The 57,671-nt window shown below is 41.4% G+C and carries 46 protein-coding genes and 2 tRNA genes (1 of these 48 running past the window's edge); 43 read left to right on the forward strand and 5 right to left on the reverse strand.

Annotated elements, in window-relative coordinates; translation table 11 throughout:
* Window positions 1–120: 120 nt before the first annotated feature.
* The 8 genes from DW036_RS08625 (at window position 121) to DW036_RS08660 (ending at window position 8,607) form a co-directional block, all read left to right on the forward strand.
* On the forward strand, window positions 121–1,263 hold the full coding sequence (locus DW036_RS08625; RefSeq protein WP_118463254.1) for a HAMP domain-containing sensor histidine kinase: 1,143 nt from the start codon (window positions 121–123) through the stop codon (window positions 1,261–1,263).
* Between the two features lie 74 nt (window positions 1,264–1,337).
* Entirely contained in the window at window positions 1,338–1,922 is a 585-nt protein-coding gene (locus DW036_RS08630) for a DUF177 domain-containing protein (protein ID WP_118463257.1), read from the forward strand.
* Window positions 1,923–1,934: 12 nt separating this feature from the next.
* Window positions 1,935–2,120, forward strand: a complete 186-nt coding sequence (rpmF, locus tag DW036_RS08635) for a 50S ribosomal protein L32 (protein ID WP_002562387.1) — start codon at window positions 1,935–1,937, stop codon at window positions 2,118–2,120.
* A 113-nt stretch (window positions 2,121–2,233) separates the two neighbouring features.
* Window positions 2,234–3,238 (forward strand): beta-ketoacyl-ACP synthase III, encoded by a 1,005-nt coding sequence (locus DW036_RS08640; protein WP_118463260.1) that lies wholly within the window; start codon window positions 2,234–2,236, stop codon window positions 3,236–3,238.
* Between the two features lie 111 nt (window positions 3,239–3,349).
* Window positions 3,350–4,231, forward strand: coding sequence for a GTPase Era (gene era / locus DW036_RS08645; protein ID WP_007659543.1), 882 nt, complete (start codon window positions 3,350–3,352; stop codon window positions 4,229–4,231).
* A 46-nt stretch (window positions 4,232–4,277) separates the two neighbouring features.
* Window positions 4,278–5,591 (forward strand): ribosome biogenesis GTPase Der, encoded by a 1,314-nt coding sequence (gene der, locus DW036_RS08650; protein WP_007659544.1) that lies wholly within the window; start codon window positions 4,278–4,280, stop codon window positions 5,589–5,591.
* A 153-nt stretch (window positions 5,592–5,744) separates the two neighbouring features.
* Window positions 5,745–7,946, forward strand: coding sequence for a tetratricopeptide repeat-containing sensor histidine kinase (locus DW036_RS08655; protein WP_118463263.1), 2,202 nt, complete (start codon window positions 5,745–5,747; stop codon window positions 7,944–7,946).
* A 7-nt stretch (window positions 7,947–7,953) separates the two neighbouring features.
* The gene (locus tag DW036_RS08660) at window positions 7,954–8,607 is read left to right on the forward strand and encodes a response regulator transcription factor (RefSeq protein ID WP_118463266.1); all 654 of its coding nucleotides are present in this window, start codon (window positions 7,954–7,956) and stop codon (window positions 8,605–8,607) included.
* Between the two features lie 233 nt (window positions 8,608–8,840).
* On the opposite strand, the gene DW036_RS08665 is transcribed toward DW036_RS08660, so the two are convergent.
* Both DW036_RS08665 and DW036_RS08670 read right to left on the reverse strand, forming a co-directional pair.
* The gene (locus tag DW036_RS08665) at window positions 8,841–9,611 is read right to left on the reverse strand and encodes an ABC transporter ATP-binding protein (RefSeq protein WP_118223480.1); all 771 of its coding nucleotides are present in this window, start codon (window positions 9,609–9,611) and stop codon (window positions 8,841–8,843) included.
* A complete protein-coding gene (locus tag DW036_RS08670; protein ID WP_007659548.1) occupies window positions 9,608–10,351 on the reverse strand; it encodes an ABC transporter permease in 744 nt (247 codons plus the stop codon). The genes DW036_RS08665 and DW036_RS08670 overlap by 4 nt, the downstream gene beginning before the upstream one ends.
* A gap of 164 nt (window positions 10,352–10,515) precedes the next feature.
* Between DW036_RS08670 and lptB the strand changes: the two genes are divergently transcribed.
* Window positions 10,516–11,271: an LPS export ABC transporter ATP-binding protein gene (gene lptB / locus DW036_RS08675; protein WP_118463269.1), complete on the forward strand. Its 756-nt coding sequence runs from the start codon at window positions 10,516–10,518 to the stop codon at window positions 11,269–11,271.
* Between the two features lie 77 nt (window positions 11,272–11,348).
* Here the strand turns inward: lptB and DW036_RS08680 are convergent, their stop codons facing one another.
* On the reverse strand, window positions 11,349–11,597 hold the full coding sequence (locus DW036_RS08680) for an RNA-binding protein (RefSeq protein ID WP_007210212.1): 249 nt from the start codon (window positions 11,595–11,597) through the stop codon (window positions 11,349–11,351).
* Between the two features lie 444 nt (window positions 11,598–12,041).
* Between DW036_RS08680 and tig the strand changes: the two genes are divergently transcribed.
* The 12 genes from tig to DW036_RS08740 all read left to right on the forward strand — a co-directional run bounded on the left by tig (window position 12,042) and on the right by DW036_RS08740 (window position 28,773).
* Window positions 12,042–13,397 carry a trigger factor gene (tig, locus tag DW036_RS08685; protein ID WP_118463272.1) on the forward strand — a complete coding sequence of 452 codons (1,356 nt, stop codon included), beginning with the start codon at window positions 12,042–12,044 and terminating at the stop codon, window positions 13,395–13,397.
* A gap of 140 nt (window positions 13,398–13,537) precedes the next feature.
* The gene (clpP, locus tag DW036_RS08690; protein WP_007659551.1) at window positions 13,538–14,200 is read left to right on the forward strand and encodes an ATP-dependent Clp endopeptidase proteolytic subunit ClpP; all 663 of its coding nucleotides are present in this window, start codon (window positions 13,538–13,540) and stop codon (window positions 14,198–14,200) included.
* A gap of 2 nt (window positions 14,201–14,202) precedes the next feature.
* A complete protein-coding gene (clpX, locus tag DW036_RS08695; protein WP_118463275.1) occupies window positions 14,203–15,450 on the forward strand; it encodes an ATP-dependent Clp protease ATP-binding subunit ClpX in 1,248 nt (415 codons plus the stop codon).
* A gap of 171 nt (window positions 15,451–15,621) precedes the next feature.
* Entirely contained in the window at window positions 15,622–17,805 is a 2,184-nt protein-coding gene (recQ, locus tag DW036_RS08700; protein WP_118223482.1) for a DNA helicase RecQ, read from the forward strand.
* A gap of 105 nt (window positions 17,806–17,910) precedes the next feature.
* A complete protein-coding gene (guaB, locus tag DW036_RS08705; RefSeq protein ID WP_118463278.1) occupies window positions 17,911–19,386 on the forward strand; it encodes an IMP dehydrogenase in 1,476 nt (491 codons plus the stop codon).
* Window positions 19,387–19,637: 251 nt separating this feature from the next.
* A complete protein-coding gene (locus DW036_RS08710; RefSeq protein WP_187374581.1) occupies window positions 19,638–21,179 on the forward strand; it encodes a peptidylprolyl isomerase in 1,542 nt (513 codons plus the stop codon).
* A 57-nt stretch (window positions 21,180–21,236) separates the two neighbouring features.
* Complete coding sequence (locus DW036_RS08715; protein ID WP_007659561.1) at window positions 21,237–22,079, forward strand: peptidylprolyl isomerase; 843 nt, start codon at window positions 21,237–21,239, stop codon at window positions 22,077–22,079.
* 14 nt (window positions 22,080–22,093) lie between these two features.
* On the forward strand, window positions 22,094–23,458 hold the full coding sequence (locus DW036_RS08720; protein WP_118223484.1) for a peptidylprolyl isomerase: 1,365 nt from the start codon (window positions 22,094–22,096) through the stop codon (window positions 23,456–23,458).
* A gap of 28 nt (window positions 23,459–23,486) precedes the next feature.
* Window positions 23,487–25,148, forward strand: coding sequence for an OstA-like protein (locus DW036_RS08725; protein ID WP_118463281.1), 1,662 nt, complete (start codon window positions 23,487–23,489; stop codon window positions 25,146–25,148).
* Window positions 25,149–25,153: 5 nt separating this feature from the next.
* A complete protein-coding gene (locus DW036_RS08730; RefSeq protein WP_118463284.1) occupies window positions 25,154–25,444 on the forward strand; it encodes a hypothetical protein in 291 nt (96 codons plus the stop codon).
* A 90-nt stretch (window positions 25,445–25,534) separates the two neighbouring features.
* Window positions 25,535–27,466 (forward strand): DNA mismatch repair endonuclease MutL, encoded by a 1,932-nt coding sequence (gene mutL / locus DW036_RS08735; protein ID WP_118463287.1) that lies wholly within the window; start codon window positions 25,535–25,537, stop codon window positions 27,464–27,466.
* 113 nt (window positions 27,467–27,579) lie between these two features.
* Complete coding sequence (locus tag DW036_RS08740) at window positions 27,580–28,773, forward strand: OmpA family protein (RefSeq protein WP_118463290.1); 1,194 nt, start codon at window positions 27,580–27,582, stop codon at window positions 28,771–28,773.
* An 87-nt stretch (window positions 28,774–28,860) separates the two neighbouring features.
* Here the strand turns inward: DW036_RS08740 and trpS are convergent, their stop codons facing one another.
* The gene (gene trpS, locus DW036_RS08745) at window positions 28,861–29,955 is read right to left on the reverse strand and encodes a tryptophan--tRNA ligase (protein WP_118463293.1); all 1,095 of its coding nucleotides are present in this window, start codon (window positions 29,953–29,955) and stop codon (window positions 28,861–28,863) included.
* 347 nt (window positions 29,956–30,302) lie between these two features.
* Here trpS and DW036_RS08755 point away from each other — a divergent pair, with 347 nt between their 5' ends.
* The 20 genes from DW036_RS08755 (at window position 30,303) to tsf (ending at window position 53,947) form a co-directional block, all read left to right on the forward strand.
* On the forward strand, window positions 30,303–30,755 hold the full coding sequence (locus DW036_RS08755; RefSeq protein WP_118463299.1) for a hypothetical protein: 453 nt from the start codon (window positions 30,303–30,305) through the stop codon (window positions 30,753–30,755).
* Between the two features lie 180 nt (window positions 30,756–30,935).
* Window positions 30,936–32,861, forward strand: a complete 1,926-nt coding sequence (locus tag DW036_RS08760) for a hypothetical protein (protein WP_147401450.1) — start codon at window positions 30,936–30,938, stop codon at window positions 32,859–32,861.
* 57 nt (window positions 32,862–32,918) lie between these two features.
* Complete coding sequence (locus DW036_RS08765; protein WP_118463305.1) at window positions 32,919–34,454, forward strand: hypothetical protein; 1,536 nt, start codon at window positions 32,919–32,921, stop codon at window positions 34,452–34,454.
* A 12-nt stretch (window positions 34,455–34,466) separates the two neighbouring features.
* A complete protein-coding gene (locus tag DW036_RS08770) occupies window positions 34,467–35,033 on the forward strand; it encodes a hypothetical protein (protein ID WP_147401452.1) in 567 nt (188 codons plus the stop codon).
* A gap of 317 nt (window positions 35,034–35,350) precedes the next feature.
* Entirely contained in the window at window positions 35,351–35,896 is a 546-nt protein-coding gene (locus DW036_RS08775; RefSeq protein WP_316242754.1) for a DUF6705 family protein, read from the forward strand.
* Between the two features lie 284 nt (window positions 35,897–36,180).
* Complete coding sequence (locus DW036_RS08780) at window positions 36,181–36,762, forward strand: hypothetical protein (protein ID WP_118463308.1); 582 nt, start codon at window positions 36,181–36,183, stop codon at window positions 36,760–36,762.
* 200 nt (window positions 36,763–36,962) lie between these two features.
* Window positions 36,963–38,630 (forward strand): O-antigen ligase family protein, encoded by a 1,668-nt coding sequence (locus DW036_RS08785; RefSeq protein WP_118463311.1) that lies wholly within the window; start codon window positions 36,963–36,965, stop codon window positions 38,628–38,630.
* 44 nt (window positions 38,631–38,674) lie between these two features.
* Window positions 38,675–39,109 (forward strand): DUF6078 family protein, encoded by a 435-nt coding sequence (locus tag DW036_RS08790; RefSeq protein WP_118463313.1) that lies wholly within the window; start codon window positions 38,675–38,677, stop codon window positions 39,107–39,109.
* A gap of 485 nt (window positions 39,110–39,594) precedes the next feature.
* Complete coding sequence (carB, locus tag DW036_RS08795; protein WP_118463316.1) at window positions 39,595–42,813, forward strand: carbamoyl-phosphate synthase (glutamine-hydrolyzing) large subunit; 3,219 nt, start codon at window positions 39,595–39,597, stop codon at window positions 42,811–42,813.
* 130 nt (window positions 42,814–42,943) lie between these two features.
* Window positions 42,944–45,145 (forward strand): alpha-L-rhamnosidase C-terminal domain-containing protein, encoded by a 2,202-nt coding sequence (locus DW036_RS08800; RefSeq protein ID WP_118463319.1) that lies wholly within the window; start codon window positions 42,944–42,946, stop codon window positions 45,143–45,145.
* A 185-nt stretch (window positions 45,146–45,330) separates the two neighbouring features.
* A tRNA-Val gene (locus tag DW036_RS08805) sits at window positions 45,331–45,405 on the forward strand.
* Between the two features lie 29 nt (window positions 45,406–45,434).
* A tRNA-Val gene (locus tag DW036_RS08810) sits at window positions 45,435–45,509 on the forward strand.
* Window positions 45,510–45,660: 151 nt separating this feature from the next.
* Complete coding sequence (purB, locus tag DW036_RS08815; protein ID WP_118463322.1) at window positions 45,661–47,007, forward strand: adenylosuccinate lyase; 1,347 nt, start codon at window positions 45,661–45,663, stop codon at window positions 47,005–47,007.
* 143 nt (window positions 47,008–47,150) lie between these two features.
* On the forward strand, window positions 47,151–48,605 hold the full coding sequence (locus DW036_RS08820; protein WP_118463325.1) for a pseudouridine synthase: 1,455 nt from the start codon (window positions 47,151–47,153) through the stop codon (window positions 48,603–48,605).
* A 28-nt stretch (window positions 48,606–48,633) separates the two neighbouring features.
* On the forward strand, window positions 48,634–50,037 hold the full coding sequence (asnS, locus tag DW036_RS08825; protein ID WP_118463328.1) for an asparagine--tRNA ligase: 1,404 nt from the start codon (window positions 48,634–48,636) through the stop codon (window positions 50,035–50,037).
* A gap of 141 nt (window positions 50,038–50,178) precedes the next feature.
* On the forward strand, window positions 50,179–50,670 hold the full coding sequence (locus DW036_RS08830) for a DUF4488 domain-containing protein (RefSeq protein ID WP_118463330.1): 492 nt from the start codon (window positions 50,179–50,181) through the stop codon (window positions 50,668–50,670).
* Between the two features lie 290 nt (window positions 50,671–50,960).
* Window positions 50,961–51,422, forward strand: a complete 462-nt coding sequence (gene rplM / locus DW036_RS08835) for a 50S ribosomal protein L13 (protein WP_007659593.1) — start codon at window positions 50,961–50,963, stop codon at window positions 51,420–51,422.
* Between the two features lie 5 nt (window positions 51,423–51,427).
* Window positions 51,428–51,814, forward strand: coding sequence for a 30S ribosomal protein S9 (gene rpsI, locus DW036_RS08840; RefSeq protein ID WP_007210470.1), 387 nt, complete (start codon window positions 51,428–51,430; stop codon window positions 51,812–51,814).
* A 174-nt stretch (window positions 51,815–51,988) separates the two neighbouring features.
* Window positions 51,989–52,825, forward strand: coding sequence for a 30S ribosomal protein S2 (gene rpsB / locus DW036_RS08845; RefSeq protein ID WP_007659596.1), 837 nt, complete (start codon window positions 51,989–51,991; stop codon window positions 52,823–52,825).
* Between the two features lie 129 nt (window positions 52,826–52,954).
* The gene (gene tsf / locus DW036_RS08850; protein ID WP_118463333.1) at window positions 52,955–53,947 is read left to right on the forward strand and encodes a translation elongation factor Ts; all 993 of its coding nucleotides are present in this window, start codon (window positions 52,955–52,957) and stop codon (window positions 53,945–53,947) included.
* 129 nt (window positions 53,948–54,076) lie between these two features.
* Here tsf and DW036_RS08855 read toward each other — a convergent pair whose 3' ends face one another.
* Entirely contained in the window at window positions 54,077–54,424 is a 348-nt protein-coding gene (locus DW036_RS08855; RefSeq protein WP_118463336.1) for a translation initiation factor, read from the reverse strand.
* Between the two features lie 109 nt (window positions 54,425–54,533).
* Between DW036_RS08855 and DW036_RS08860 the strand changes: the two genes are divergently transcribed.
* Window positions 54,534–57,023 (forward strand): DUF5686 family protein, encoded by a 2,490-nt coding sequence (locus DW036_RS08860; RefSeq protein WP_118463339.1) that lies wholly within the window; start codon window positions 54,534–54,536, stop codon window positions 57,021–57,023.
* A 97-nt stretch (window positions 57,024–57,120) separates the two neighbouring features.
* Window positions 57,121–57,671: the 5' portion of a redox-sensing transcriptional repressor Rex gene (locus DW036_RS08865; RefSeq protein ID WP_022392328.1), read on the forward strand. 112 nt of this gene lie beyond the right edge of the window; 551 of the gene's 663 nt are visible here — the first part of the coding sequence; the start codon lies at window positions 57,121–57,123; the stop codon falls past the right edge of the window.

The raw sequence follows: 57,671 nt of genomic DNA on the forward strand, positions 1-57,671 counted from the left end.
TTTTTAGAGGAAAGCCTCCATATCTAACGATATGGGGGCTTTTTGTATTTATACCCCTGTCCAGATAATATTCTCTTTGTTTTTTCGTTTATATACTGTAAGTTTACACCTTATTTATATATGCTAAAGCAAATCCGTCCTATAAAGTTCTGGTTGATATTGATTGCTGTGATTATAGCTATCTCTTCCCTGTATGTTTCCCATTCTCTGATAAGCGATTTATCTGCTGAAGAACGGGTGCGTATGGAAGTGTGGGCCGAAGCAATGAAGAATCTCCAAACCGCTGATGGAAATACGGATTTGACTATGGTGCTGAAAGTCCTGAATGCCAATCATACGATTCCGGTAATTGTTGTGGATCAGAATGAAGATGTACAGACTTACAGGAATATTGAACTATCTCCAACCGATACAATCGCTTCGCTGAAAAAAAAACTGAATCACTTCAGCCATGAAGGGAATTGCATCCGTATCGACTTGAATGGTGGTGGTGACTATCTGAATGTGTATTATGGTCCTTCCCTGATGCTCACCCGGCTGGCTGTTTATCCTTATGTACAGTTGACAGTGGTACTAATCTTTGTTTTGATTGCTATTTTTGCTCTGTTGAGCTCTAAAAAAGCAGAACAAAATAAGGTATGGGTGGGATTATCTAAAGAAACAGCCCATCAGTTGGGAACCCCTATTTCTTCATTAATGGCATGGACGGAACTGTTGAAGACGCAATATCCGCAGGATGACCTGATTCCTGCCATGGCAGAAGATGTGGAGCGCTTGCAGATGATTGCCAATCGTTTCTCGAAGATAGGTTCTGTTCCGGAGTTGGAAGAGGCGGACTTGAAAGCTCTGCTGGAACGGGTGACGGATTATATTGCCCATCGTACTTCGGATAAGGTAAAGATCATTACCCATTTGCCGGATTTACTTCCGCCTGTAAGGCTGAATGTTGCTTTGTTTGAATGGGTGATAGAGAATCTGTGTAAGAATGCGATTGATGCAATGGGAGGAGTTGGAACTTTGACTATTTCGGTACAGGAAACGTCAAGATTTTGGCATATTGATGTGGCTGATACGGGAAAGGGAATTGACAAACGGAATTTTGAAACTGTGTTTGCTCCCGGTTATACCACCAAAAAAAGAGGGTGGGGACTGGGCTTGTCATTGGCACGCCGGATTGTGGTGGAATATCATTCAGGGCGTATTTTTGTAAAGCAATCGGAGATCAATAAAGGGACGATATTCAGAATAGAGCTTAAAAAATGAATATTTCGTGGCTAATTTATACATTATGAGGATAATTATTTGTATCTTTGTCGCCCGAATAAATAAAAGAAGCTTTGGGAAAGTTTGATAAATACAAAATAGATTTGAAAGGCATGCAGGCAGACTCTTGTAAGTATGAGTTTGTACTGGATAACCTTTTTTTCGCTAACATTGATGGACCGGAAGTACAGAAGGGCAAAGTTAATGTTACATTGGTTGTAAAGAAAACATCTCGTGCTTTCGAATTCAACTTCCAGACGGAGGGTATGGTGTGGGTGCCATGTGACCGCTGCCTGGACGATATGGAACAACCGGTTAGTTCTACAGATAAACTGATGGTAAAGTTTGGTCATGAGTATGCTGAAGAAGGTGATAACCTCATTGTGATTCCTGAAGAAGAAGGGGAAATCAATGTGGCATGGTTCATGTATGAATTTGTTGCGTTGGCAATTCCGATGAAGCATGTACATGCTCCTGGAAAATGTAATAAGGCGGTCAGCAGCAAATTGCATAAGCACCTGCGCACAAAAGCAGATGAAGATGATGCGGAAGATGAAATCTTTATCGAAGGTGAAGACGCTATGCCGGAGGGTGATGCGGAGGAAACACAGATTGATCCGCGTTGGAATGAATTAAAGAAAATATTAGATAACAATTAAAGATTAAGAAAAATGGCACATCCTAAGAGAAGACAGTCTAAAACAAGAACTGCAAAGAGAAGAACTCATGATAAAGCAGTAGCTCCTACATTGGCTATTTGCCCGAACTGTGGCGAATGGCATGTATATCACACTGTGTGTGGTGCTTGCGGATATTACAGAGGCAAGCTTGCTATCGAGAAAGAAGCTGCTGTTTAATTTGCAGCCTGATGAAGAATATACTTGAATGCCGGATGTCTAAAAAGATTTGTAACACACAAACCTTTTTAGACTACCGTTGTTTAGGTATTTATTAACTTTAAGCAGGATTAATGGAAAAAATAAATGCAGTAATTACAGGAGTCGGCGGATATGTACCCGATTATATCTTGACGAATGAAGAGATATCAAGAATGGTGGATACCAACGACGAATGGATTATGACCCGTATCGGAGTAAAGGAGAGACATATCCTGAACGAGGAGGGACTGGGCACTTCGTACATGGCTCGCAAGGCTGCAAAGCAGTTGATGCAGCGTACTGGTTCTGATCCTGATGATATCGATCTGGTGATTGTAGCTACTACTACTCCTGATTATCACTTCCCTTCTACAGCTTCTATCTTATGTGATAAGCTCGGTTTAAAACATGCTTTTGCTTTTGACTTGCAGGCTGCTTGCAGCGGTTTTCTGTATCTGTTGGAAACAGGGGCTAACTTTATCCGCTCGGGAAGATATAAGAAGATCATTTTAGTGGGCGCTGACAAAATGTCGTCTATGGTAGATTACACAGAGCGTGCTACTTGCCCGATTTTCGGTGATGGTGCAGCTGCGGTTATGATGGAACCTACTACGGAAGATGTAGGCGTCATGGACGCTATCTTGAGAACAGACGGTAAAGGATTACCTTTCTTGCATATGAAAGCAGGTGGCTCTGTATGCCCTCCTTCTTATTTTACAGTGGATAACCATATGCACTTCATTTATCAGGAAGGCCGTACAGTATTCAAATATGCCGTATCGAACATGTCGGATGCTTGTGCTGCCATTGCGGAAAGAAACAATCTCACCAAAGAGAATATTGACTGGATTATCCCTCACCAGGCAAATCTGCGTATTATCGATGCAGTAGCTCATCGCCTGGAGGTTCCTCATGAGAAAGTAATGATTAATATCGAGCATTATGGTAATACAAGTGCCGGTACGCTTCCGCTCTGTCTGTGGGACTTCGAGGATAAACTGAAAAAAGGTGATAACCTGATCTTTACAGCATTCGGTGCAGGGTTTACTTGGGGAGCCGTTTACGTGAAGTGGGGATACGACGGAAAGAAAGAGTAACTGTATAATCACACGGATTACGAATTACGGTTACTAAACATATAAACTAAAAAAACGCATCCTACTTCGATTCGATGCGTTTTTTTGTCTCAACTAAAATACAGGAATGTGATGCATAAAGCTGGTTTTGTAAACATCGTGGGAAATCCGAATGTGGGTAAATCTACATTGATGAACGCCTTGGTGGGCGAGCGGATTTCGATTGCTACTTTCAAGGCGCAGACAACCCGTCACCGTATCATGGGGATCTATAATACGGATGATATGCAGATTGTATTCTCGGATACTCCGGGAGTGCTGAAGCCGCAGTATAAGTTGCAGGAGTCTATGCTGAATTTCTCTACTTCGGCTCTGACAGATGCGGATGTTTTGCTATATGTAACAGATGTGGTTGAGACACCCGATAAGCATAATGAGTTTGTGGAGAAGGTGGCACACATGGAAATACCGGTGTTGCTCCTTATCAACAAGATTGATTTGTCGAATCAGGAGAAACTGGTGGAACTTGTGGAAGCTTGGAAAGCATTATTGCCCAATGCGGAGATTATTCCGATTTCTGCAACGACAAAGTTCAATGTAGACTATGTGATGAAGCGGGTGAAAGAACTGTTGCCAGATTCACCGCCTTACTTCGATAAGGACCAGTGGACGGACAAGCCGGCCCGTTTCTTTGTAAATGAGATTATCCGGGAGAAAATTTTGTTGTACTACGACAAGGAGATACCTTATTCGGTAGAGGTAGTGGTGGAACAGTTTAAGGAGGATGCGAAGAAGATACATATCAGCGCTGTGATTTATGTGGAGCGCGATTCGCAGAAAGGAATTATTATCGGCAAGCAAGGTAAAGCACTGAAAAAAGTGGCCACTGAAGCACGCCGTGATTTAGAGAGGTTCTTCGGAAAAACGATTTTCCTGGAGACATTTGTGAAGGTGGATAAGGATTGGCGTAGTTCGGATAAAGAGTTGCGCAATTTTGGCTATCAACTGGATTAGAGTATTCATACGACTGTGATAGTCGCAAAAACAAGAAGAGTGAACTATGGGAAATTTAGTTGCAATCGTAGGACGCCCCAATGTGGGAAAGTCTACTTTATTTAATCGCTTGACCAAAACACGTCAGGCAATTGTGAACGAAGAAGCAGGAACAACACGAGATCGCCAGTATGGTAAGTCCGAATGGCTGGGGAAAGAGTTCTCCGTGGTAGATACCGGCGGATGGGTGGTGAACTCTGACGATATCTTTGAAGAGGAAATACGCAAGCAGGTACTGATGGCTGTGGATGAAGCAGACGTTATATTGTTTGTAGTAGATGTGATGAATGGGGTAACTGACCTCGATATGCAGGTAGCAGCCATTTTGCGCCGGACTCAAAAGCCGGTGTTACTGATTGCCAATAAGACTGATAATGGGGAATTACAATACAATGCTCCCGAATTTTATAAGTTGGGTCTGGGTGATCCTTACTGCATCTCGGCTATGACGGGCAGCGGTACGGGGGATATGATGGACTTGATTGTGGGTACATTTAAAAAGGATACGGATGAGATTCTGGATGAGGATATTCCCCGCTTTGCTGTGGTAGGACGCCCGAATGCTGGTAAATCTTCTATCGTGAATGCCTTTATCGGAGAAGAACGTAACATTGTAACGGAGATTGCCGGTACAACACGTGACTCTATCTATACCCGTTATAATAAGTTTGGATTTGATTTCTATCTGGTAGATACTGCCGGTATCCGTAAAAAGAATAAGGTGAATGAGGATCTGGAATATTATTCTGTAATCCGTTCCATCCGTTCCATTGAAAATGCGGATGTGTGTATTCTGATGTTGGATGCTACGCGTGGCGTTGAAAGCCAGGACTTGAATATATTCTCACTGATACAGAAGAATGCCAAAGGTCTGGTGGTAGTAGTGAATAAGTGGGATTTGGTACAGGATAAGACTGTGAAAGTGATGAAGACTTTTGAAGATGCAATCCGTAGCCGTTTTGCTCCATTCGTTGACTTCCCTATCATCTTCGGTTCGGCATTGACAAAACAACGTATCCTGAAGGTGCTGGAGGAAGCACGCAGTGTATACGATAACCGTATGACGCGTATTCCGACTGCCCGTTTGAACGAGGAAATGCTGCCGCTGATTGAGGCATATCCGCCTCCTGCAACCAAAGGTAAGTATATCAAGATTAAATATATTACGCAGTTGCCGAATACACAGGTGCCTTCTTTTGTTTACTTCGCTAATCTGCCGCAGTACGTGAAAGAGCCATATAAACGTTTCCTAGAAAACAAGATGCGTGAAAAGTGGAACCTGACAGGAACTCCGATAAATATTTATATCCGTCAGAAGTAGATAAACCGATTACTGAGATATTGGTATGAAACCGCCCGATTTAGTTATAAATCAGGCGGTTTTTTTGTTGCTTATCAGGAAAATGTAAATAAAAAATAGGTTAATATGAATATAATATTTATTTTTGCTCTGACAACATAAAAAAAGGATTAGATGAAACGTTACAGGTGGGCATTGGGATGCTGCTTGCTCCTCTCCATAGGTGTGCTGTGGGCAGAGGGCAAGTCGGATTTACGTGCATTGCAACAAGAGGCAGCCCAAAACAGAAACCTGGATAGCTATGTCAAGGTCTGTAAACTCCTTTATCAGACAGAAGAAGATCCTGATTTACTTCTTTCATACGCCGATTCCATTCATCAACTGGCCATAGACAGTGGAAAGCCGGAAATATTTATCGAATACTACATCTGGGTAAGTGAAGGTTACTTCATTAAAGGCGACTTCGAGCAGGGGTACGCTTTGAAACGGAAAGCCATTGGCTTGGCTGAAAAGGCTGGATTGAGGTTTACAATAGCTCAGGCTTGCTGTGACATGGGATATTATTGTAATGCGGATGCCCGCTATGACTCTGCACGTTATTATTTTCATAAAGGGTTGGCAGCCGGTGAGGGTTTGCCGGGGGCAGAGGAGGCGTGTCGCACTATATTGACGAATTACGCCAGTTCTTTTCTTTTCGAAGGGCAGACCGATTCGGCCCTAGTTTATACCATTCGTGCCAGTGAGCGCTCTGCTGCCGATAAAGATACAGCTATGTTGATTGAAAATCTGAATCAGTTGGGTACTATCTATCGTCGGAAAAAGAATTTGGAGGATTGTATCGCTAACTTTGAAGAAGCGCTCCATTTGTGTGAATTGTGTGGAAATTACAACACGGTCGCTTTTATATATGGAAATATAGCGACAGCTTATTGTGACTGGGACCGACCGGAAGATGCTATTTCCTTCTCCGAAAAAGCTTTGAAATATGCTTTGAAGACGGATAATAAACGGAGAATAGGTACGTGCTATGTTAATTTGGGTGCTATCTTGGTACGAATGGAGAAAATGCGTACAGAGGGCATTGACACATTACTGAAAGCTATTCCTTTTTTGGAGCAGGTGAATGACAGAAGGCAGCTATGTAATGCTTATAATTATTTGGTAAATGCCTACCGGTTGGATGGAAATCTGGATATGGCAATGCAGTACTTGCAGAAGTTGGATAAATTGGCACATGAGATGCAGACTGATATAGAGCGTTTCAAGTATTATCAAGCAAAAGCTGCATTGTTGCAGGAAAGTAAGAATTATGCGGATGCTATTGTTTATTATCGCAAGATAGTTGATATGCTCCGTAACGGATATAAAGATGCGCGTGATTATGAGCATTACAAGAAATTGTCGGAATGCTATCTGGCTGTGAATAATCTGTCTTTGGCTTATAATTATATGATGCAGGCTTATGCACTTCGTGATTCTGTGTTCCAGACGGAAGAGACTGACCAGTTATCCGAATATTCCGTGAAGTATAGGACCAAAGAGAAGGAGTTGGAGATTGTAAGTCTGAGGCGTGAACAGTTGGAACAGGAGACGTATATGTTGCGTCACCGTATTATTGTAGGTTCGGTGATCTCTTTGCTGGGAATTTTGTTGCTGGGCTCACTTTATGCGCGTCAGCGTCAGCGGGCAAGGATTGCTTTGCTGGCAAATGCAGCTTGTGAAAAAGAACGTGAATTCTTGGAACTCCAGAAAGAAACTGAGCAGCGCTTAACGCGAAAATACATTGATGGTTTGGAGAGTGAACGGGAGCGTATGGCAACTGAATTGCATGATGATGTATGCAATAATCTGCTTGCACTTGAAATGAATATTCGCACTATTTCTACTGAAGAAGGAGCTGATCTGGATAAGCAGCTGGATTTATTGAATAATACCAGGGAAAGGTTGAGAAAACTTTCTCATGAACTGATGCCACCGGTTTTCCAGTATGCTACACTCGATGAACTGCTTGCTGACTATGTTTTGCACTTATCATTGCCAGAAGGTACGCATGCGGAATATCATTCTACGGTAGGTGTAGATTGGAATGTAGTGCCTAAATCAATCAGTTTCGAATGTTATCGCATTGTTCAGGAAGCAGTGAGCAATGCTGTGAAATATGCCGGCTCAGCCTGTATACAGGTAGAGTTAGCTCTGGAAAATAATGACCTTTCCATACTTGTAGCAGACGACGGAAAAGGGTTTGATATGAGCAGGAAAACTAAGGGTATCGGCTTACGGACTATCTGGCAGCGAGCGGAGACCATAGGTGCTGAAGTTGAATTGGACTCTTCTCCTGGGAAGGGAACCCGTTTGAAAATTAACGTATTAATCTAATCGAACGATGGAAAAGAATGTGAAGGCGGAATTATTGGTAGTGGATGATCATAATCTGATTCTGGAAGGTATTTGTAAGGTGGTGAATAAGATGCCGGAAGTAGTTGTGGTGGATGCTGTAACTTCCGGATTACAAGCTGCAGAATTGATTGAAAGACGAGATTATGATATATATATTCTGGATGTCAGTATTCCTGATATGTCCGGATTTGAGTTGATAGCTAAAATCCGTGAAATGAATGACCAGGCAAAGATTATTGTGAATACAATGCACGAAGAAATATGGATGGTTAACAGGCTGGTACAGTGCGGAGTGAATGCTGTAATTCTGAAATCTTCGGCCTCTGCGGAGTTAATGACAGCTATTCGTTGTGTGTTGAGGGGAGAAGCGTATGCTTGTCCACGGTTTGCTGCTATTTCGCAGAAACTGAATTCTGCATCGGCAGGTTTGCAGCCTAAGGATGCACCTACCCGTCGGGAGCGTGATGTGTTGGAGGCTGTGGCCAAGGGAATGAATACCCATGAAATTGCTGACTTATTGAAAATTTCAGAAAATACTGTAGAAACATTTCGTAAAAGACTTATTAGTAAGTTTGGAGCAAAAAATGCCATAGATATGGTGGTCAAGGCTGTTGCACAAGGGTGGATTTCACTGAACTGATTTACGGGAAATTCAGAGTGTAACGGTTTTCCGTGATTTTTTATTAGTATCTTTTGGCTATCTTTGTTGCCGTAATTGAAGTTGTTCTTCATGTTTTCTCATGAAGATATAAGGGCAATCAAAGTATATCGTGAGGATATATGTCAATTCTATTAACTGGTTTTATGAGGAAAAGGGCGTCCGGATGTTTTTCCGGACGCCTTATTTATAGGAGATTGCTAAATTTTAAAATCTTATCCTTCTATATTCCGAACTTCCACTTCCTTTACCTTCCGGAAGAGGTCGGATGCAAAAATAAAATCGTTGAGTTTCTTATTACTGGAAGTGAAGATGTCGTCTTTACTGCCTTCCCACTCCTTGTATCCGTCGTAGATATAGATAATTTTTTCACCGATACCCATTACAGAGTTCATGTCGTGGGTGTTGATGAGGGTGGTCATATTATATTCATGGGTGATATCGTGTACCAGTTCGTCGATAACCAATGAGGTCTTTGGGTCTAATCCGGAGTTCGGTTCGTCACAGAACAGGTATTGCGGATTTAAGGCAATGGCGCGGGCGATGGCAACACGTTTTTGCATACCACCACTGATTTCACCCGGAAATTTATCTTTTGCCTCTGCCAGATTTACGCGATCCAGACAGAACATGGCACGGCGGGTACGATCGCGGAATGTATCGTTACTGAACATGTTCAAAGGAAACATTACATTGTCCAGTACCGTCATGGAGTCGAACAATGCCGCACTTTGGAATATCATTCCCATTTCGCGGCGCAATGCTTTCTTTTCATTCTTGCCCATGGCAAGGAAATTACGGTTGTCGTATAATAATTCACCCCGTTCCGGTGTGAGCAATCCAACGATACATTTCATCAATACGGTTTTTCCCGAACCACTCTGTCCGATGATGAGATTGGTTTTTCCGTTTTCAAAAGTGGCATTGATATCCTTTAATACATCTCTGCCTTCAAATGATTTCCAAAGTCCTTTCAGTTCGATCATCCCATTAAGAGTTTAGTTAATATTAAGTCGGCAAATAAAATAAGTACGCTACTGCATACTACAGAGTCTGTAGAGGCCTTGCCCACCTCTATAGAACCACCCTCGACGGTATAACCGAAAAAGGCTGATACACTGGCGATGATGAAAGCGAAGAACAATGATTTGATGATGCCACACCAGATAAACCATTCTACGAACATATATTGCAAACCGTATTCCAGGTCTACCGCCGACATGATGCCACCGAACCAACACGTGGCAAAGGCTCCGATAATGCCGGCAAAGATACTGAACGTTACCAAGAAAGGAATGGTAGTCACCATGGCGCAAATCTTGGGAAGGATCAGGTAATTAGCTGAATTGACTCCCATGATTTCCAATGCGTCGATTTGTTGGGTTACTCGCATGGTTCCCAACTCAGAAGCTATATTGGAACCTACTTTTCCTGCTAATATCAGACACATGATGGAGGAAGAGAATTCCAGCAACATAATTTCACGTGTCACATAACCTACTGTCCAGCGTGGCATAAAAGGGCTCTCGATGTTCAGTTTGATTTGTATGGTGATAACAGCGCCGATGAAGAACGAAATCAGCAACACAATGCCGATAGAGTTCACGCCGAGTTGCCCCATCTCGTTGAGGTATTGGCGGAAGAACATGCGCATACGCTCTGGGCGGGCAAAAGTACGCCCCATCAACATGATGTATCTTCCGACAGTTTTAAGTGCTTTTATCATGACTCTTAACTATTTTGTCTGCAAATATAGCCCATTTTCAGCTGATAATTGCTACATTTGCGGCAAAATGTGTGAGCTACAGGTTACAAGCTACAAGTAAAAAGAAGTTGTGTGGTAGGTCTACTTGTAGCTCGTAGTTTTTGTAGCTTGTAACTGAAAAGAATATGGAAGAAAACAAAATGGTGCTTCGCACCGAGGACTTGGTGAAAAAGTACGGTAAACGTACAGTAGTAAGCCATGTTTCCATAGATGTGAAGCAGGGAGAAATTGTTGGTTTGCTGGGACCGAACGGTGCCGGTAAGACGACTTCATTCTATATGACCGTGGGACTGATTACGCCGAATGAGGGACGCATCTTTCTGGATGACCTGGATATTACGAAGTATCCGGTGTATAAGCGTGCGCAAACTGGTATTGGTTATTTGGCGCAGGAAGCATCTGTATTCCGCCAGATGAGTGTGGAAGACAATATTGCTTCTGTTCTGGAAATGACGGATAAACCTCTGGAATATCAGAAGGAAAAACTGGAAAGCTTGATTGCGGAATTCCGTTTGCAGAAAGTGCGTAAAAATAAAGGTAACCAACTTTCGGGTGGTGAGCGCCGTCGTACGGAGATTGCCCGTTGTCTTGCTATCGACCCTAAGTTTATTATGCTCGATGAACCTTTTGCGGGAGTTGACCCGATTGCTGTAGAAGATATTCAGCAAATCGTATGGAAATTAAAGGATAAGAATATCGGTATCCTGATCACTGACCATAATGTACAGGAAACATTAAGTATTACAGACCGTGCTTATCTGTTGTTCGAAGGGAAAATCTTGTTCCAGGGAACGCCGGAAGAGTTGGCGGAAAATAAAATCGTACGTGAAAAGTATCTGAGTAATAGCTTTGTGCTTCGTCGCAAGGATTTTATGAAATAATGATAGTGGTAAAACAAAGACCGCCTGTTCTCTTTTTTAAGAGTGAGCAGGCGGTCTTGTTTTCTTTCTCCTTTATATTAGTATTTCGGAGGTCTTGCTTCTTTAACTACCATGTTGCGGCCAAAATATTCAGCTCCGTCGAGTTCTTCAATCGCTTTAGCTGCGGCAGCTGCATCTTCCATCTCTACAAATGCAATGCCTCTGAAACGACCGGTTTCACGATCTTTGATAAATTTGACTGCGGTTACAGCACCGTAATCTTCCATGACCTTTTGCAGGTCTGATTCCCTAACTTTGTAGTTAAGGTTTCCTACGTAAATGTTCATAATGAAAATGTAAAAATAAATAAATGAATAAAACTCTCTTGGAACAGTAACTATAATAAAAGGATCACAACAACAGAGAGTTTACAAAAGCGTTTTAATAAAAACGGAAGTAAAAACCATGTACTGAAAATCTAAAAACTAACGCATTACCATTCCGCAACAAAGAAACTGAATTATTTCGAATTAACAATATTTCTCTTCTATTTTTTTTGCTTTTTCTTTCGAATCTATAGATAAATGCCTTATGAAATAACAATTTGTTGTTTATGGGGCGCAAACTTTTCTTTTTAATGATAGGAGGTGCCATTCAATGGTAAGTATTCTCTCCTTTTGTTATAAAGAAATAATTCAGCTATGTTTTTTTGATAATTGAAAGAATAACGCTAATTTTGCACCCTCATTTGAGATTGGAACAAAGTATAAATCAAATAAATAATTGTCAGAATGAACGTTTCATTACAAAACATTGACAAAGTAAGCGCTCTGCTTACTGTAAAGCTTGAGAAAGCCGATTATCAGGAAAAAGTTGATAAATCACTGAAAACTCTTCGTCAGAAAGCTCAGGTTCCGGGTTTCCGTCCGGGTATGGTTCCGATGAGCTTGGTGAAGAAAATGTATGGTAAATCTGTTATTGCCGAAGAAGTGAACAAGGCGCTTTCAGAAGCTGTATATAAGTATATTCAAGATAATAATGTATCTATCCTCGGCGAACCGTTGCCAAACGAAGACAAGCAACCGGAGATCGACTTCGACACTATGGAAGAATTCGAATTCCTGTTTGATATTGCTTTGGCACCTGAATTCAAGGCTGAAGTAGACGCTAAAGATAAAGTAGACTACTATTTGATTGATGTTACCGAAGATATGGTAAACAATCAGGTGAAAGCTTATACACAACGTAACGGTAAGTACGAGAAAGTAGACGTTTACGAAGATAAGGATATGCTGAAAGGTCTGTTGGCTGAGCTGGACGAAAACGGCAATACCAAAGAAGGTGGTATCCAGGTAGAAGGTGCTGTAATGATGCCGTCTTATATGAAGAACGATGAGCAAAAAGCTATTTTCGCCAATGCAAAGGTTAACGATGTACTTGTATTCAATCCTCACACTGCATGGGAAGGTAATGCTGCCGAACTGTCTTCTCTGTTGAAGATCGACAAGGAAGAGGCTGCTGAAATGAAATCTAACTTCAGCTATCAGGTAGAAGAAGTAACTCGTTTCGTAGAAGGAGAACTGACTCAGGAAATCTTTGATCAGGTATGTGGTAAAGACGTAGTGAAGACTGAAGAAGAATTCCGCGCTAAAGTAAAAGAAGTAATTGCTAATCAGTTCGTAGCAGACAGCGATTATAAATTCCTGATCGATGCTCGTAAAATGTTGATGGAAAAGGTTGGCAAACTGGAATTCCCGGATGCATTGCTGAAACGCATCATGCGTATGAACAATCAGGATAAAGACGAAAAGTTTGTTGATGACAACTATGATAAGAGCATTGAAGAACTTACATGGCACCTGATCAAGGAACAGTTGGTGAAGGCAAATGATATTAAAGTTGAACAGGAAGATGTAGTCAATATGGCTAAGGAAGCTACTCGTGCTCAGTTTGCACAATATGGTATGATGAGCGTTCCCGAAGATCTTCTGGAAAACTATGCAAAGGAAATGCTGAAGAAGAAAGAAAGTGTAGAAGGTTTGGTGAACCGCGTTGTTGAAACCAAATTGGCTTCTGCTTTGAAGTCTCAGGTGAAGCTGAATAACAAAACAATTTCTGCAGAAGACTTCAACAAGATGTTTGAATAAGCTTTTTTATTCTGAAAACAGTTTAAAAACATTAAGAAACACAGAGTTTTATAGTATATAACTCTGTGTTTTTTTGTGTCTCTGTGTTCTTTTTTGTTTCTTTGCATTTCAATTTACTAAACCTAAATAAAGAAAGTAATATGGATGATTTTAGAAAATACGCTACCAAGCATTTAGGTATGAATAGTTTGGTGTTGGACGATGTGATTAAATCACAAGCCGGGTATTTAAATCCTTATATCCTGGAAGAACGTCAGCTTAATGTAACACAGTTGGACGTTTTTTCCCGCTTGATGATGGACCGCATCATTTTCCTCGGCACGCAAGTTGACGATTATACCGCCAATACTTTACAGGCGCAGTTACTTTATCTGGACTCGGTAGATCCGGGTAAAGATATCTCTATTTATATCAATTCACCGGGTGGCTCTGTATATGCAGGATTAGGTATTTATGATACAATGCAGTTTATTACAAGTGATGTCGCAACTATCTGTACCGGTATGGCGGCAAGTATGGCTGCAGTGTTGCTGGTGGCAGGTGCTGAGGGTAAACGTTCGGCGCTCACTCATTCACGTGTAATGATACATCAGCCGATGGGCGGTGCACAGGGACAGGCTTCAGATATTGAAATCACAGCCCGTGAAATACAAAAACTGAAGAAAGAACTGTATACTATCATTGCTGATCACTCTCATACTCCTTTTGATAAAGTTTGGGCAGACTCTGACCGTGACTACTGGATGACAGCACAGGAAGCCAAAGAGTATGGTATGGTAGATGAAGTGTTGATAAAAAAATAAATATGGCAGACTCAAAAAGAAACAAAAACAGGTGTAGTTTTTGTGGGCGTATGGAAGATGAAGTCGGATTCCTGATTACGGGAATGAACGGCTACATTTGCGACAGTTGTGCTACCCAGGCCTATGAGATTACTCAGGAGGCATTGGGTGGAGCAAAAAGAGGTGGCGCTACAACAAAACTGAATCTGAGAGAACTTCCGAAACCTTTAGAAATAAAAGAATTCCTTGATCAATATGTCATTGGACAGGATGATGCCAAGCGTTTCCTTTCCGTGTCGGTATACAATCACTATAAGCGCCTGTTGCAAAAGGACGGCGGTGATGATGTGGAAATTGAAAAGTCCAACATTATTATGGTAGGAAGTACTGGTACGGGAAAGACCTTACTGGCGCGTACTATTGCCAAACTGCTTCATGTTCCTTTTACGATTGTAGATGCCACGGTGCTTACCGAGGCAGGATACGTAGGTGAGGATATTGAAAGTATTCTGACTCGCCTGCTGCAGGTGGCAGATTATAATGTTCCCGAAGCAGAACAAGGCATTGTGTTCATTGATGAAATTGATAAAATAGCTCGCAAGGGTGATAATCCTTCCATCACCCGTGATGTGAGTGGAGAAGGTGTACAGCAAGGTTTACTGAAATTGTTGGAAGGTTCAGTGGTGAACGTGCCGCCTCAGGGTGGACGTAAACACCCCGACCAAAAGATGATTCCGGTGAACACGAAGAATATCCTTTTCATTTGCGGCGGTGCATTCGATGGCATTGAGAAGAAAATAGCTCAACGCCTGAATACGCATGTGGTGGGTTATAGTGCAGTGCGTAATACTGCGGTGATTGATAAGAGCAATATGATGCAATATATCGCTCCGCAGGATTTGAAGTCATTCGGTTTGATACCTGAGATCATCGGTCGTTTGCCGGTGTTGACTTATCTTAATCCGTTGGACCGTGCTGCTTTGCGCTCCATCCTGACTGAACCTAAGAACTCTATTATCAAACAGTATGTAAAGCTGTTCGAGATGGATAAAGTGGAATTGAAGTTCGAAGATGAGGTTTTTGAATACATAGTCGATAAGGCTGTGGAATACAAATTGGGAGCCCGTGGATTGCGATCTATTGTGGAGACCATAATGATGGATGCTATGTTCGAAATCCCTTCTGAACACAAAGATACCTTTGTTGTGACGTTGGATTACGCAAAACAACAACTTGAAAAAGCAAACATTGCAAGATTGCAAACTGCTTAAAATCAAACGATAAGGATGCACAAAACTGACTTTTTTGTTTTTTATTGAAAAATATTCATTGGATTATGCTTGAAAATTAAGAAGTTGTTTATAACTTTGTTAGAGTTCTTATTAAAAAGAATGGCTAAAAGAGATGTTGAACAATCACTTAAAAAAACAACCTAATGAATCATGGCAGGGAAGAAGATTAATTTGACAGACCAGCTGAAGAAGTACTTCGGATTTGACACGTTTAAAGGGAATCAGGAAGCTATCATACAAAATCTGTTGGCAGGCAACGATACATTCGTGCTGATGCCTACGGGTGGTGGCAAATCATTATGTTATCAGTTACCTTCATTAATGATGGAAGGCACGGGCATTGTGATTTCACCTCTGATTGCTCTAATGAAGAACCAGGTCGATGCGATGCGTAACTTCAGTGAAGAAGATGGTATTGCCCATTTTATAAACTCTTCCCTTAATAAAGGTGCGATAGATCAGGTAAAGTCTGATATCCTCAGCGGTAAGACGAAGTTGCTGTATGTGGCTCCCGAATCGCTGACGAAAGAGGAAAACGTGGAGTTTCTGAAGACAGTGAAGATATCCTTTTATGCTGTAGACGAAGCACATTGTATCTCCGAGTGGGGACATGATTTCCGTCCGGAATACCGACGTATCCGCCCTATTATCAATGAAATCGGAAAAGCTCCGGTGATTGCTTTGACGGCGACTGCTACTCCTAAGGTGCAGCACGATATTCAGAAAAACCTGGGTATGGTGGATGCAGAGGTGTTCAAGTCTTCGTTCAATCGTCCGAACCTCTATTATGAGGTACGTCCCAAGACTAATAATATAGATAGAGATATCATCAAGTTCATCAAGAATAACTCGGAAAAATCAGGTATTATTTATTGTCTGAGCCGGAAGAAAGTAGAGGAACTTGCTGAGATTCTGCAGGCAAACGGCATCAATGCCCGCGCTTACCATGCAGGCATGGATTCTGCAACACGTACGCAAAATCAAGATGACTTCTTGATGGAGAAAATAGATGTGATTGTGGCGACGATTGCTTTCGGTATGGGGATTGATAAGCCCGATGTACGTTATGTCATTCACTATGACATTCCGAAAAGTCTGGAAGGATATTATCAGGAAACAGGACGTGCCGGAAGAGACGGAGGTGAAGGACAGTGCATTACCTTTTATACCAATAAAGACTTGCAGAAACTGGAAAAGTTCATGCAAGGCAAACCTGTAGCAGAACAGGAAATTGGCAAACAGCTTCTGTTGGAAACTGCTGCTTATGCCGAATCTTCTGTATGCCGCCGAAAGACGCTGTTGCATTACTTCGGCGAAGAGTATTTGGAAGAGAACTGTGGAAATTGTGACAACTGTTTAAACCCGAAAAAACAAGTGGAGGCTCAAGAATTATTATGTACCGTGATAGAGGCTATTCTCGCGGTGAAAGAGAATTTTAAAGCAGATTATATTATCGACATTATACAAGGACGCGAAACTACCGAAGTACAAGCGCATCTGCATGAAGATCTGGAAGCTTTCGGTTCTGGCATGGGCGAAGAGGACAAGACTTGGAATGCTGTCATTCGTCAGGCGTTGATTGCCGGTTACCTTAGTAAAGATGTGGAAAATTACGGTTTGCTGAAAGTGACGGATGACGGAAAGAAATTCCTGAAACATCCTAAGTCATTTAAGATAACCGAAGATAATGATTTCGAAGAAGTGGAAGAAGAAGCTCCGGCACGGGGAGGTGGTTCTTGCGCTGTCGATCCGGCTCTTTATTCCATGCTGAAAGATTTGCGTAAGAAGCTCTCTAAGAAGTTGGAAGTGCCGCCTTACGTTATATTCCAGGATCCTTCGTTGGAAGCCATGGCTACCATCTATCCGGTGACATTGGACGAACTGCAGAATATTCCTGGTGTAGGAGCCGGTAAGGCGAAACGTTATGGTGAAGAGTTTTGTAAACTCATTAAGCGTCATTGTGAAGAGAATGAGATTGAACGTCCGGAAGATTTACGTGTTCGTACTGTTGCCAATAAGTCAAAACTGAAGGTTTCTATTATTCAGTCTATAGACCGGAAAGTGGCATTGGATGATATCGCTCTTTCCAAAGGTATCGAGTTCAGTGATTTGCTGGACGAAATAGAAGCTATCGTTTATTCCGGTACGAAGTTGAATATCGACTACTTCCTGGATGAGATTATGGACGAAGACCATATGTTGGATATCTATGATTATTATAAAGAATCAACCACAGACAAAGTAGATGATGCCCTCGATGAGTTGGGGGATGATTTTACGGAAGAAGAAGTACGTTTGGTTCGCATCAAGTTCATTTCTGAAATGGCGAATTAACCCTTGGCTGTTGGTTTAAAAAAAGAAAAAAATATTGCGTGCAGATATACGGAATGGAATAAAAACCGTATATTTGCACGCAATAAATTTTAAACGCATAGCCCTATGTCATTTATTGCTGATAAGATTGTAATGGATGGATTAACTTATGACGACGTTTTGTTAATCCCCGCTTACTCTGAAGTACTCCCTAAAACTGTCGAACTCTCGACAAAGTTTTCAAAAAACATTGAGTTGAAAATTCCGTTTGTAACGGCCGCTATGGACACGGTTACTGAAGCGAAAATGGCTATTGCCATTGCACGTGAAGGTGGTATCGGTGTTATTCATAAGAATATGTCCATTGAGGAACAGGCACGTCAGGTTGCCATTGTGAAGCGCGCTGAAAATGGTATGATTTATGATCCGGTAACCATTAAGAGAGGTTCTACTGTAGGAGATGCATTGGCATTGATGGCAGAATACAGAATCGGTGGTATTCCAGTAGTAGATGATGAAAGATATTTGGTAGGAATTGTTACTAATCGTGACCTTCGCTTCGTAAGAGATATGAATAAGCATATCGATGAAGTGATGACAAAAGAAAATATCATTACTACAAATCCGACTACCGATATGGAAGCTGTTTCTCAGATTTTGCAGGAACACAGAATTGAGAAATTGCCGGTTGTGGATAAAGATGGTAAGCTGGTAGGACTGATTACTTATAAAGATATTACGAAAGCTAAAGATAAACCGATGGCCTGCAAAGACTCTAAAGGCCGTTTGCGTGTAGCTGCCGGAGTGGGAGTAACTGCTGATACCCTCGACCGTATGCAAGCTTTGGTGGATGCTGGTGCCGATGCTATCGTTATCGATACTGCTCACGGACATTCCATCTATGTGATAGAGAAATTGAAAGAAGCAAAGAAGCGTTTCCCGAATATTGATATTGTAGTGGGTAACATTGCTACCGGAGAGGCTGCAAAGGCATTGGTAGAAGCTGGTGCTGATGGCGTGAAAGTAGGTATTGGTCCGGGTTCTATCTGTACTACTCGCGTTGTAGCAGGTGTGGGTGTTCCTCAGTTGTCTGCTGTATATGATGTTGCCAAGGCATTGAAGGGAACAGGTATTCCTTTGATTGCTGACGGTGGATTGCGTTACTCAGGAGATGTTGTGAAGGCTTTGGCTGCCGGAGGTTATAGTGTAATGATCGGTTCGCTGGTTGCCGGAACGGAAGAATCTCCGGGTGATACGATTATCTTTAATGGACGTAAATTCAAGTCGTACCGTGGTATGGGCTCGTTGGAAGCAATGGAAAATGGTTCCAAGGATCGTTATTTCCAGAGCGGAACCAATGACGTGAAGAAGTTGGTACCCGAAGGTATTGCTGCTCGTGTTCCTTATAAAGGAACTTTATATGAAGTAATCTTCCAGTTGGTAGGTGGTCTGCGTGCTGGTATGGGTTACTGTGGTGCAGGCAATATCGAGCAGTTGCACGATGCTAAGTTTACCCGTATTACCAATGCAGGTGTACTCGAAAGTCATCCGCACGATGTAGCGATTACAAGCGAGGCTCCGAATTACAGTCGTCCCGAATAAAAGTATAGGCAAGTTAGATAAGAATACCCGGAAAGGAGCAGTTTCTTTCCGGGTATTTTGATTTCTAAAAATACATGGTCTATTCGGTATAAACAGACCATTTGTTTGAAGTAAATAGACCGTCTGTTTAGGGTAAATAGACCATCTGTTTGAGGCAGGCAGATGATGTGTTTAAAGAAAGCTGTTGAAGGCAAACAATATAAAAGATGTTTCCCCGTTATTACATTGTTCTTTTTCAAAAGAAGATAGTTATGATAAGAAGTGGATTGACAATAATTCTCCTTTGTCTGGGATGGACAGCTTTTGCTCAGCAAGATCCTGTGCTGATGCGTATTAACGGGAAAGATATTCTCCGTTCAGAGTTTGAATATATCTATAATAAGAATAATGCTCTTTCCGGTATAGAGCGGAAAACATTGAACGAATATGTTGATCTATTTGTAAACTTTAAGTTGAAGGTTGCCGCAGCTGAGGCTATAGGATTGGATACTACCCGTGCTTTCCGTGAAGAACTGGAAGGTTATCGTCGTCAGTTGGCAAAGACTTATTTAACAGATGAAACCGTATCAGAACTTGCTGCGCGGCAGGTATATAACAAGATGAAAGCCAATCAGCGTGCGGGACAAGTACGGGTTAGTCATATCTTTAAATCCCTGCCCCAGACAGCTACCAGCCATTTACTCCGTACTACTGAAACCCGCATGGATTCTCTTTATACTGCATTGCAGAACGGACAAGCGGATTTTGATGCTTGCGTACGTAACTTTTCTGACGAAAAGAAGTCTTTCTGGGTAAGTTGGCTACAGATGCCGGCTGAATTTGAAGATACGGTCTTTGAAATGAAACCGGGTGAAATATCCCGTCCTTTCTTCACTCCGCAGGGTATTCATATTGTCAAGGTGCTTGAACGGAAAGATATTTTGCCTTTCGAGGATGTGAAAGATGAAATTATCCGTCGCCAGACCCGTCGTCATGGAATGGATAAGGGAACAGAATCTTTGGTGGAGAAGTTGAAAAAAGAGTATCAATATACACCGGATAAAGCGGGAATGGATGAATTGCTGGCAAAAGGGCAGACTGAAAAGAGACTTTTTACTCTTGGTGGCAGAGAATATACGGGGCAAATGTTTGCAAATTTTGCTATTGCTCATTCTCAGGGGATACAACGTCAGTTGAAAGGGTTTATCATGAAATCTGTGCTCGACTATGAATACAATCGTTTGGAACAGAAGTATCCGGAGTTTCGTATGCTTATGCAAGAGTATCGTGATGGTATGTTGTTGTTTGAAATCAGTAACCGGGAAATATGGGAACGCGTGCTTTCGGATGAGGTGGGAATGGCTGCTTACTTTGATAAGCATCGTTCAGATTACCATTGGAAAAATCCTCATTATAAGGGAATTGTGATACATTCTGCAACGAAACGAATAGGGAAACAAGTTCGTAAACTTTTAAAATCTTTGCCGGAAGAAGAGTGGCAGGATGCCATCCGGTTGACATTTAATGCCAAAAAACAGCAAGTACAGGCCGAACAAGGATTATTTGCCCTTGGAGATAATATCTATGTGGATGACGAAATATTCAAAAAAAAGAAGGCTGAACCTATACCGTCATTTCCTTTTACCACTTTCCTGGGTGAGAAAATAAAGGGTCCTGAGAGTTATCAGGAGGTGCGTGGACTGCTTGCCGGTGATTATCAGAATTACCTGGAGGAGCGTTGGGTAGCACGATTGCGGGCAGCTTCTAAGGTTGAAATAAACCAAGAGGTTTTAAAAACCGTTAATAAGCACTGATGCAACCGATTAAACCGCTATCTTCGTAACTTGAAATAAAGTAAATATCAATCGGTAATGCGAATAATCTTTCTGGGAATCCTATCCATCCTTTTCTGTGTGGCTTGTAGCGAGCAGCACGACCATAAAGGTAAGACGCCATTGGTGGAGCTGGACGGCAATTTCCTTTACCAGGAAGATTTGCAATCTGCACTTCCGGCAAGATTGTCGAAAGATGATAGTTTGCTGTTTGCTGAACATTATATCCGCAACTGGGTGGAAGATATCTTGCTGTACGAGAAAGCTCAAAGCAATATCCCTGATAATGGGGAAATAGAAAAATTAGTGGAGAACTATCGCAAGGCATTGATTATGCACACTTATCAACAAGCGTTGATTCATCAAAGGCTCTCGAATGAGATATCAGAAGGGGAGTTGACGGATTATTATGAAAAGAATAAAGAACTATTCAGATTGGAACGCCCGCTTATGCAAGGGTTGTTCATTAAAGTACCCCTCACTGCACCGGAACTAAACAAAGTACGTCGTTGGTATAAGACTCCTACGCAAGATGCAGTGGAGCATTTGGAGAAGTATAGTTTGCAGAATGCTGTAAAGTATGAATACTTTTATGACAAATGGGTACCGATGGCGGATGTGTTAGATCTGATACCGCTGAAAGTTCCGGAGGTAGAGGATTATGTGAATAAGAACCGTCATATTGAACTGAAAGATACGGCGTTTCATTATTTTCTGAATGTGAGCGATTTCCGCACGGTGGGCCAACAGGAACCATATGAGTTTGCCCGTCCTAAAGTAAAAGATATGGTGTTGAATCTGAAACAAGTAGAATTTATGAGAGCTGTGAAGGATGACTTGTATCAGCAGGCAGTGAAAAGAGATAAGATTAAATATAATTAGTTTAGATACACAGAATGAAGAATTTTATGAACTTTAAGTTTGTAGTTTTATGTGCCTTGGCGCTGATGACCGGTTCTGCCGTTTACGGACAAGACAACGTGATTGACGAGGTAGTTTGGGTAGTGGGCGACGAGGCTATATTGAAGTCTGAAGTGGAAGAAGCACGTATGAGTGCTGCTTACGAAGGACGCAAGTTTGACGGCGATCCTTACTGCGTGATTCCGGAAGAAATAGCTGTACAGAAGTTGTTTTTGCATCAGGCTGCTCTCGATAGTATCGAAGTACCTGAAAGTGAAGTTATCCAGCGTGTGGACTATATGACGAATATGTATATCGCCAATATCGGTTCGCGTGAAAAAATGGAAGAATACTTCAATAAGACATCCAGTCAGATTCGTGAGACTTTACGTGAAAATGCACGCGAAGGTCTGAAGGTGCAGAAAATGCAGCAGAAACTGGTGGGCGAGATTAAGATTACTCCGGCAGAAGTACGTCGTTACTTCAAAGACCTGCCGCAGGATAGTATCCCTTATATCCCTACCCAGGTAGAGGTGCAGATCATCACACAGCAACCAAAGATTCCTTTGGATGAGATTGAAGATGTAAAAAGAAAACTGCGTGAATATACCGAGCGTGTGAATAAGGGGGAAAGTTTCTCTATGTTGGCACGTTTGTATTCTGACGACCGTGGTACGGCTATCAATGGTGGTGAAATGCCATTTACAGGGCGTGGATACTTGGACCCCGCATTTGCAAATGTGGCTTTTAACTTGCAAGACCCTAATAAGGTTTCTAAGATTGTAGAATCTGAGTATGGTTTCCACATTATCCAGTTGATGGAAAAACGTGGTGACCGAATCAAGGTGCGTCATATCTTGCTGAAGCCTCATGTACCGGAAGAAGCGTTGATGGCAGGTACTGCCCGTCTGGATTCTATTGCAGATGACATCCGTAATGGTAAGTTCTCTTTTGAGGAAGCTGCTTCTGTACTTTCGCAGGATAAAGATACACGCAACAACCACGGTTTGTTGCCTAATCCTAACAATAATACTTCCAAGTTTGAGATGCAGGAACTTCCGCCTGAGATTGCCAAAGTGGTAGATAATATGAAAGTAGGAGAAATCTCCACAGCATTTACTATGATTCCGCAAAAGACCGGTAAAGAAGAGTGTGTGATCGTGAAACTGAAAAGCCGCATCAACGGCCACAAAGCTACAATTTCAGAAGACTATCAGAATCTGAAAGAAATCGTTTTGGAAAAACGCCGTGATGAAATGCTGGATAAGTGGATTCGTGAAAAGCAGAAGCATACGTACGTACGTATCAACGATAACTGGAAGAACTGTACATTCAAGTATCCGGGTTGGGTTAAAGACTGATTCCGGATGATACATTGATTCTTTTTGTATGCAGAAAAATAATACAAGAACTAATTTTCTGAACAGGCATAGATTCCTTCTCGCAGGCCTTCTATGCCTGTTTGGTGTCTGTTTACTGAGCGCTCAGGATAAGAAAAAAGAACCGGAAAAGAAGAAAACCCGGGTCGATTTGCTTTATGCTGAAGAGGCACAGGCGGACAAAGTGTTACATCCGGATATCCAGATACTGATCCGGTCGGTGAAGTTGCGTCACGACAGCATGTATATGTATTGTGACAGTGCGTTGATTTACGAAAAGACAAATTCGGTAGAAGCGTTTGGTAATGTTCGTATGGAGCAAGGGGATACGCTTTTTATCTATGGAGATTATCTGTATTATGACGGTATGGCACAGTTGGCCATGATTCGTGAAAATGTCCGTATGATCAATCGAAATACTACTTTGACAACTGATAGTTTGAACTACGACCGTTTGTATAATCTGGGTTACTACTTTGAGGGCGGTACATTGACTGATGAAGAGAATGTACTGACGTCTGAGTGGGGGGAATATAGTCCGGCAACGAAAATTTCTGTATTCAATCATGATGTGAAGTTGGTGAATCCGAAATTCATATTGACTTCGGATACCTTGAAATATAGCACTGCAACTAAGATAGCCACGATTCTGGGGCCTTCGGATATCGTGAGTGACAATAACCATATCTACTCTGAACGAGGATTTTATAATACTACTACTGAACAAGCTGAACTTCTGGATCGCTCCGTGTTAACTAACGAAGGTAAGAAGTTGACAGGTGACAGCATTTTCTACGATCGTGTATTAGGATATGGCGAAGCATTTGAGAATGTGCAGATGAATGATACTATCAACAAAAACATGTTGACAGGTAACTATTGTTTCTATAATGAAATAACGGGAAGCGCTCTTGCTACTCAGCGTGCTGTCGCCATTGATTATTCACAAGGTGACAGTTTGTTTATGCATGGTGATACGTTGCGGTTGATTACTTATAATATAAATACGGATTCCATGTATCGTGAAATGCGTGTTTATCATAAAGTCCGTGCTTACCGTACCGATGTACAGGCTGTATGCGATTCTTTGGTTTATAATTCAAAAGATTCTTGCATGACGATGTATACTGATCCTATTTTGTGGCACGGTTCGCAACAGATATTAGGTGAGGAGATCAAGGCATATATGAATGACAGTACTATAGACTGGGTACATATTATTAACCAGGCTTTTACCATAGAACAGAAAGACTCTATCCATTATAATCAGGTATCGGGTAAAGAGATGAAAGGCTTCTTTGTAGCAGGAGACATGCGTCAGGCTGACGTGAACGGCAATGTGCTGGTTATCTTTTATCCGGTGGAAGAAAAAGATAGTAGCCTGATAGGATTGAATTATGCCGAAGGTAGCTTCTTGCGTATGTTGCTGAAAGATAGACGTATGGAGAAAGGGTCTTTTATTGGTAAAGCTAACGGTACGATGTATCCGATGGATCAGATTCCTGCGGAGAAATACAAATTGCCTACCTTTGCTTGGTTCGATTATATTCGTCCGCGAAATAAGGAAGATATATTTGAATGGAGAGGAAAGAAGGCTGGTCAGCAATTGCAGAAATCAGACCGGAAACCTTTAACTTCACCAAGGAATATGAATATTAAACGAAATAAATAAACGCTATGGGAATGTTCACTATGAGAAAGCCGCGCGGCTTTAACCATCCATACATATATGTGGATGAGCGGAAAGAGAAGTTGGCGAAAATGGAAGAGAGCGCCAAGCGTGATTTGGGGATGTTACCTGAAAAAGAGCTCTCACCGGAAGATATCCGGGGGAAGTTTGTAGAAGGAACTACTCACTTGAAGCGACGCAAGGAAAGCGGGCGTAAACCGGTACATCTGGGGGTGATATTGGTTATTATAGCCTTGCTGATATACTTGTGGTATGCAATAAGTACCGGAGTCATTTAATTTAATTACGAATTACAATGTGGCATCATGTAATCTGTTGTTATTCGTTATTTGTAATTTGTAATTCATAATTCATAATTTGTAATTATAATGAGCGACATTATTCATTTGCTGCCCGATTCGGTTGCCAACCAGATTGCTGCCGGAGAGGTGATTCAGCGTCCGGCATCTGTGATAAAGGAATTGGTAGAAAATGCGATTGATGCCGAAGCACAAGAAATACATGTATTAGTAACGGATGCAGGAAAAACCTGTATTCAGGTGATTGATGATGGAAAAGGTATGTCCGAAACGGATGCACGCCTTGCCTTTGAACGCCATGCCACTTCTAAGATAAAAGAAGCAGCCGATTTGTTTGCTTTGCGTACGATGGGATTTCGTGGCGAGGCATTGGCCTCTGTTGCTGCGGTAGCAGAAGTAGAATTGAAAACCCGTACGGCAAATGAAGAGCTGGGTACACGGATTGTGATAGCCGGTTCTAAAGTAGAAAGCCAGGAAGCGGTATCCTGCCCTAAGGGAAGTAACTTCTCCATTAAAAACTTATTCTTTAATATTCCTGCTCGTCGTAAATTCCTGAAAGCGAATTCTACGGAACTTAGCAATATCCTTACCGAATTTGAACGCATCGCTTTGGTACATCCCGAAGTGGCTTTCTATTTATATAGCAATGACACCGAACTGTTTAATCTGCCGGCTATGCCGCTTCGGCAGCGTATTCTTGCTGTGTTTGGCAAAAAACTGAACCAGTATTTGTTATCGGTGGATGTGGATACCACCATGGTGAAGGTATCGGGTTTTGTAGCCAAACCGGAGACGGCACGAAAAAAAGGTGCTCATCAGTACTTCTTTGTGAATGGCCGTTATATGCGTCATCCATATTTCCATAAAGCAGTGATGGATGCTTATGAGCAGCTGATTCCGGCTGGTGAGCAGATTTCTTACTTTATTTATTTTGAGGTAGATCCGGCAAATATAGATGTGAATATACATCCCACAAAGACGGAAATCAAATTTGAAAATGAACAAGCGATTTGGCAGATACTTTCTGCGTCTGTTAAAGAATCATTGGGCAAATTTAATGCTGTACCATCTATCGATTTTGACACCGAAGGTATGCCTGATATTCCGGCATTCGACCATACACGCCCGATAGAACCGCCGAAAGTACATTATAATTCAGACTTTAATCCGTTTAAAACATCTTCCTCCTCTTCTTATAGCGGTGGTGGCAACTATTCCCGTCCGAAAGTAGATTGGGAAGGATTGTACGATGGGCTGGAAAAAGCCAGTAAAATGAATGCTCCGATGGAAGAAGAACCCTTTGTAGATGAAACAGATTGGGCTTCTGCGCCGGTATCGACTGATATGTCTGAAGAACGTACACCATATATACCGGAAACGCAGGCTTCTTCTTCCTTATCTGCACCGTTGTATGCTAATGAGCCGGCAGTGGAAAAGGGAGCGCAGCATTTTCAATTCAAGGGACGTTTTATTCTGACTTCGGTGAAGTCCGGCTTGATGTTGATAGACCAACACCGGGCACATATCCGGGTATTGTTTGAACGCTACATGAATCAGATTAGTCAGAAGCAGGGAGTATCTCAGGGTGTACTTTTTCCGGAAATCGTACAGTTACCGGCTTCGGAAGCTGCTGTGTTGGAAAGCATTATGGAAGATTTTTCGGCAGTTGGCTTTGAATTAACCCCGTTGGGCGGTGGCAGTTATGCTATCAATGGTATTCCGTCTGGCATTGAGGGACTGAATCCTGTAGAACTGGTACGTAATATGGTACATACTGCCATGGAAAAAGGAAGTGATGTAAAAGAAGAAGTGCAAACCATGTTGGCTTTAACGCTGGCAAAGGCGGCGGCAATCGTTTATGGACAAGTGCTGAGCAATGAAGAAATGGTAAACTTGGTAGATAGTTTGTTTGCTTGCCCTACTCCAAACTACACGCCGGATGGACGTACTGTATTGTCAACTATAAAAGAAGAGGATATTGAGAAATTATTCTCGCGATAAAGATTAAAGGTAATAACAAAAAATAATCTCTTTCAAAAACCTTTTAGTGGGGATGGTGTTATTTAGTCAGTTATAATAATGAATTTAAATTAACCACTTAACTATTTAGGTATATGAAAAAGATTCTAATGTTGCTGGCTTTGGCCGGCCTGACTTCTGCCGCCTGGGCGCAGAACAGTACAAGTGAAGTTGTAGAGTATGAAGTAATCCAGGTACAGGATAAGTATCAGGTGATAACGAATCCTTTCTGGAGCAATTGGTTCTTCTCTATTGGCGGTGGTGCCGAAGCTACATTTGGTGACAATGATTCAGCCGGAAGTTTTGGCAAACGTATTAGTCCGACGCTGAATGTTTCCGTCGGTAAATGGTTTACCCCTGGTTTAGGATTGCGTTTGCAATATAGCGGTCTTCAAGCGAGAGGTTTTACATATGATGCAGGGGCAGATTATGTAAAAGGTACTCAAATGAAAGACGGTTATTATAAACAGCGTTTTGATTATATGAACCTCCATGCTGATGTGATGTTCAATCTGAATGCGCTTTTCGGTGGTTACAATCAGCATCGTGTTTATGAAATTATTCCTTATGTCGGTGCCGGTTTTACCCACAACTATTCAAAACCTCATCGCGAAGCATTGTCTGTGAATGCAGGTATCATTAATAAATTCCGTATTTCGAATGCGTTCGATATTAATCTGGAATTAAGTGCAATGGGCGTTGAAGATAAATTCGATGGTGAAGTTGGTGGCGATCATGGATATGATGGCGTACTGAGTGCTACAGTCGGTTTGACTTACCGTTTCCCTGCCCGTGGTTTCCGTCGTCCGATGCCGCAGTTGATTTCTCAAATCGAGTTGGCTGCTATGCAAGATAAGTTGGCCGCAATGGGTGCACAGAATGCACAGTTGAAGAATGCTTTGATACAGGCTCAAAACCAACCGGTAGCCGAAGTTACAGAAACAGAAGTCATTGTTCCGGATCCGGATATCGCACCGCGTACTGTATTCTTCACAATCGGTTCTGCTGAACTGTCTCCGCGTGAAATCATGAACCTGTCTTATCTGGCAGAACAGATGAAGCAGTTCCCGAATGCAACTTACATCGTGAATGGTTATGCAGACTCTGCAACCGGTACTCCGGCATTCAATAAAGAATTGAGCTTGAAACGTGCACAAGCTGTTAAAGATGCACTGGTTAAGAATTACGGTATTGCTGCCGACCGCTTGAATATTGAAGCCGGTGGTGGTGTAGACAAATTTGGTCAGCCAATTCTGAACCGTGTGGTATTAGTAAAATCTGCCAATTAATAGTTCTTTCATAAGCAAGGAAACGCCCTGCCTTCTCGTTAATCTACGGGAGACAGGGCGTTTCTCTATTTGATAATAGTGCGGAAATTATTCTGCACTGAATTTCTTCACTTGTTCAGCTATCAATTCTGCATCGTCGAAGTAGTTTATCTTCATCGCTTTGCGTACATCGTCCAATGTGGCAGCAGCAACTTCGCGTGCTGCATCACATCCTTTCTTCAGCATCTCATAGATGGCAGGTATATCTTTCTCAAACTCTTTACGACGGTTGCGAATCGGTTCCAGTGTCTCCTGCATGATGGAATTCAGGAATCCTTTCACCTTCATATCACCTAAACCGCCACGCTGATAATGCGCTTTCAGTTCATCGAGATTCGGATAGTCGGGCAGGTAAAGGCCGAAGTGCTCGGGACGGCAGAAGGCATCCAGATAAGTGAAGACAGGATTGCCCTCTACTTTACCCGGGTCTTGTACGCGCAAGTGATCGGGATCGGTGTACATGCCCTTTACTTTCTTTTGTATTTCGTCGGCAGAGTCGGAAAGGTAGATACAGTTACCCAGGCTCTTGCTCATTTTGGCTTTTCCGTCTGTTCCGGGGAGGCGCAGACAAGCGGCATTGTCGGGCAGAAGGATTTCCGGCTCAACCAGTGTTTCGCCATAGATATAGTTGAAGCGACGAACGATTTCGCGGGCTTGTTCCAGCATCGGCTCCTGGTCTTCACCCACAGGGACGGTTGTTGCTTTGAAAGCTGTGATATCTGCTGCCTGACTGATGGGGTATGTGAAGAACCCCACGGGAATGCTGGCATCGAAGTTGCGTAGTTGGATTTCGGCCTTCACAGTGGGGTTGCGTTGCAGGCGGCTCACGGTTACCATATTCATGAAGTAAAAGCTCAACTCGCATAACTCGGCAATTTGTGATTGGATGAAGATGGTGCTTTTCTCCGGATCCAGTCCGCAAGCCAGATAGTCAAGGGCCACTTCGATAACGTTCTGGCGTACCTTTTCCGGATTGTCCACATTGTCTGTTAATGCTTGCGCATCAGCAATGAAGACAAATATCTTGTTATACAAACCGGAGTTCTGTAACTCCACTCTTCTTCTCAATGAGCCTACATAGTGTCCTATGTGCAGGCGTCCTGTTGGGCGGTCGCCCGTGAGGATGATTTTCTCTTTAGCCATATTTATATTAAATTTCTTAGTAATCTTTTTCTTTGGGCTTGTTGCTGGCTGGCAACAAATTAGTTGCAAAGATACCGATAATTTTTTTCTTCGGCAAAAGGATACTATATATAAGGTATATACTTAATGAAGCGTATGGTTGAAAAGCACTATAATAAGTGGAAAGAAGTTTTATTATAAAAGCTTTGAGATAAAATTTATAGAGATTGGTATGATATTGCAAATCGTTTTTTTAGAAAAGAGCGAATTTTGTCACAAAATGAAATATGATGAGCTATTTATTCCTTACCATATGGGGGTTGGTTTCTACTATTATGCTATTTATGAGTATATATCGTTTGATATGTATGCAGAGAAATAATCAAAAGATATTTAGGGAAGTTGCTGATTTGCAGCAAGAAAATGAATTACTAATTTCTTCTCAGAACAAACTAAAATATATTATTTGGAAAACAACTCCGATAGTTCAGTACATATTAGCTTTATTAGAACAAGGAGAAAATAAATTTTTGCGTCTTGTTCATCCTTTGTCGAAAGAAGAGTCAGAAGCTTTGATTGTGGCATGTAACAATCGTTTTGAAGGCAAAGTGAATCAATTATTAACTGACTATCCTCAATTATCTTCTGATGACTTGCTTCTTTGCTGCTTCATACGAATGCGGATTCCCATATCGTGTATATCTCTTCTAATGTCCAAAGAAATGGATACAATTTATAAGAAGAAACTCCGAGTAAAGAAAAAAGTTCATTTTGATAAAGTTGGATTAACTTTAGATGAATTCTTGTTTCAAATTTGGTAATTTTCTATTCAGGTCTGTAATGTCCATATGATAAATTTTTATATTGTTTTTATGCCTTGATTTATAGGTTGTTGCATTTATAGATAGGCTGCTCGTGTCCAATCACTTTTCTTTTTATAATTTATACATGATATTAATTTTCCCTATATTGCAAACAAAGAAAACTGTTTAATATATACTATGAGACTCACATCGCTACTGTTCGTAATAATTATCTTGTCCTCTTGCGGCAAAAAGAATTCGGATTTGGAGTATGCTTTAATCCTGAGTGGAGAGAATCGTACCGAACTGGAACAGGTGTTGTCTCATTTTTCTCACAATTCAGCTGATTCTTTGAAGTTGAAAGCTGCAAAGTATCTCATATCTAATATGCCTGGACATTATTCTTATTATGGCTCTTCTTTGGATGCTTATAAAAATGCTGTAGATTCATCAAGTGTATTAAAACGGCTTCCCTGGAGCATTCGTAACATATTCTATCTGTATCCTTATCAGGATGTTTACTCATTAATGGATGTCAAGCGCGTGGAGGATGTGAAGTGTATCACGGCTTCTTATTTGATTTCGAATATAGAAAAGGCCTTCGAGTGCTGGAAATATCCTTGGGCACAACATTTAGGTTTTGATGATTTCTGCGAATATTTATTGCCTTATCGTATAGGCAATGAACCATTGAACAATTGGCGTGATTCATTGGAGGGTGTTTATTGTTCTGTATTGCAAAAAATGCGAGGTGTTGATGAACTCTTCGAATCGCCTTATCAGGCTTGTATGCGATTGAATGATAAATTAATAGAGGAGATGAATCAAGCTCGTTCCGATTCTGTATGTTTTACACATTCTTTGATTGGTACAAAAACTGTAGTTGGGATGAGGTGTTTAGAATATGTTCCTACTGCGGTATTGATTATGCGTTCATTAGGGATCCCTGTATCATTCGAGATGATAGAGCAATGGTCAAGTCGACGAGGGAGACATTATTGGAATGCTGTTTATCATTTTACCGGTCTGAGATATCCTTTTACTGGTTTCGATTCCCGTCCCCGTGGTTTGAATCAGGATTATAAGATGAATAAAGTATATCGTAGGACTTATGCTGCCAATAATCAGACACTTATTCGTCAATATCCTGATGAACCAATCCCGGCTTTCTTTGAAGACCGCTTTGTGAAAGATGTGACGCATGAGTATATGACGTGTTATGACATCACTGTAGATTTGCGATGTCTTCCGGAGGAGAAGCGTGAATATGCTTATTTATGTGTGTTCAATAATGAGCATTGGACACCTGTTCATTATGGACGGATTAATAAAAGTAAGGTCACCTTTACACATGTAGGACCGCAGACGATGTTCATAGCTGGGTATTATATAGATGATAAGATAGTGCCGGCTTCATTGCCTTTTCATGTGAACTTAGATGGAACGGTCACTTATATATCACCTGTTGAAACAGAAAAGATAGCACTAACTATTGTGCGTAAATATCCTTTGCTTCATCGATTTGCTAATTACAGCCGTCATCTTATCGGAACTGCAATAGAGGCTTCTGATTATCCGGACTTCCGAAAAGTTGATACACTTGGAATTATTTCTCGTGATGCCAACACCCAATACGATTCAATATATACGGATATGAGTATTCCTCCCTATAGATATTTTCGTATCCATCATCCCGCTAATTCCTTACAACTATCCGAGTTGGAAACTTATGATGTAGATACAACGAGATGTTATTATGGAAAGTTATTTTTACCGGAATCTCATCTACTTGCGGGCAAAACATATGATTTGTACAATAGGGATATTACAGATTACGTAGAGATAAAGAATTGGCTTGGTATCGATTTTATGCATCCTGTTAAAATACGAAAGATTAAATACCTTCCTCGTACAGATAGCAATCACATCATGGCAGGTGATGTATATGAATTATTTTTTTATCAGAACTTTACTTTCCAATCACTAGCTGAACAAAAAGCTTTGACTTCGTCACTGACGTTTGAACAGGTTCCAGCTGAAGGCTTGTATTTACTGAAAGATAAGACCCGAGGAACCGAGCATCGTATTTTTACATATAAAGATGGCCAAGTATTCTTTTGGTGAGGAAGTGAATATGTATGTTAAAATAGGGAATGCATTTATTAACTAAAAATGTTTATAATGAAAAAGAATGTTCTTACTTTTATATCCTTTATTATCGGGGTGACAATCTTGTTGGTTGCTTGCTATGAGGAGTTGGATACAGAACGGTCTAAAGAAAATGTTTTTATGACCTATGAAGAGGAAGTGACAGCTGCACGTGAGTTTTATGAGTCAATGAGAGATTCTAAAACGCGTGGTGTGGATGCGGATTTTAAAACAGAATCCGGCATGATTGCGAATATGGAACCTTTATGGGGAAAGCAGTTTGCTTATCGTAGGAAAAATAAGAAAATTCGTACAGTAGAAGCTGTTATGGACGGAAGTAAACGGGTTGTGTTTATGCTGCCTGAAGTCCGTGAAAAATATAAGCAAACCAAAGACTCGCGTTATAAACAGTCTATGACTCGTCTGGTAGTAACAACTGATTTGGGTACAGGGGAGCAACAAGCTTTTACAATGACTATAATGCCTGATTTGGATTATCTTGAAAAGACAAACTTCAAGCCTTTCTATAATACTTATGTGCAAAAAGATAAGGATTTTAGTGGAGTTATACTTTTTCATGAACTGGATGGCTATTTTGCAAATGGATGGCGGTATTCAGATGGTAGGATTACTCATTCTATAGAAGGCACTACTTTTTCAAAAGAAGAAATTGATCGGTATAAAGCGCAAACTCGTGCAACTAAAGAAGAGTGTGGTTTGGTGGATTATTATCAATTAGTTGAAGAATGTAAATTGTGGTGTTATAAGAATGAGTTTATAGAGGTTTGTGAAGAAGACTACTGTTATACTTACTGGGAATATGTGACTTCGAAATGGGAATGTAGAACGGTAGAGGTTAATGAATCTGATGGTGGCTATAAACCACCTGTTGATACCAAAAAGTATGGTGTTCCGGACAGGCTGGCGAGTTTCTTTGAAAAGAATGAGATAGGGAAAGGCATATCAAAATTGGATGAACTGTTTAAAGATATGTTGGATAAGTGCAGATATTCTCAAATGGGTGCCTATATGAGGGAAAATGAGTTTAAAATGCATGGCGTTAGATATAATGGAGATTTGCCTATGGGAGCAAATGGTGGGGTTACTTCTGGAGCATATTTAGAGTTTCGTGATGAATCAGCCTTAAAAAGCACTACTGTCGAACATGAGTTTTTTCATATGTATCAGTATGCGTATGGAGGGCCTGAGTATTGCACCGATGTAGCTAATCGTACAGCAAGAGAATTTGAACGACAAGTCTTTGGAGATATAACTCTATATATAGAAAAAAAAGGACGTTTTGAATCTAAAGAGGATTATACATGGGGATATAATGGATTCCCTTATAGAGAGTGTGAGGCATATCAGGACTGGTTACGTGAAATAACGAATGGCGGAACAGAATTTCCTGCTGAAGTGGATGTTGTTGGCTATCAAAAATGTTTGTCTTATTATTCTCAGTATAATATTGCATCTGGGATTAAAGCCGGATATGAATGTAATGCTTCAAATTTTGAACCGGATTGTGTGAATTATATATTGGGAGTAATGTATGTAAATTGTAAATAGAGGAGGTAAATTATGAAACGATTTTTTTGTTTGATTGTAGTGCTTATGAGCCTTTGTACTGTATCTTTTAGTCAAGAAACCGGATGGCAAATTATTGATACAGTCCGTGTTTCAGGACGTGTGTATAAAGTTAGTGTAAATGATGGTTTATATATATATGAGAATACCCGTGATTCTCTTCGTCATTTGCCCGATAATGTAGATTGGCGCTATTTGGGAGATAATTATCCTGTTTATCCTTCCAACTATGATGAAATGGTAGAAATGATAGTTAAAGAACTTCGTTATAGAATAACCAAACAGGTATGTAATGAAATTGGTCGTTTTATTTTGAACTTTTTTCTTTATGCCGACATGGAGGGTAATATAAAGGAAATAGTGCCCGGTATTCCTGCGAAATTACATCCGTATTTTTCTGTGGTTGATTTTGATAGAGTCATGATGCGTTTACTTAACTGCCGGATATATGTTGATCGTAAAAATCCTGCTTTTGCCAAAGGACGTTGGGTAAGATGTATATTTACTATTGTAGACAGTCAGTGGCTTGAGACTTTGCAGCAATACGAGCCTGAGACTTAAAAAATGTAGTTGATAGATCTTCTGTTATTGTTGATAAATATCGATGTAGAAATTGAAATGTATTGGAACTAAGACTAGATGCAGATGATAAATGGTGAGTGAGGATGGTAATTTCAGAAATGGTTTTTCTGTCTGGATTCACAATCTATACTACTTGTGTAGCATACAGTCATAAAATGGTTTGGACTCTTTTGATGAAAATGTTGGTCTACTTTTTCATTTTAGTCTTTATTTCACTATGGAGGGTAAACTATAAGAAAGTTTTTGTATAAATCGGTGATATTGAAAGATATGAAACGTTTAGTATTTGTTTTTTTATTCCTCTCTATTTAGGAGGATTTGTTTTTGCTCAAAGTAAATGGAATTTTGAGAATGATATAACGGGCACTGAAGACTACGAAGGCTTATGGATATACCAGTCTAATGATACTATTTTTAAATTACGATTGATAAAATGTGCATCTCCCAAAATGAAATGGCACCACTTCTTGGGTGGTTTATATTCTATTTCCATTGGGGGAAAAGAAATTGATAGCACTATGCCTTTAGAGTCGAAATTTTTATCAACCTCATATGATTCAAGAGAATTAGAACGTCTTTTTCGGATAGTGGCAAGAAATCATCGAACAAAAGATATGGAAATAGATTTTAGTTATATGGATTTTCGCATTTGGCTTCCTCGAATGTACAATGGAAAAATGCATGGTAAATATGTTTTTTCTGAAAATACTTTAAAGCTCATATCGCCTGATAAATTAGAGTGGAAAGTCGTTTTGAGTTCAGATCCGAATTTTTATTTATCTCCATCAGATGCTCAGGGAGATCCCCTTTCTTTTGTTTATCCTTTGCTTATGCTATTTTGACTAAGGTTTTGGAGTGAGGATTGGTTATAAATGGATAGTTATGAAACGATTTTTTTTGATGATATATGTACCTATGTAGAGGTTAGAGGAGATATAATGGACAAATATATCCGAATGAAATAGCTTTGACTGAATATAGGGCTTTTCTAAATCTTTATTGGAATGAAAATAGAAATTATGGAAAAGTTAAGGGGTATAATTGTAATGTAAATACATATTCTCCTAATGCATTATATCAAATTTTTAGTTTAGCAAATTCTGAATGTAAATAAAAAGAATATACCATGAAAAACCAAGTTTTACTGATAGCCATTCTATCTATTGTCATAGGTACTACAATTAAAGCTCAGACTTGTAGTATTGTAAAGAGTGTTGGAAAAAATACTTATTTAATAGAAGTTGGAGAAGTATTTACTACTATTTATAATCAGAACGATTCTTTACGTTTACTTGATTGCAATTATGAGTGGGATTATATAAGTCACGATATGAATGTTGAATTTTGCAACTATGATAGTTATAGGAAAATTTTTCATGATGTTCTATATCCAAGACTTAAACGACATTTGGATCCTCAAACTGAAAATGTTATACTTTTCCATTTTAGCCTTTATTTTACTATGGAGGGTACATTGGAAGAGGTTGTTTTTTCGTATAGATCGGCGATATTGAAAGATATAATACGTTTAAAAGATGTCGATGAATTTTGTACGAAATTAAAAAATAGTGATGTGCACTTGTTGAATAAAGATAGGTATCATAGGGCGTATATCAATGGAAGATGGATTTGTAGTGAATTGTATTGGAATGTTCTTTCTTTCCAAAATATGTCTTCTTTTCACGAGAGGCCTCAAAAGGTCAATTAGTACGACCTTAATAAATGAAAAGAACTAAAAATATCACTTACCACCATCAGCCACTCAGAGAAATCCTCCCTCTTTTGTTTATCCTTTACCTGCTTATGCTATTCTTACTAAGGTTTTGGACGGGGAGTAGAGTAAAGGGGATGTGAATAAGAATAATTAATTAAATGAGTAAAGAATGATTTTAATATAACTGAGAAGTAATGAAAAAATTAGAGTTACTTTGGGGATTTTTGGGACTTTTATTCGTTTTCTATCCACGTTCAGTTTCCTTTTATTCATATTTTCTAGTGCAGTATGAATATCTCCTTTATTCAGGTTGTTATTTTATGATCTGGTTCTGCTTAATATTTAAAAGGAATTTAGATGTAGGGCAAGAAAAAGTTACTTCATGGAGATGGATGGATTCTTTTTTTGTATTGCTGATGTTGTACTTGTTTGTTTGCGCTTGTGTGAACTTTAAAGAAAATGGTTTTATCATATTGCAATTAGGAGTTGCTACACTTGGTTATTATTGTTTTAGAAATATCCCTAAGAATCATTTTGTGTGGTATGTAGTCGCTTTTGGGGTAGCTGGAGGAATTCAGGTTATTTATTCTTTATATACGCAAGCTGATTACTTCTTGTTATCAGAGAAATGGAGTCGGATATATGGTTCTTTTCTAAATACTTCGGTATGGGGTAACTATTTAGCTTTGTTGTTGATGATGTCTTTAGGATTAATAGTGTGGGTGAAAAAGCAGTATCTATTATTATTGTTGCTTCTATGTATATCACTTGGTCTTTTATTGTGGCAAAGTGATTCGCGTACAGGTTGGTTAGCGGTGTTGATAGGATTGACAGGGGGAGCATATTGGATGTATCTGTCTAAAGGAAGGATACGGCTGAAAAAAGTGCATCTGCTTTTAACAATATTGTCTCTTTCATTATTTATATCGGTACTATGTTACACCTTTTATTTATATAAGAAAGATTCTGGTGATGGCAGACTACTTGTATGGCGTGTATCCTATGAAATGGTGAAAGATGCTCCTTTACTTGGACATGGGGTAAATGGATTTCGTCAGAACTATATGTACTATCAAGCTTCATTTTTTAAAAAGCATCCTATGCATAAGTGGCGGATGCTGGCAGATGATAGTAGTTTTACCTTTAATGAATATATAAGGTTTATTGTAGAACATGGTACTATAGCTGGTTTTCTCTTCTTTTCTTTATGCTTGTATGTTTTGTTGAAACGGACTAATAATAAAGAACCAAAGGTTACTCTTTCAAAAATACTATTGTTGAGCTGGGGGATTGTAGCCTTCTTTTCTTATCCATTCTTTATGTGGCAGTTTGTTGTTATTCTGTTATTTATTGTGGCTGGTATAGGCGGTGGGGATATAATATATGTACTACATAAGAATGGCTTTATACGAAATGTCTATAGATTCGGATTGCTTGTTTGGGTAGGGATAATGCTTGGGGGAGGTGTTCTGTATGGCAAGAAAACGCAGATGCTGTTTAATCAGGGAAAAAACTTATACGCGGCACGAAACTATACTGAAGCTAAAGATGCATTGAAATGTTCTTTTATATATTTTCCCGATTACAATACGGCTATGTTGATAGGGGAAGTTTATGATGAACTACAAAGGAGTGATTCTGCTGAATATTATTGGCGGATGGCATCTGATATGATTCCTTATAGAGTCGTACCTCATTTCCGTTTATTTAAATTGTATCAGAAAACCGATATAGAGAAAGCCTATAGAGAAGCCTTGCAAATTAGGAATATGCCAGTTAAGGTATATGCTCCCCATCTCAATGAAATATATAAAGAGGTGGATGACTTCTTGAAAGATTATTGCTTTCATTGTTTTTCTTGAAGAAAAGCATTTACCTTTGCGGGATAATTTAATAAAAGTGTATTATGAATACAGATTTTGATTATGAGATAGTCCCTCATGGCTATGCTCATTGCTTCAACGACAACTGCTCTAAAGCCAGTAGCTGTCTGCGTCATTGGATCGCACAGCATTGTACTGTCGATGTTCCTCTCATTACAATTCTAAGTCCGGCTTGTTTTCCTGCCACTTCTGCCGGATGTGCTTATTTCGCTCCTATTCGGAAAATGCGTGTGGCATGGGGTGTGAAAAACCTCTTTGATAACCTTCCTTACAATAAAGCTTCCGATGTCCGTAATCAGATTATCGCTTACTTTGGTCGTACGCACTATTACCGAATCTATCGGAAGGAACGTTTTATCTCTCCTGAAGACCAGCAAGTTATAGCTCATATATTCGCTAATAATGGTATTGCTGAGACACCCATTTTTGATTCATATTCAGAAGTCTATAAGTGGTAATTTGTTTCCCTGCATGAAATATATTGTTTCTCGGTGTGAAACAAATTGTTTCATGCAGGGAAACAGACCGTTTCATTACTTGAAACAAATGGTTTCACGCCGAGGAACAAATGGTTTCATTACCTGAAATAAATGGTAGGCAGATAAGTGCATCAGCGTATGTTTGTATAAGTGAGCTTATCACTCTATTCAGTATAAATCAGAATTGAAAAGAGAGAAGGGTGAAAGAAAAAACTCTTCTCTTTTTTGTTTATTATTGAAATAAGTCGTTACTTTGCACAAATTTTAAAGCAACGATGCAACAACACGGGAAAAGAGATACATATAATCTGCATTCGAATGAATTTCATTCGTTAGTCGATGATTTCTCTTTCTCTGAGAAGATATTGTTAGTTCTTTGGTAATGCGTTAATCCTTTGTTGGGTAACGCATTTTTTTTGTGCCCGAATGTATAGAAGGAAACTTAATAGACAACAAGAGAATATATGGAAAAGAATTTGAAGAAAGTGTTGGTCTTGGGCTCAGGTGCACTCAAGATCGGTCAGGCCGGGGAGTTCGACTATTCCGGTTCGCAAGCATTGAAAGCTTTGCGTGAAGAAGGTATCAGTTCAGTATTGGTAAACCCGAACATTGCTACTATCCAGACTTCGGAAGGTATCGCAGATAAGGTTTATTTCCTGCCTGTAACTACTTATTTCGTAGAAGAAATCATCAAGAAGGAACAACCTGATGGTATCCTGTTGGCTTTCGGTGGTCAGACTGCTTTGAACTGCGGTGCTGAGTTGTACACAAGCGGTATCTTGAACAAATATGGTGTACGCGTATTGGGTACTTCGGTAGAAGCTATCATGTATACGGAAGACCGTGACCTCTTCGTGAAGAAACTGGACGAGATCGAGATGAAGACTCCTGTCAGCCAGGCTGTAGAGAGCATGGAAGATGCAATTGCGGCTGCTGAACGCATTGGTTTCCCGGTTATGGTTCGCTCCGCTTATGCACTGGGCGGTTTGGGTAGCGGTATCTGTCAGGATAAGGAAGAATTTCTGAAACTGGCTGAAAGCTCCTTCGCTTTCTCTAAACAAATTCTTGTAGAAGAGTCTCTGAAAGGTTGGAAAGAAATTGAGTTTGAGGTAATCCGTGATGCAAACGACCACTGCTTTACAGTGGCAAGCATGGAAAACTTCGACCCGCTGGGTATCCATACGGGAGAGTCTATCGTAGTAGCTCCGACTTGTTCGCTGACTGACGAACAGGTGAAGATGTTGCAAGACCTCTCAACAAAGTGTATCCGTCACTTGGGTATCGTGGGCGAATGTAACATTCAGTATGCATTCAATGCTGAAACAAACGACTACCGTGTGATCGAGGTAAATGCTCGTCTGTCACGTTCCTCAGCTTTGGCTTCTAAGGCTACAGGATACCCGTTGGCATTCGTTGCCGCTAAGATTGCATTGGGGTATACGCTCGATCAGATTGGTGAAATGGGAACTCCGAACTCTGCATATGTGGCTCCGCAGCTGGATTACCTGATTTGTAAAATCCCTCGTTGGGACTTGACGAAGTTCGTTGGTGTATCTCGCGAAATCGGTTCCAGCATGAAGTCTGTTGGTGAAATCATGTCTATCGGACGCTCTTTTGAAGAAATTATCCAGAAGGGTTTGCGCATGATCGGTCAAGGTATGCATGGATTTGTAGGTAATGACCTGCACTTTGATGATCTGGACCGCGAACTTTCACGTCCTACGGACTTGCGTGTGTTCGCTATCGCTGAGGCTTTGGAAAACGGTTATACAATAGACCGCATCTTCGACCTGACGAAGATTGATCCCTGGTTCCTTGGCAAACTGAAGAACATTGTTGACTATAAGTTGAAACTTTCTCAATATAATAAGGTGGAAGATATTCCGGCAGATGTATTGCGTCAAGCAAAAGTGCTGGGCTTCTCTGACTTCCAGATTGCACGTTTCGTACTCGATCCGCAAGGCAATATGGAGAAAGAAAACCTGATGGTACGTGACCGTCGTAAAGAATTGGGTATTCTGCCGGCTGTGAAGCGTATCAATACGATAGCTTCCGAGCATCCTGAACTGACCAACTATCTGTACATGACATACGCCGTTGAAGGGTATGATGTGAACTATTATAAGAATGAAAAATCAGTAGTTGTACTGGGTTCCGGTGCTTACCGTATCGGTTCTTCCGTAGAGTTCGACTGGTGTTCGGTAAATGCAGTACAGACAGCACGCAAGTTGGGTTATAAGTCTATTATGATCAATTACAACCCCGAAACAGTGTCTACTGACTACGATATGTGCGACCGTCTTTACTTCGACGAACTTTCTTTCGAACGTGTACTCGATGTTATCGACTTGGAACAGCCTCGTGGTGTAATTGTATCTGTAGGCGGACAGATCCCGAACAATCTGGCAATGAAACTGCACCGTCAGTCAGTGCCCATCCTGGGAACTTCTCCTATCTCTATCGACCGTGCTGAAAACCGTAACAAGTTCTCTGCAATGCTCGACCAACTGGGTATTGACCAGCCGGCTTGGCAGGAACTTACCAGTCTGGAAGATGTGAAAGGTTTCGTAGAAAAGGTAGGTTATCCGGTATTGGTTCGTCCGTCTTATGTACTTTCGGGTGCTGCGATGAACGTATGCTATGATGAAGAAGAATTGGAAAACTTCCTGAAGATGGCTGCTGAGGTATCAAAAGAATATCCGGTAGTAATCTCTCAATTCTTGCAGAATACAAAGGAAATCGAATTCGATGCTGTCGCACAGAATGGTGAAGTGGTGGAATATGCTATTTCCGAGCACGTGGAATTTGCGGGTGTGCACTCTGGTGATGCTACATTGGTATTCCCGGCACAGAAGATTTACTTTGCTACGGCACGTCGCATTAAGAAGATCAGCCGTCAGATTGCGAAGGAACTCAATATCTCCGGTCCGTTCAACATCCAGTTCCTGGCACGTAACAATGAAGTGAAAGTAATCGAATGTAATCTTCGTGCTTCTCGTAGCTTCCCGTTTGTTTCTAAAGTACTGAAACGTAACTTTATAGAAACGGCTACCCGCATCATGCTGGATGCTCCTTATACACGTCCTGATAAATCAGCATTTGATATTGATTGGATCGGTGTGAAAGCTTCTCAGTTCTCCTTCTCTCGTTTGCACAAAGCAGACCCGGTACTGGGTGTGGATATGTCTTCTACGGGTGAAGTAGGTTGTATCGGTGATGACTTCTCAGAAGCATTGTTGAGTGCAATGATTGCTACAGGTTTCCAGATACCTCAAAAAGGTGTTATGTTCTCTTCCGGTGCAATGAAATCAAAAGTAGATTTGTTGGAGTCCAGTCGTGTACTTTTCGATAAAGGCTACAAGATTTATGCAACGGCAGGTACGGCTGCGTTCTTGAATGCTCATGGTGTATCTACCGAAGCTGTTTACTGGCCGGATGAACGCCCTGATGCTGAGAATAACGTAATGAAGATGATAGCTGAACACAAGTTCGACTTGATCGTCAACATTCCGAAGAACCATACGAAGCGTGAATTGACGAACGGTTACCGCATTCGTCGTGGTGCCATCGACCATAACATTCCGTTGATTACGAATGCTCGTCTGGCAAGCGCCTTTATCGAAGCATTCTGCGAATTGAAGCTGGAAGATATTGCTATCAAGAGTTGGCAAGAATATAAGTAATCGGGTATTTACCTGAAGTTAAAAAAGAGATGCTAAATTGGCATCTCTTTTTTTTATGCCTATCTTTGTGGATAGATAGTACCTTTTAAAGGGAACTGTTATTTGTCCAATCAAAATACGTTCTTAAACCATGAAAAAAATCCCCCTTTTCTTTATTGTTTTGGTTTGTATGTTGGCTGCACAATTAAAAGCAGCAGATGATTTCCTTCCTCAATCCAAATGGATTGGCAGTGAACAGTGTCAAAGTACTCCAAATACCTGGCTTTGTTTTCGTAAAACGGTGCATCTGCCCGGCGTTCCGGGTGAGATGATTGCAAATATTGCTGTAGACTCTAAGTATTGGCTGTGGATTAACGGCAAGATGGTGGCGTTTGAAGGCGGATTGAAGCGGGGACCTGCTCCCGGAGCGACTTATTATGATCAGGTGGATATTGCCCCTTATCTGGAGAAGGGGGAGAATACCATTGCTCTGCTGGTGTGGCATTTCGGGAAAAACGGATTCAGCCATGTGAATAGTGGAACGGCAGCTTTGTTGTTTTGTGCCCAAGGGGCAAATTTATCCATTGTCAGTGATAAGAGCTGGCAATGTAGTGTGTATCGGGCTTATCAGAATACAGAAGCCCCATTCCCCAATTATCGTTTATCCGAAAGTAATATCCGCTTTGATGCCCGTAAGGAATTGGCAGGTTGGAATATGCCGGATTTCAGTGGAAAGTTGGGAGCATCTATCGAAATTGTGGCTCCGAACGAAATGCCGTTTGGAAAATTGGTAGCCCGTCCTATCCCGATGTGGAAAAATGGTGGCCTAACGGATTATCCGGAAGTAGTCAAAAATGAAAAAGGGGATACGATTAGGTGCCGTTTGCCCTATAATTGTCAGATAACTCCTTATCTGCATGTAAAGGCTCCAGCCGGATTGGTGGTTGGCATGCTGACCGATAATTATACGGGAGGAAGCGCTAATAATGTGAGGGCTGAATACATTACTCGTGAGGGTGAGCAGGAATATGAAAGTTTCGGCTGGATGAATGGTCATGAGGTGCTTTATGTTGTTCCTGCCGGCGTGGAAGTACTGGGCGTTAAATACCGGGAAACGGGTTATAATGCGGATATGAAAGGTTCTTTCGCATGCGATGATGATTTCTATAATGAATTGTGGAAGCGAAGTGCACGTACTTTATATATTACCATGCGCGATAATTACATGGACTGTCCTGATCGTGAGCGTGCGCAATGGTGGGGAGATGAAGTAAATGAGTTGGGTGAAGCTTTCTATGTACTTGATCCGCGCGGCTGGCAGTTGGCGACAAAAGGTATCTATGAACTGATGAACTGGCAACGTCCGGACGGCGTTATTGCTTCTCCTGTTCCGTCGTTGAACTGGTGTAAGGAACTTCCTTTGCAGATGCTTGCGTCTGTAGGTTGGTATGGATTCTATACGCAAGCGTTCTATAGTGACGATTATTCTTTTGTTCCGCATATTTACGATGGCCTGAAGAAGTATTTGCATGAAGTCTGGCAGGTTGATGGCCAAGGTATGCCTGTGGCTCGTCCGGGTGATTGGAACTGGGGCGATTGGGGAACGGATGTCGATATGGAGGTGCTTACTACTTGTTGGTATTATCTGGCTCTTAAGGCTGAAAAAGAGTTTGCCCTTCATCTGCGTAAACTGTATGATGCCAATCAGATCGGTGAAATGATGCAACGTATCTCTGTGGCTTTTGACGCCCGCTATTGGAATGGTAAGGCTTATCGTTCCAAATTGTATAATGGGGAGACGGATGACCGTGCGCAGGCAATGGCTGTAGTGAGTGGATTGGCGCCGGCCGGTAGATATAAAGCTTTGCTAAAGGTTTTCAAGAAGGAATATCATGCCAGTCCTTATATGGAAAAGTATGTAATGGAAGCCTTGTTTATGATGGGCGAACCGGAGTTTGCATTGAAACGTATGCGCGACCGTTATGCTAAAATGATGTCATATCCTTATACCACCTTATTTGAAGGGTGGGGGATAGGTGCCGAAGGTTTTGGTGGAGGCACTATAAATCATGCATGGAGTGGTGGTCCACTGACTATATTGAGTCAAAAACTGTGTGGAATAGAACCACTTGCTCCCGGATTTAAGCAGTTCCGTGTTGCTCCGCAACTTGGTTCGTTGAATAAAGCTTCGGCGGTGGTGCCTACTCTTTATGGTGACATCAGGGTTGATATAAGGCAGCAAGATCATAAAATCGGTATTCAAGTGGTCGTTCCGCAAGGCACCACGGCAGTAGTGGCATTGCCTGGCAGTAAGGAAAAAGTGCTTTCACCGGGTACTCATATTCTTCCGTAAGGCGAAGAATCGGTTTATGGCGATTATGTTGCTGAAATGTCTCAGAAAAAAGTTACTTATTTAAAATGCTGAATTTCAATAAGTATATATCTTTCTGAATAAATTTCTTAGAAAATAGTTCGCAATTGTTTTGGTAATATCAAAATAAGCTGTACCTTTGCATCGCTTTTGAAACGAAAGTGTACGGGCGTTTAGCTCAGCTGGTTCAGAGCATCTGCCTTACAAGCAGAGGGTCGGCGGTTCGAATCCGTCAACGCCCACTAAAAAAACAAGCACTTTCGGTCCAAAAGGGCGTTTAGCTCAGCTGGTTCAGAGCATCTGCCTTACAAGCAGAGGGTCGGCGGTTCGAATCCGTCAACGCCCACAGATGTAAAATTATTAAATAGCTTTGCAAGTTCTTGCAAAGCTATTTTTTTATCTGTTAACGTCCTTTCTTAACTTTCTTATGTCTTTATGGCTTGTTACTCAGAAAAAAACGCTAATTTTGCGGCTCGATAATTATCAAAATACGACGTATGGAACTTGATTTACTTACAGCTATCTCTCCGATTGATGGCCGATATAGAGGAAAAACGGATGCCTTGTCGGCTTATTTCTCGGAGTTTGCCTTAGTCAAATACCGCGTGCAAGTGGAAGTGGAATACTTCATCACCTTGTGCGAGCTGCCTTTACCGCAGTTGAAAGGCGTAGACAAAAGTGTATTCGAAACTTTAAGAAATATCTATCGTAACTTCTCGGAAGCTGATGCACAACGTATCAAGGATATTGAGAGTGTGACAAACCACGACGTGAAAGCCGTGGAGTATTTCCTGAAGGAAGAGTTTGATAAGATGGGTGGAATGGATGACTATAAAGAGTTTATTCATTTCGGACTGACTTCACAGGATATCAATAATACTTCTGTGCCTCTGTCTATCAAGGAAGCTCTGGAACAGGTATACTATCCGCAGATAGAGGAATTGATAGCGCAGCTTCGCACGTATGCGGAAGATTGGGCTGCTATCCCTATGCTTGCTAAAACACATGGTCAGCCAGCTTCTCCTACTCGTTTAGGGAAGGAAGTAATGGTGTTCGTCTATCGTCTTGAACGCCAATTGGCTACATTAAAGGCTTGTCCCATTACTGCTAAGTTTGGTGGTGCTACCGGAAATTACAATGCACATCATGTTGCCTATCCGGAGTTTGACTGGAAAGCATTCGGTAGCAAATTCGTAGCTGAAAAGCTGGGATTGGAACGCGAAGAGTATACTACGCAGATCTCCAATTATGATAATCTTTCCGCTATCTTTGATGCAATGAAACGCATTAATACAGTGATGATTGATATGAACCGTGACTTCTGGCAATATATTTCCATGGAATATTTCAAGCAGAAGATCAAAGCTGGTGAAGTGGGGTCCAGCGCTATGCCGCACAAGGTGAATCCGATTGACTTTGAAAATGCGGAAGGTAACTTGGGTATAGCTACTGCAATTCTGGAACATCTGGCTGTGAAACTGCCGGTATCTCGTTTGCAGCGCGACCTGACAGATTCTACTGTATTGCGTAATGTAGGTGTTCCGTTTGGACATATCGTAATTGCCATTCAAAGTTCGTTGAAGGGTTTGCGTAAGTTGTTGCTGAATGAAACTGCTATTTATCGTGATTTGGATAATTGCTGGAGCGTGGTAGCTGAGGCTATTCAGACTATCCTGCGCCGTGAAGCATATCCGCATCCGTATGAGGCATTGAAAGCATTGACCCGTACTAATCAGGCTATTACGGAAGCTTCCATAAAAGAATTTATCGAAGGGTTGAATGTAAGCGAAGAAATTAAGAACGAATTGCGCGTCATTACTCCCCATACATATACAGGTATTTAAAATGAGTAGGAAAAATAGCCGGATAATGAAGCCAACATTTTAAATCCGGTGATTGTTAATATAGTATACATATATAATATAAGGTATAAGAGTGATAATAGAATGGCCGTGAGGCCAACGTTTAATTTTATTCGAATAAAACAATGAGTACAGAAAACGAAACTTGGCGTGACGATTCTTCCAATGAGGAGAATTCAGGCAACAGATTTGACAGAGAAAACAATTACAGCCGTCCGTCTTACAACCGTGAAGGTGGTGACCGACCTTATCGTCCGCGTTTTAACAGCGAGAGTGGTGATCGTCCACAGCGTGCTTACAGCAGTGATCGCCCGTATCGCCCGCGCTTTAATCCTAATGCCGAAGGTGGTGAACGTCCACAACGTTCATATGGTGACCGCCCGTCTTACAACCGTGAAGGTGGCGACCGTCCTTATCGTCCGCGCTATAACAGCGAAGGTGGCGATCGTCCTCAACGCCCATCCTATGGAAATAACAGTGGTGGTGACCGTCCTTACCGTCCTCGCTATAACAGTGAAGGTGGCGACCGTCCTCAGCGTCCTTCTTATGGTGACCGTCCTCAGCGCCCACGTTTTAACAGTGGTGATGGTGGACAGCGTTCCTATAACAATGACCGTCCTTACCGTCCACGCTACAATAGTGGTGATGGTGGCGACCGTCCTCAACGTCCTTATGGAAATTCCTCTTATGGCGGTTCTTCTTATGGTGATCGTCCTCAACGTCCGCGTTTTAATCCCAATGGTGGTGGAAGACCGGGTGGATATGGTCGTCCTCAACAACGCCGTACACCGGATTATGATCCGAATGCAAAGTATAGCCGTAAGAAGCAGATAGAATATAAGGAGCAGTTTACTGATCCTAATGAACCGATCCGTTTGAATAAGTTCCTGGCTAATGCAGGCGTTTGCTCTCGTCGTGAGGCAGATGAATTCATCACAGCAGGTGTGGTTTCAGTAAACGGAGCAGTGGTTACAGAACTCGGAACCAAGATCAAACGCGGTGACGAAGTGAAATTCCACGATCAGACGGTGAGCATCGAGCGTAAGATCTATATCTTGCTGAATAAACCGAAAGATACTGTGACTACCTCGGATGATCCGCAGGCACGCCGCACGGTAATGGATTTGGTGAAAGGTGCTTGTGATGAACGCATTTATCCGGTAGGTCGTCTGGACCGCAACACTACAGGTGTATTGCTGCTGACGAATGACGGTGACTTGGCTTCTAAGTTGACTCATCCGAAGTTCCTGAAGAAGAAGATTTATCACGTACATACAGATAAGAATGTGACAAAAGCTGATATGGATCAGATTGCAGCCGGTATTCAGTTGGATGACGGTGAAATCCATGCAGATGCTATCAGTTATACGGACGATGTTAGACGGGATGAAGTGGGCATTGAAATCCACTCAGGTAAGAACCGTATTGTTCGTCGTATATTTGAGTCACTGGGCTACAAGGTAGTGAAGCTCGACCGCGTATTCTTTGCCGGACTGACTAAGAAAGGCTTGCGTCGTGGCGAATGGCGCTATTTGAGCGAACAGGAAGTAAACTACCTGCGCATGGGCTCTTTTGAGTAATTATATAATATAGGTTTAACACAAATTTATGGAAAAGATTAGTAGAACAAAGATTGTTGACGTATTGAAGCGCGAAGATTTTGGCGCTATGGTCAACGTGAAAGGCTGGGTTCGTACCCGCAGAGGTAGTAAACAAGTTAATTTTATCGCCCTGAATGACGGTTCTACAATAAATAATGTGCAGGTTGTGGTAGATTTGGCAAGCTTCGATGAAGAGATGCTGAAAGATATTACTACTGGTGCCTGTCTAAGTGTGAACGGTGAACTGACGGAATCTGTAGGTTCCGGTCAGAAAGCTGAGATTCAAGCTCGTGAAATTGAAGTTCTGGGAACTTGTGATAATACATATCCTTTGCAAAAGAAAGGCCATACACTGGAGTTTCTGCGCGAGATTGCTCACTTGCGTCCCCGCACGAATACTTTTGGTGCAGTGTTCCGCATTCGTCATAACATGGCGATAGCTATCCATACTTTCTTCCATCAGAAAGGTTTCGTTTATTTCCATACACCTATCATCACGGCTTCTGACTGTGAAGGTGCCGGACAAATGTTCCAGGTAACAACGAAGAACCTCTATGATTTGAAGAAGGATGAAGCCGGTTCTATCATTTATGATGACGACTTCTTTGGTAAGCAGGCCAGTCTGACGGTTTCCGGACAGTTGGAAGGTGAACTTGCTGCTACGGCATTGGGAGCTATCTATACGTTTGGTCCTACATTCCGTGCAGAAAATTCCAATACTCCGCGCCATTTGGCTGAGTTCTGGATGGTAGAACCGGAAGTTGCGTTCAATGATATTACGGACAACATGGATCTGGCAGAAGAATTTATCAAATTCTGTGTGAAGTGGGCTTTGGATAACTGCGCTGATGATGTGAAGTTCCTCAACGATATGTTCGACAAAGGTTTGATTGAACGTCTGCAAAGTGTATTGAAAGAATCTTTCGTACGTTTGTCTTATACGGACGGTATCAAGATACTGGAAGAGGCTGTTGCTAAAGGTCATAAGTTCGAATTCCCGGTATACTGGGGTGTGGACTTGGCTTCTGAGCACGAACGTTATCTCGTGGAAGAACATTTCAAGCGTCCGGTTATCCTGACTGACTATCCGAAGGAAATCAAAGCGTTCTACATGAAGCAGAACGAAGATGGTAAAACGGTACGTGCAATGGACGTATTGTTCCCGAAGATTGGTGAGATTATCGGTGGTTCCGAGCGTGAAGCGGATTACAACAAGTTGTTGACGCGTATTGACGAAATGCATATTCCGATGAAGGATATGTGGTGGTATCTCGATACCCGTAAGTTCGGTACATGCCCTCACTCAGGCTTTGGTCTGGGCTTTGAGCGTTTGCTTCTGTTCGTGACGGGTATGGCGAATATTCGTGATGTGATACCTTTCCCGCGTACACCGCGTAATGCAGAGTTTTAACTCGTAAATACATAGATGAAGTAGCCTGCACAATCTTGGTTGTGCGGGCTCTTTTTTTACTGATAAATTGTTATAATATCAAAATAAATACTTATATTTGTGACAGTCAGATGCCAATACGTTAACCCAATATATACGAACATGAAGAAGAAGTATTTCATTACCATGTTGGCAGCGGTGCTGCTGGCGGTAACAGGAGCGATGGCACAAAAAAAGGCGAGTTTCAAACCTGCGGATTTGAAAGGCATCTGGCAGTTGTGCCACTATGTATCTGAAATTCCGGATGTTCCCGGTACTTTGAAGCCCAGTAACACGTTTAAGGTGTTGAGCGACGACGGGCGTATTGTCAATTTCACTCTTATTCCCGGCAAAGATGCTATAATCACCGGATATGGTACCTATACTCAACTGACGGATAATAGCTATCGGGAAAGTATTGAGAAAAACATTCATCTGCCCATGCTGGATAATAAAGATAATATTCTGGAGTTTGAGATGGGAGAGGGTGGACTTATGCATCTGAAGTATTTTATTTCTAAAGATTTGAACGGCAATGAACTGAACTGTTGGTATCATGAAACCTGGAAACGGGTAATGATGCCACCTGCATTCCCTGAAGATATTGTCCGCTAAAGCGGGCTATCCTGATATAACAAGCAATGTTACGATGCAGAACAAGTAATCTTGTGCATCGTAACATTGCTTGTTTTGTACCATAACATTGCTTGTGATTGATAGTTAGCTTCTTTAAAAAAAAGAAGAAAACGTTTGCCAGTTTTGGGAAAATCCGTACCTTTGCAAGCCGATTATTATCTAATAAGGATAAGCAATTAATTCAGAGCGAGTTAATCTACCTTTGTCCGGGGTAGCTAATCCGTAATGAAGAATTTTTTTAGTAGTAACATTTAAAAAACAAATCAAGAGTGGATACTTTAAGTTACAAGACCATTTCTGCAAACAAAGCTACGGTAACCAAAGAATGGGTTATTGTTGACGCTACAGACCAAGTATTGGGTCGTCTGGGCGCAAAAGTTGCGAAACTGTTGAGAGGAAAGTATAAACCAAACTTTACTCCTCACGTAGATTGCGGTGATAATGTTATCATTATTAATGCCGACAAAGTTAAAATGACAGGTAATAAGTGGACTGACAAAGTGTATTTGTCATACACAGGTTATCCCGGTGGTCAGAGAGAAATGACTCCTGCTCGTCTGCAGGCTAAACCGAACGGTGATGACAGACTGTTGAGAAAAGTAGTAAAGGGTATGTTGCCTAAGAACAAATTGGGCGCTAAATTGCTGAGCAATATGTACGTATATGCCGGCAGCGAGCACAAACATGACGCTCAGAACCCGAAATCAATTGATATAAACTTACTTAAATAATAGATATGGAAGTAGTAAATGCATTAGGCAGACGTAAAAGTGCAATTGCACGCATTTTCGTAACCGAAGGTACAGGAAAGATTACTATTAACAAGAGAGACCTTGCAGAGTACTTTCCATCAACTATTCTTCAGTATGTAGTAAAACAACCGCTGAGCAAGCTGGGTGTTGCTGAAAAATATGATATTAAAGTAAATCTTTGCGGTGGTGGTTTCACCGGTCAGTCTCAGGCTTTGCGTTTGGCTATTGCCCGCGCATTGGTGAAGATGAATGCAGAAGACAAGGCTGCTCTCCGCGCTGAAGGCTTCATGACTCGTGATCCGCGTTCTGTTGAACGTAAGAAACCGGGACAACCGAAAGCTCGTAGAAGATTCCAGTTCAGTAAACGTTAAGAGTTGCAGAAATGTTGGGGCGGACAAGTTGCTTAATTCTCAACTTTTATCTCTCAACTCTCAACTGAAAGAGCGTTTAGTATCTAAACTACCGGGACTCTGGATTGATAGACTACCCGGCGGTTGGTTTAGAAAAAACAAAAAAGAAAGTAAACGATTTAAAGAAAAAACAAGATGTCAAGAACAAATTTTGATACATTATTGGAAGCCGGTTGCCACTTTGGTCACCTCAAAAGAAAGTGGAATCCTGCAATGGCTCCTTATATTTTCATGGAACGCAATGGTATCCATATCATTGACCTCCACAAGACAGTTGCTAAAGTAGACGAAGCTGCTGAAGCTTTGAAGCAAATTGCAAAATCAGGAAAGAAAGTCCTGTTCGTTGCTACTAAAAAACAAGCTAAACAAGTGGTTGCTGATAAAGCGGCCTCTGTAAATATGCCTTATGTAATCGAGCGTTGGCCGGGCGGTATGTTGACTAATTTCCCCACTATCCGCAAGGCTGTTAAGAAGATGGCTACCATCGACAAATTGACAAATGACGGTACGTACTCTAATCTGTCTAAGAGAGAAATCCTGCAGATTTCACGTCAACGTGCTAAACTGGACAAGACTTTGGGTTCTATTGCTGACCTGACTCGTCTGCCGTCTGCACTGTTCGTTATTGATGTTATGAAAGAAAACATCGCAGTTCGCGAAGCTAACCGTTTGGGTATCCCTGTATTTGGTATCGTTGATACGAACTCTGATCCTTCTAACATTGATTTCGTTATCCCGGCTAATGATGATGCTACTAAATCAATAGAAGTAATTCTGGATGCTTGCTGCGCTGCTATGCAGGAAGGTTTGGAAGAAAGAAAAGCTGAAAAAGTAGACATGGAAGCAGCTGGTGAAGCTCCTGCCAATAAAGGCAAGAAGAAAGCTACAAAAGCAAGACTCGACAAATCTGACGAGGAAGCAATCAATGCAGCTAAAGCTGCTGCTTTCCTGAAGGAAGACGAAGAGGCTTAAGATATAGTTGAGAGTTGAGAATTGAAAGTTGAGAGTTACTTTAAACGGCAATTCTCAATTCTCTATTCTCAACTCTCAATTGTTTTGTGAAGAATTTATTAATAATTAAAAATATAGAGGAAATATATTATGGCTGTAACAATGGCTGATATTACCAAACTCCGTAAAATGACCGGAGCAGGTATGATGGACTGCAAGAATGCGTTGACGGAAGCTGAAGGCGATTTCGACAAGGCAATGGAAATAATCCGTAAGAAGGGACAGGCTGTTGCCGCTAAGCGTTCAGACCGTGAAGCTTCGGAAGGTTGTGTTCTGGCTAAGACTACCGGTAACTTTGCCGTTATCATTGCTTTGAAGTGCGAAACTGACTTCGTAGCTCAAAATGCTGACTTTATAAAATTGACTCAAGATATTCTGGATCTTGCTGTAGCTAACAACTGCAAGACTTTGGATGAAGTGAAAGCATTACCGATGGGTAACGGTACTGTACAGGATGCAGTGACTGACCGTAGCGGTATTACAGGTGAGAAGATGGAGCTTGATGGCTATCTGACTGTAGAAGGTGCAAGCACTGTTGTTTACAATCACATGAACAGAAATGGTCTTTGTACGATCGTTGCTTTCAATAAGGAAGTTGACGAGCAGTTGGCTAAGGAAGTGGCTATGCAGATTGCTGCCATGAACCCGATTGCAATTGACGAGGATGGTGTTTCTGAAGAAGTAAAGCAGAAAGAAATTGAAGTTGCTATCGAAAAGACCAAAGCAGAACAGGTACAGAAGGCTGTTGAGGCTGCTTTGAAGAAAGCAGGTATCAATCCGGCTCACGTGGACAGCGAAGACCACATGGAAAGTAACATGGCTAAAGGCTGGATTACAGCTGAAGATGTAGCAAAAGCAAAAGAAATCATTGCTACTGTTTCTGCTGAAAAGGCTGCACATTTGCCTGAACAAATGATCCAGAATATCGCTAAAGGTCGTCTGGCTAAGTTCTTGAAAGAAGTTTGCTTACTGAACCAGGAAAATATCATGGATTCTAAGAAGACTGTAAGAGAAGTGTTGGCAGCAGCTGACCCTGAATTGAAGATTGTAGATTTCAAACGTTTCACTTTGAAAGCTGAATAATTCAACTCAATATATAAAAAAACGACCGTACGGGAATTCCCGTTGCGGTCGTTTTTTTATGCATATTTGCCTCTTTTGGAAGAAGTGATATACTTACTGAAAACAGACCATCTGTTTCGGTGAACCGGATTATCCTACCGGCTTAGTTTGCGTATATCCCTCTTTTTTAAGTAGCTCCAGTACTTTCAGCTTGAAATCTCCCTGTACGATGATTTCTCCATCTTTGGCACTTCCACCTACGCCACATTTAGACTTCAGCAATTTACCCAATTCCTTCAAATCATTTTCCGTACCTATGAAACCCGTGACGAGTGTGACTACTTTGCCACCCCGGTTCTTGCGATCCAATTGCACGCGCAACTTCTGTTGGGAAGCTGCCGGAGTGATTTGATCTTCTTCATTTTCCTTTTCATAACTATAGTCCGGATTGGTAGAATAAACCACATTCAACCGTTCTTTCCAATCATTATTCTTCATATTCGTTCTGTTTTAAGAATCAAAAGTAATATTTTGCGCGAAACTTTGCAATCTTTTGAGACTTTTGTCGTCTAATAGAAAACGCTAATTAGCTTCAAATATACAAAATATGAAAAGAATCATCTGGCTATTTCTATTGTCTTTGGTTACTATACTATCTTTTGCGCAATCTTTCAATGGTACTGTTACGGATACTGACGGAAAGCCGGTTCCTTATGCCGCCCTCTATCTAAGAGAAATTAAGTCAGGTTTAACTACCGATGAGCATGGGCGGTTTCAAACGAAATTATCTGCCGGACAATATACCTGTGAGGTCTCTTCTTTAGGATTCATATCCCAGACCTTTACTTTTCAAATGCTGAATCGTGATTATGAGAAGGATATAGTGCTTGCCGAACGTACCTATAGCCTGCCGGAAGTAAGCATCACCAAGGGAAATGAAGATCCCGCCTATGCAGTGATGCGCAAAGCGATAGCGCGTGCTCCTTATTATCGCACTCAGATAAAAAGCTACACTGCCGGTACGTATCTGAAAGGAACCGGTAAAGGGACCTCTATTCCTGCTGTCCTGAAACTATCCAAAGAGGTGCGGAAAGATGCAAAAGAATGGCTTGGAAAGCTGTTTGTCTTGGAGCAACAGCAGATCGTGAATTTTACTGCTCCCAATATCTGGAATAATAAGGTATTAGCTAATAAGAACTCTTTTCCTGAGGAAATACAGGTAGATATGGGAATAACTACGATTAATCTCTATACTCCTGAGCTTTTCGGCAAAGTCTCTCCTTTAAATAAAAGTGCCTTTTCATACTATCGTTTCAGACTTGACGCTTGCTTTGTGGAAGAAGGACAAATGATAAATAAGATCCGTGTGATCCCCAAGAAAGAGGATAACCGTTTGCTGGAAGGAGACCTGTTCATTGTAGAAGATTTGTGGTGCATATCGGCTGCTGATGTCAATGTTCGTGCTACCGGGTTGAAAGCAAAGATTAAGATCACTTGCAAGGAGGTGCAGTCTTCTGTCTTTCTACCGGTTTCTATTACTACCTCTTCTACCATCGACATAATGGGTTTCAAGGCGGAGGCTTCCTATCTGGCAGCAATACATTATAGAGAGGTAAAAACGGATATCCAGCCGGAGGCCAATACAGATAAAACGGCAAAACCTGTAACTGCCACTGCGGTAGTGCAACCAAAGAAACATAAATTTGAACGTCCTGCACGGATCGGACGCAAAGATACTCAGGTTGATTCGCTTGCCGATAAGCGGGATTCTCTTTATTGGACCACTATCCGTAGTGTGCCGTTGCGATTGGAAGAAGTGCAGAGTTATCAATATAAAGAAGAAAAGATTGCACTGAAAGATTTGTCACCCGGAGAAAAAAACGAGAAGAAAACGGCTGTTGGGCAAGTACTGAATACCATTATGTGGGGAAAGACTTTCAGAACTTCCAATAAGAATGCCTGGTTGACTTTACCCGGTCTTTCCGCTTATATTCCCGAATATAATTTTGTGGATGGTTTCTGGTTAGGAGTTAAGCTAAAGACAGGAGTGAAGTTATCAGAATCTTCTACACTTCGTTTTGTGCCTTCTTTCTATTATACTACAGCCCGCAAAAACTGGATTGGACAAGGAGAATTGACGCTGGATTATGCTCCACGGAACCGTGGTTATTTATCTCTTTCCGGAGGTCTTCTGTCTGCCGATTATAATTCGGAAAGCGGAGAATCTCGTTTGATTAACAGTATGTCCAGCTCGTTGTTCGGTCATAACCATCTGAAACTTTATGAGAATACCTTCTTCACAGTTGACCATGCGATAGAGCCGGTTAACGGATTACTTTTTTCTTCCTCACTTTCCTGGCAACGCAGGAAGATGCTGGATAATCATATCCGTAAAAGTTGGTTCAAGAGGGATGCCGAACCGAATATTCCGGAAAACACTGCTTTCCGACCGATGCCGGAGAATGATATCCTGAAAGCTTCTTTTGAGTTGGAGTACACTCCGGCTCACTACTATCATATGTCGCAAGGTAAGAAAGTGTATGAAGCTTCCCGTTACCCTACATTTACCTTGAAATATGACAGAGCTTTCCCTATGAGCGGAAGCCGTTATCTTACCTCGTACCACCTGATGCAATTCTCTGCTAAACAGAAAATCGAATTCGGTATGTTCAATCACCTGCATTGGTCAGTGAATGCAGGTTCATTCTTTGATGCAAAGAATCTTCAGTTCCCTGACTTTAAGCATTTCGCTTCTACCCGCATATTGGTTACGGAACGTTCTTTCGATACCGGGTTTAGTTTATTGGATAACTACGTTTTGTCCACTAATACCCGCTGGGCACAGGCTAATGTCTCCTGGTATACTCCATATCTGCTTTTGAAACATCTTCCTTTTCTGTCAAGAAAAGCATTTGATGAAGCCTTGCATCTTCGTTCCATTGTGATATATGGTCGGCGACCCTATACGGAGATTGGATATTCGATCGGGTTTTCTGATATGGCACGGATAGGTGTCTTTGCCGGTTTCGATTGCCTGAATTTCCATTCGGTGGGAGTTTCTCTTAGTTTGCCGTTATCCCTTTTTGGCGATAAGTAAAACTTTTGTAGAAATTATGTTAACTTTCTTCTGTTGGAGTATTCTTTTCCAAAAAAAGCGTATTTTTGTCCACCCGTAACCTAAAGAAATGAAGAAAATGACCACGAACCAGGCAATTCAATATAAGGATAGCATGAAAGTGCCGGAGCCTACTTTGCGCAGGTTGCCGTGGTACTTGTCGAATGTTAAGCTGCTCAAGCAGCGGGGCGAACGGTACGTCTCTTCTACACAGATATCCAAAGAAATCAATATAGATGCTTCCCAGATAGCCAAGGATTTGTCGTATGTCAACATCTCCGGGCGTACGCGTGTAGGCTACGAAGTCGATACGCTGATAGCCGTACTGGAAGACTTCCTCGGATTTACCGATATGCATAAAGCATTTCTGTTTGGAGTAGGTAGCTTGGGTGGTGCATTGTTGCGCGACTCCGGTTTGAAGCACTTCGGGCTGGAAATTGTAGCCGCATTTGATGTGAACCCGGAGTTGGTAGGTACTACATTGAATGGAATCCCTATCTTCCATTCCAGTGAATTCGAGCAGAAGATGCGCGAATATGATGTGAACATCGGTGTGCTGACTGTACCTATCGAGATAGCCCAATGCATTACGGACACCATGATAGCCGGTGGCATCAAAGCAGTGTGGAA

Source organism: Bacteroides sp. AF39-11AC, from assembly GCF_003474285.1.
GTDB lineage: Bacteria > Bacteroidota > Bacteroidia > Bacteroidales > Bacteroidaceae > Bacteroides.

Bases quoted from the DNA above. Each gene is read 5' to 3' on its own strand.
- DW036_RS08785 (WP_118463311.1), top strand. From the start codon at position 36,963: ATGAAAAAATTAGAGTTACTTTGGGGATTTTTGGGACTTTTATTCGTT.
- trpS (WP_118463293.1), bottom strand. From the start codon at position 29,955: ATGGCTAAAGAGAAAATCATCCTCACGGGCGACCGCCCAACAGGACGC.
- DW036_RS08820 (WP_118463325.1), top strand. From the start codon at position 47,151: ATGAGTACAGAAAACGAAACTTGGCGTGACGATTCTTCCAATGAGGAG.
- guaB (WP_118463278.1), top strand. From the start codon at position 17,911: ATGTCATTTATTGCTGATAAGATTGTAATGGATGGATTAACTTATGAC.
- DW036_RS08800 (WP_118463319.1), top strand. From the start codon at position 42,944: ATGAAAAAAATCCCCCTTTTCTTTATTGTTTTGGTTTGTATGTTGGCT.
- clpP (WP_007659551.1), top strand. From the start codon at position 13,538: ATGGATGATTTTAGAAAATACGCTACCAAGCATTTAGGTATGAATAGT.
- era (WP_007659543.1), top strand. From the start codon at position 3,350: ATGCATAAAGCTGGTTTTGTAAACATCGTGGGAAATCCGAATGTGGGT.
- DW036_RS08740 (WP_118463290.1), top strand. From the start codon at position 27,580: ATGAAAAAGATTCTAATGTTGCTGGCTTTGGCCGGCCTGACTTCTGCC.
- DW036_RS08680 (WP_007210212.1), bottom strand. From the start codon at position 11,597: ATGAACATTTACGTAGGAAACCTTAACTACAAAGTTAGGGAATCAGAC.
- DW036_RS08715 (WP_007659561.1), top strand. From the start codon at position 21,237: ATGCGAATAATCTTTCTGGGAATCCTATCCATCCTTTTCTGTGTGGCT.
- rpsI (WP_007210470.1), top strand. From the start codon at position 51,428: ATGGAAGTAGTAAATGCATTAGGCAGACGTAAAAGTGCAATTGCACGC.
- mutL (WP_118463287.1), top strand. From the start codon at position 25,535: ATGAGCGACATTATTCATTTGCTGCCCGATTCGGTTGCCAACCAGATT.
- DW036_RS08625 (WP_118463254.1), top strand. From the start codon at position 121: ATGCTAAAGCAAATCCGTCCTATAAAGTTCTGGTTGATATTGATTGCT.
- DW036_RS08830 (WP_118463330.1), top strand. From the start codon at position 50,179: ATGAAGAAGAAGTATTTCATTACCATGTTGGCAGCGGTGCTGCTGGCG.
- lptB (WP_118463269.1), top strand. From the start codon at position 10,516: ATGGAAGAAAACAAAATGGTGCTTCGCACCGAGGACTTGGTGAAAAAG.
- DW036_RS08720 (WP_118223484.1), top strand. From the start codon at position 22,094: ATGAAGAATTTTATGAACTTTAAGTTTGTAGTTTTATGTGCCTTGGCG.
- DW036_RS08855 (WP_118463336.1), bottom strand. From the start codon at position 54,424: ATGAAGAATAATGATTGGAAAGAACGGTTGAATGTGGTTTATTCTACC.
- DW036_RS08860 (WP_118463339.1), top strand. From the start codon at position 54,534: ATGAAAAGAATCATCTGGCTATTTCTATTGTCTTTGGTTACTATACTA.
- DW036_RS08660 (WP_118463266.1), top strand. From the start codon at position 7,954: ATGGAAAAGAATGTGAAGGCGGAATTATTGGTAGTGGATGATCATAAT.
- DW036_RS08725 (WP_118463281.1), top strand. From the start codon at position 23,487: ATGCAGAAAAATAATACAAGAACTAATTTTCTGAACAGGCATAGATTC.
- DW036_RS08765 (WP_118463305.1), top strand. From the start codon at position 32,919: ATGAAAAAGAATGTTCTTACTTTTATATCCTTTATTATCGGGGTGACA.
- rpsB (WP_007659596.1), top strand. From the start codon at position 51,989: ATGTCAAGAACAAATTTTGATACATTATTGGAAGCCGGTTGCCACTTT.
- DW036_RS08670 (WP_007659548.1), bottom strand. From the start codon at position 10,351: ATGATAAAAGCACTTAAAACTGTCGGAAGATACATCATGTTGATGGGG.
- DW036_RS08760 (WP_147401450.1), top strand. From the start codon at position 30,936: ATGAGACTCACATCGCTACTGTTCGTAATAATTATCTTGTCCTCTTGC.
- DW036_RS08665 (WP_118223480.1), bottom strand. From the start codon at position 9,611: ATGATCGAACTGAAAGGACTTTGGAAATCATTTGAAGGCAGAGATGTA.
- DW036_RS08710 (WP_187374581.1), top strand. From the start codon at position 19,638: ATGATAAGAAGTGGATTGACAATAATTCTCCTTTGTCTGGGATGGACA.
- recQ (WP_118223482.1), top strand. From the start codon at position 15,622: ATGGCAGGGAAGAAGATTAATTTGACAGACCAGCTGAAGAAGTACTTC.
- DW036_RS08640 (WP_118463260.1), top strand. From the start codon at position 2,234: ATGGAAAAAATAAATGCAGTAATTACAGGAGTCGGCGGATATGTACCC.
- asnS (WP_118463328.1), top strand. From the start codon at position 48,634: ATGGAAAAGATTAGTAGAACAAAGATTGTTGACGTATTGAAGCGCGAA.
- purB (WP_118463322.1), top strand. From the start codon at position 45,661: ATGGAACTTGATTTACTTACAGCTATCTCTCCGATTGATGGCCGATAT.
- tsf (WP_118463333.1), top strand. From the start codon at position 52,955: ATGGCTGTAACAATGGCTGATATTACCAAACTCCGTAAAATGACCGGA.
- DW036_RS08780 (WP_118463308.1), top strand. From the start codon at position 36,181: ATGAAAAACCAAGTTTTACTGATAGCCATTCTATCTATTGTCATAGGT.
- DW036_RS08790 (WP_118463313.1), top strand. From the start codon at position 38,675: ATGAATACAGATTTTGATTATGAGATAGTCCCTCATGGCTATGCTCAT.
- DW036_RS08770 (WP_147401452.1), top strand. From the start codon at position 34,467: ATGAAACGATTTTTTTGTTTGATTGTAGTGCTTATGAGCCTTTGTACT.
- tig (WP_118463272.1), top strand. From the start codon at position 12,042: ATGAACGTTTCATTACAAAACATTGACAAAGTAAGCGCTCTGCTTACT.
- DW036_RS08755 (WP_118463299.1), top strand. From the start codon at position 30,303: ATGCAGAGAAATAATCAAAAGATATTTAGGGAAGTTGCTGATTTGCAG.
- carB (WP_118463316.1), top strand. From the start codon at position 39,595: ATGGAAAAGAATTTGAAGAAAGTGTTGGTCTTGGGCTCAGGTGCACTC.
- DW036_RS08655 (WP_118463263.1), top strand. From the start codon at position 5,745: ATGAAACGTTACAGGTGGGCATTGGGATGCTGCTTGCTCCTCTCCATA.
- der (WP_007659544.1), top strand. From the start codon at position 4,278: ATGGGAAATTTAGTTGCAATCGTAGGACGCCCCAATGTGGGAAAGTCT.
- DW036_RS08730 (WP_118463284.1), top strand. From the start codon at position 25,154: ATGGGAATGTTCACTATGAGAAAGCCGCGCGGCTTTAACCATCCATAC.
- clpX (WP_118463275.1), top strand. From the start codon at position 14,203: ATGGCAGACTCAAAAAGAAACAAAAACAGGTGTAGTTTTTGTGGGCGT.
- rpmF (WP_002562387.1), top strand. From the start codon at position 1,935: ATGGCACATCCTAAGAGAAGACAGTCTAAAACAAGAACTGCAAAGAGA.